At 52.6% G+C, this 57,028-nt stretch carries 52 protein-coding genes, 1 tRNA gene, 2 other RNA genes and 3 pseudogenes (2 of these 58 only partly in view); 30 read left to right on the top strand and 28 right to left on the bottom strand.

The features are described from left to right. Window positions 1-373, bottom strand: partial view of a CoA pyrophosphatase gene (locus AAH450_RS06280; RefSeq protein ID WP_342909406.1) — the 5' portion only. Its footprint begins 215 nt before the window's first position; only the first 373 of its 588 coding nucleotides appear in the window; its start codon is at window positions 371-373; its stop codon lies beyond the left edge, outside the window. Beyond that, window positions 366-1,733: an aminodeoxychorismate synthase component 1 gene (pabB, locus tag AAH450_RS06275; RefSeq protein WP_342909587.1), complete on the bottom strand. Its 1,368-nt coding sequence runs from the start codon at window positions 1,731-1,733 to the stop codon at window positions 366-368. The genes AAH450_RS06280 and pabB overlap by 8 nt, the downstream gene beginning before the upstream one ends. Before the next feature lie 108 nt (window positions 1,734-1,841). Here pabB and AAH450_RS06270 point away from each other — a divergent pair, with 108 nt between their 5' ends. Together AAH450_RS06270 and AAH450_RS06265 are read left to right on the top strand one after the other, a co-directional pair. Continuing rightward, window positions 1,842-2,081, top strand: coding sequence for a YoaH family protein (locus AAH450_RS06270; RefSeq protein WP_342909405.1), 240 nt, complete (start codon window positions 1,842-1,844; stop codon window positions 2,079-2,081). Between the two features lie 187 nt (window positions 2,082-2,268). Beyond that, a complete protein-coding gene (locus tag AAH450_RS06265) occupies window positions 2,269-3,264 on the top strand; it encodes a hypothetical protein (RefSeq protein ID WP_342909404.1) in 996 nt (331 codons plus the stop codon). Window positions 3,265-3,284: 20 nt separating this feature from the next. Here the strand turns inward: AAH450_RS06265 and AAH450_RS06260 are convergent, their stop codons facing one another. Beyond that, a complete protein-coding gene (locus tag AAH450_RS06260; protein ID WP_342909403.1) occupies window positions 3,285-3,638 on the bottom strand; it encodes a RidA family protein in 354 nt (117 codons plus the stop codon). Between the two features lie 201 nt (window positions 3,639-3,839). On the opposite strand from AAH450_RS06260, the gene AAH450_RS06255 reads away from it, so the two are divergent. From AAH450_RS06255 to rnd, 6 genes are all read left to right on the top strand, one after another. Continuing rightward, window positions 3,840-3,971: a hypothetical protein gene (locus tag AAH450_RS06255; RefSeq protein ID WP_342909402.1), complete on the top strand. Its 132-nt coding sequence runs from the start codon at window positions 3,840-3,842 to the stop codon at window positions 3,969-3,971. A 687-nt stretch (window positions 3,972-4,658) separates the two neighbouring features. Beyond that, the gene (locus AAH450_RS06250) at window positions 4,659-6,569 is read left to right on the top strand and encodes an ATP-dependent DNA helicase (RefSeq protein WP_342909401.1); all 1,911 of its coding nucleotides are present in this window, start codon (window positions 4,659-4,661) and stop codon (window positions 6,567-6,569) included. A gap of 61 nt (window positions 6,570-6,630) precedes the next feature. Further along, window positions 6,631-7,326: a tRNA (adenosine(37)-N6)-threonylcarbamoyltransferase complex dimerization subunit type 1 TsaB gene (tsaB, locus tag AAH450_RS06245; protein WP_342909586.1), complete on the top strand. Its 696-nt coding sequence runs from the start codon at window positions 6,631-6,633 to the stop codon at window positions 7,324-7,326. 56 nt (window positions 7,327-7,382) lie between these two features. Continuing rightward, entirely contained in the window at window positions 7,383-7,979 is a 597-nt protein-coding gene (locus AAH450_RS06240) for a Slp family lipoprotein (protein WP_342909400.1), read from the top strand. Between the two features lie 206 nt (window positions 7,980-8,185). Further along, window positions 8,186-9,862, top strand: coding sequence for a long-chain-fatty-acid--CoA ligase FadD (fadD, locus tag AAH450_RS06235; RefSeq protein ID WP_342909399.1), 1,677 nt, complete (start codon window positions 8,186-8,188; stop codon window positions 9,860-9,862). Window positions 9,863-9,973: 111 nt separating this feature from the next. After that, a complete protein-coding gene (gene rnd / locus AAH450_RS06230; protein ID WP_342909585.1) occupies window positions 9,974-11,083 on the top strand; it encodes a ribonuclease D in 1,110 nt (369 codons plus the stop codon). A gap of 53 nt (window positions 11,084-11,136) precedes the next feature. Here the strand turns inward: rnd and minE are convergent, their stop codons facing one another. Genes minE through minC form a run of 3 tightly spaced genes read right to left on the bottom strand, consistent with a single transcriptional unit; the run spans window position 11,137 to window position 12,957 of the window. Next, the gene (minE, locus tag AAH450_RS06225; protein ID WP_342909398.1) at window positions 11,137-11,406 is read right to left on the bottom strand and encodes a cell division topological specificity factor MinE; all 270 of its coding nucleotides are present in this window, start codon (window positions 11,404-11,406) and stop codon (window positions 11,137-11,139) included. A gap of 3 nt (window positions 11,407-11,409) precedes the next feature. Beyond that, entirely contained in the window at window positions 11,410-12,222 is an 813-nt protein-coding gene (gene minD, locus AAH450_RS06220; RefSeq protein ID WP_342909397.1) for a septum site-determining protein MinD, read from the bottom strand. Between the two features lie 42 nt (window positions 12,223-12,264). Then, window positions 12,265-12,957 (bottom strand): septum site-determining protein MinC, encoded by a 693-nt coding sequence (minC, locus tag AAH450_RS06215; RefSeq protein WP_342909396.1) that lies wholly within the window; start codon window positions 12,955-12,957, stop codon window positions 12,265-12,267. Window positions 12,958-13,115: 158 nt separating this feature from the next. On the opposite strand from minC, the gene AAH450_RS06210 reads away from it, so the two are divergent. From AAH450_RS06210 to AAH450_RS06195, 4 genes are all read left to right on the top strand, one after another. Next, window positions 13,116-13,382 carry a YcgL domain-containing protein gene (locus AAH450_RS06210; protein ID WP_342909395.1) on the top strand — a complete coding sequence of 89 codons (267 nt, stop codon included), beginning with the start codon at window positions 13,116-13,118 and terminating at the stop codon, window positions 13,380-13,382. Between the two features lie 99 nt (window positions 13,383-13,481). Beyond that, complete coding sequence (locus tag AAH450_RS06205; RefSeq protein WP_342909394.1) at window positions 13,482-14,570, top strand: lytic murein transglycosylase; 1,089 nt, start codon at window positions 13,482-13,484, stop codon at window positions 14,568-14,570. 54 nt (window positions 14,571-14,624) lie between these two features. Further along, the gene (locus AAH450_RS06200; protein ID WP_342909393.1) at window positions 14,625-15,284 is read left to right on the top strand and encodes a fumarylacetoacetate hydrolase family protein; all 660 of its coding nucleotides are present in this window, start codon (window positions 14,625-14,627) and stop codon (window positions 15,282-15,284) included. A 64-nt stretch (window positions 15,285-15,348) separates the two neighbouring features. Then, on the top strand, window positions 15,349-15,789 hold the full coding sequence (locus AAH450_RS06195; RefSeq protein ID WP_342909392.1) for a YcgN family cysteine cluster protein: 441 nt from the start codon (window positions 15,349-15,351) through the stop codon (window positions 15,787-15,789). Window positions 15,790-15,863: 74 nt separating this feature from the next. On the opposite strand, the gene AAH450_RS06190 is transcribed toward AAH450_RS06195, so the two are convergent. Both AAH450_RS06190 and dsbB read right to left on the bottom strand, forming a co-directional pair. Continuing rightward, window positions 15,864-16,049, bottom strand: a complete 186-nt coding sequence (locus AAH450_RS06190; RefSeq protein WP_342909391.1) for a hypothetical protein — start codon at window positions 16,047-16,049, stop codon at window positions 15,864-15,866. Window positions 16,050-16,169: 120 nt separating this feature from the next. Further along, window positions 16,170-16,700 carry a disulfide bond formation protein DsbB gene (dsbB, locus tag AAH450_RS06185; protein WP_342909390.1) on the bottom strand — a complete coding sequence of 177 codons (531 nt, stop codon included), beginning with the start codon at window positions 16,698-16,700 and terminating at the stop codon, window positions 16,170-16,172. Between the two features lie 309 nt (window positions 16,701-17,009). Here dsbB and fadR point away from each other — a divergent pair, with 309 nt between their 5' ends. Beyond that, window positions 17,010-17,729 carry a fatty acid metabolism transcriptional regulator FadR gene (gene fadR / locus AAH450_RS06180; RefSeq protein WP_318790349.1) on the top strand — a complete coding sequence of 240 codons (720 nt, stop codon included), beginning with the start codon at window positions 17,010-17,012 and terminating at the stop codon, window positions 17,727-17,729. A 50-nt stretch (window positions 17,730-17,779) separates the two neighbouring features. Here fadR and AAH450_RS06175 read toward each other — a convergent pair whose 3' ends face one another. Next, window positions 17,780-19,315 carry a SpoVR family protein gene (locus AAH450_RS06175; protein ID WP_342909389.1) on the bottom strand — a complete coding sequence of 512 codons (1,536 nt, stop codon included), beginning with the start codon at window positions 19,313-19,315 and terminating at the stop codon, window positions 17,780-17,782. A 527-nt stretch (window positions 19,316-19,842) separates the two neighbouring features. Between AAH450_RS06175 and AAH450_RS06170 the strand changes: the two genes are divergently transcribed. Next, the gene (locus AAH450_RS06170) at window positions 19,843-21,135 is read left to right on the top strand and encodes a D-amino acid dehydrogenase (protein WP_342909388.1); all 1,293 of its coding nucleotides are present in this window, start codon (window positions 19,843-19,845) and stop codon (window positions 21,133-21,135) included. Between the two features lie 31 nt (window positions 21,136-21,166). After that, window positions 21,167-22,237, top strand: a complete 1,071-nt coding sequence (gene dadX / locus AAH450_RS06165; RefSeq protein ID WP_342909387.1) for a catabolic alanine racemase DadX — start codon at window positions 21,167-21,169, stop codon at window positions 22,235-22,237. On the opposite strand, the gene AAH450_RS06160 is transcribed toward dadX, so the two are convergent. From AAH450_RS06160 to AAH450_RS06150, 3 genes are all read right to left on the bottom strand, one after another. After that, window positions 22,230-23,429 (bottom strand): multidrug effflux MFS transporter, encoded by a 1,200-nt coding sequence (locus AAH450_RS06160; protein ID WP_342909386.1) that lies wholly within the window; start codon window positions 23,427-23,429, stop codon window positions 22,230-22,232. The genes dadX and AAH450_RS06160 overlap by 8 nt on opposite strands. Window positions 23,430-23,566: 137 nt before the next feature. Further along, a complete protein-coding gene (gene wbaP, locus AAH450_RS06155; RefSeq protein ID WP_342909385.1) occupies window positions 23,567-25,033 on the bottom strand; it encodes an undecaprenyl-phosphate galactose phosphotransferase WbaP in 1,467 nt (488 codons plus the stop codon). A gap of 410 nt (window positions 25,034-25,443) precedes the next feature. Further along, the gene (locus AAH450_RS06150; protein WP_306205695.1) at window positions 25,444-25,677 is read right to left on the bottom strand and encodes a DUF1480 family protein; all 234 of its coding nucleotides are present in this window, start codon (window positions 25,675-25,677) and stop codon (window positions 25,444-25,446) included. A 78-nt stretch (window positions 25,678-25,755) separates the two neighbouring features. Between AAH450_RS06150 and AAH450_RS21100 the strand changes: the two are divergent. After that, window positions 25,756-25,842 (top strand): annotated as a pseudogene (locus AAH450_RS21100) (hypothetical protein); the annotation flags it as partial. Here AAH450_RS21100 and AAH450_RS06145 read toward each other — a convergent pair. From AAH450_RS06145 to yeaG, 3 genes and pseudogenes are all read right to left on the bottom strand, one after another. Continuing rightward, window positions 25,801-27,510 (bottom strand): annotated as a pseudogene (locus AAH450_RS06145) (potassium/proton antiporter); the annotation flags it as partial. The pseudogenes AAH450_RS21100 and AAH450_RS06145 sit on opposite strands and share 42 nt — an antisense overlap. A gap of 291 nt (window positions 27,511-27,801) precedes the next feature. Continuing rightward, on the bottom strand, window positions 27,802-29,082 hold the full coding sequence (locus AAH450_RS06140) for a YeaH/YhbH family protein (RefSeq protein WP_342909584.1): 1,281 nt from the start codon (window positions 29,080-29,082) through the stop codon (window positions 27,802-27,804). A 71-nt stretch (window positions 29,083-29,153) separates the two neighbouring features. Next, window positions 29,154-31,088: a protein kinase YeaG gene (gene yeaG / locus AAH450_RS06135; RefSeq protein WP_318790340.1), complete on the bottom strand. Its 1,935-nt coding sequence runs from the start codon at window positions 31,086-31,088 to the stop codon at window positions 29,154-29,156. 429 nt (window positions 31,089-31,517) lie between these two features. Between yeaG and AAH450_RS06130 the strand changes: the two genes are divergently transcribed. Together AAH450_RS06130 and AAH450_RS06125 are read left to right on the top strand one after the other, a co-directional pair. After that, on the top strand, window positions 31,518-32,267 hold the full coding sequence (locus tag AAH450_RS06130; RefSeq protein WP_342909383.1) for a MipA/OmpV family protein: 750 nt from the start codon (window positions 31,518-31,520) through the stop codon (window positions 32,265-32,267). Window positions 32,268-32,345: 78 nt separating this feature from the next. Then, on the top strand, window positions 32,346-33,197 hold the full coding sequence (locus AAH450_RS06125; protein WP_342909382.1) for an aldo/keto reductase: 852 nt from the start codon (window positions 32,346-32,348) through the stop codon (window positions 33,195-33,197). A 39-nt stretch (window positions 33,198-33,236) separates the two neighbouring features. Here the strand turns inward: AAH450_RS06125 and AAH450_RS06120 are convergent, their stop codons facing one another. Together AAH450_RS06120 and gapA are read right to left on the bottom strand one after the other, a co-directional pair. Next, entirely contained in the window at window positions 33,237-34,115 is an 879-nt protein-coding gene (locus tag AAH450_RS06120) for a D-hexose-6-phosphate mutarotase (protein ID WP_342909381.1), read from the bottom strand. Between the two features lie 66 nt (window positions 34,116-34,181). Then, window positions 34,182-35,177, bottom strand: a complete 996-nt coding sequence (gene gapA, locus AAH450_RS06115; protein WP_342909380.1) for a glyceraldehyde-3-phosphate dehydrogenase — start codon at window positions 35,175-35,177, stop codon at window positions 34,182-34,184. Between the two features lie 341 nt (window positions 35,178-35,518). On the opposite strand from gapA, the gene msrB reads away from it, so the two are divergent. Beyond that, window positions 35,519-35,929, top strand: coding sequence for a peptide-methionine (R)-S-oxide reductase MsrB (msrB, locus tag AAH450_RS06110; protein ID WP_306205680.1), 411 nt, complete (start codon window positions 35,519-35,521; stop codon window positions 35,927-35,929). 5 nt (window positions 35,930-35,934) lie between these two features. Beyond that, window positions 35,935-36,213, top strand: coding sequence for a YeaC family protein (locus AAH450_RS06105; RefSeq protein ID WP_342909379.1), 279 nt, complete (start codon window positions 35,935-35,937; stop codon window positions 36,211-36,213). A gap of 170 nt (window positions 36,214-36,383) precedes the next feature. Here AAH450_RS06105 and pncA read toward each other — a convergent pair whose 3' ends face one another. From pncA to sppA, 3 genes are all read right to left on the bottom strand, one after another. Then, complete coding sequence (gene pncA, locus AAH450_RS06100) at window positions 36,384-36,998, bottom strand: bifunctional nicotinamidase/pyrazinamidase (RefSeq protein WP_342909378.1); 615 nt, start codon at window positions 36,996-36,998, stop codon at window positions 36,384-36,386. Window positions 36,999-37,005: 7 nt separating this feature from the next. Then, window positions 37,006-38,025, bottom strand: coding sequence for an asparaginase (gene ansA, locus AAH450_RS06095; protein ID WP_342909377.1), 1,020 nt, complete (start codon window positions 38,023-38,025; stop codon window positions 37,006-37,008). An 84-nt stretch (window positions 38,026-38,109) separates the two neighbouring features. After that, a complete protein-coding gene (gene sppA / locus AAH450_RS06090) occupies window positions 38,110-39,966 on the bottom strand; it encodes a signal peptide peptidase SppA (protein WP_342909376.1) in 1,857 nt (618 codons plus the stop codon). Window positions 39,967-40,148: 182 nt separating this feature from the next. On the opposite strand from sppA, the gene AAH450_RS06085 reads away from it, so the two are divergent. The 3 genes and pseudogenes from AAH450_RS06085 to AAH450_RS06075 all read left to right on the top strand — a co-directional run. Next, entirely contained in the window at window positions 40,149-40,700 is a 552-nt protein-coding gene (locus tag AAH450_RS06085) for an NAD(P)H nitroreductase (RefSeq protein ID WP_342909375.1), read from the top strand. Between the two features lie 202 nt (window positions 40,701-40,902). After that, window positions 40,903-42,816, top strand: coding sequence for a DNA topoisomerase III (locus AAH450_RS06080; protein WP_342909374.1), 1,914 nt, complete (start codon window positions 40,903-40,905; stop codon window positions 42,814-42,816). 311 nt (window positions 42,817-43,127) lie between these two features. Further along, a pseudogene (locus tag AAH450_RS06075) lies at window positions 43,128-43,343 on the top strand (DUF1496 domain-containing protein); the annotation flags it as partial. A gap of 66 nt (window positions 43,344-43,409) precedes the next feature. Here AAH450_RS06075 and xthA read toward each other — a convergent pair. The 6 genes from xthA to AAH450_RS06045 all read right to left on the bottom strand — a co-directional run bounded on the left by xthA (window position 43,410) and on the right by AAH450_RS06045 (window position 46,425). After that, the gene (xthA, locus tag AAH450_RS06070; protein WP_342909373.1) at window positions 43,410-44,216 is read right to left on the bottom strand and encodes an exodeoxyribonuclease III; all 807 of its coding nucleotides are present in this window, start codon (window positions 44,214-44,216) and stop codon (window positions 43,410-43,412) included. Window positions 44,217-44,431: 215 nt separating this feature from the next. Then, a non-coding RNA gene (locus AAH450_RS06065) (RtT sRNA) lies at window positions 44,432-44,515 on the bottom strand. Window positions 44,516-44,682: 167 nt separating this feature from the next. After that, window positions 44,683-44,779, bottom strand: a non-coding RNA gene (locus AAH450_RS06060) — RtT sRNA. Window positions 44,780-44,820: 41 nt separating this feature from the next. Next, window positions 44,821-44,905: transfer RNA gene (locus tag AAH450_RS06055), tRNA-Tyr, on the bottom strand. Between the two features lie 167 nt (window positions 44,906-45,072). Further along, complete coding sequence (gene purU, locus AAH450_RS06050) at window positions 45,073-45,921, bottom strand: formyltetrahydrofolate deformylase (RefSeq protein ID WP_342909372.1); 849 nt, start codon at window positions 45,919-45,921, stop codon at window positions 45,073-45,075. A 45-nt stretch (window positions 45,922-45,966) separates the two neighbouring features. Then, window positions 45,967-46,425: a YchJ family protein gene (locus AAH450_RS06045; protein WP_342909371.1), complete on the bottom strand. Its 459-nt coding sequence runs from the start codon at window positions 46,423-46,425 to the stop codon at window positions 45,967-45,969. Between the two features lie 98 nt (window positions 46,426-46,523). Here AAH450_RS06045 and rssA point away from each other — a divergent pair, with 98 nt between their 5' ends. The 5 genes from rssA (at window position 46,524) to AAH450_RS06020 (ending at window position 52,033) form a co-directional block, all read left to right on the top strand. Continuing rightward, window positions 46,524-47,441 (top strand): patatin-like phospholipase RssA, encoded by a 918-nt coding sequence (gene rssA, locus AAH450_RS06040; RefSeq protein ID WP_342909370.1) that lies wholly within the window; start codon window positions 46,524-46,526, stop codon window positions 47,439-47,441. 83 nt (window positions 47,442-47,524) lie between these two features. After that, window positions 47,525-48,538 carry a two-component system response regulator RssB gene (rssB, locus tag AAH450_RS06035; RefSeq protein WP_342909369.1) on the top strand — a complete coding sequence of 338 codons (1,014 nt, stop codon included), beginning with the start codon at window positions 47,525-47,527 and terminating at the stop codon, window positions 48,536-48,538. Between the two features lie 197 nt (window positions 48,539-48,735). Next, window positions 48,736-49,644: a UTP--glucose-1-phosphate uridylyltransferase GalU gene (gene galU / locus AAH450_RS06030; RefSeq protein WP_342909368.1), complete on the top strand. Its 909-nt coding sequence runs from the start codon at window positions 48,736-48,738 to the stop codon at window positions 49,642-49,644. 26 nt (window positions 49,645-49,670) lie between these two features. After that, window positions 49,671-51,011, top strand: a complete 1,341-nt coding sequence (locus tag AAH450_RS06025) for a UDP-glucose dehydrogenase family protein (RefSeq protein WP_342909367.1) — start codon at window positions 49,671-49,673, stop codon at window positions 51,009-51,011. A gap of 14 nt (window positions 51,012-51,025) precedes the next feature. Continuing rightward, on the top strand, window positions 51,026-52,033 hold the full coding sequence (locus AAH450_RS06020; RefSeq protein WP_342909366.1) for an NAD-dependent epimerase: 1,008 nt from the start codon (window positions 51,026-51,028) through the stop codon (window positions 52,031-52,033). Between the two features lie 122 nt (window positions 52,034-52,155). Here AAH450_RS06020 and hns read toward each other — a convergent pair whose 3' ends face one another. Then, on the bottom strand, window positions 52,156-52,563 hold the full coding sequence (gene hns / locus AAH450_RS06015) for a histone-like nucleoid-structuring protein H-NS (protein WP_342909365.1): 408 nt from the start codon (window positions 52,561-52,563) through the stop codon (window positions 52,156-52,158). A 533-nt stretch (window positions 52,564-53,096) separates the two neighbouring features. Between hns and tdk the strand changes: the two genes are divergently transcribed. Beyond that, window positions 53,097-53,714: a thymidine kinase gene (gene tdk / locus AAH450_RS06010; RefSeq protein WP_342909364.1), complete on the top strand. Its 618-nt coding sequence runs from the start codon at window positions 53,097-53,099 to the stop codon at window positions 53,712-53,714. Between the two features lie 126 nt (window positions 53,715-53,840). Here the strand turns inward: tdk and adhE are convergent, their stop codons facing one another. Further along, window positions 53,841-56,525, bottom strand: a complete 2,685-nt coding sequence (gene adhE / locus AAH450_RS06005; protein ID WP_342909363.1) for a bifunctional acetaldehyde-CoA/alcohol dehydrogenase — start codon at window positions 56,523-56,525, stop codon at window positions 53,841-53,843. 479 nt (window positions 56,526-57,004) lie between these two features. Here adhE and AAH450_RS06000 point away from each other — a divergent pair, with 479 nt between their 5' ends. Further along, window positions 57,005-57,028, top strand: partial view of a YchE family NAAT transporter gene (locus AAH450_RS06000; RefSeq protein WP_342909362.1) — the 5' end (the start) only. It continues 624 nt past the right edge of the window; 24 of the gene's 648 nt are visible here — the first part of the coding sequence; it begins with the start codon at window positions 57,005-57,007; the stop codon falls past the right edge of the window.

Here is a 57,028-nt window from a genome sequence, read left to right as displayed (position 1 = left end):
AGCTCAGCGTGGCAGGCACGATCCCGACAACGGGCGTTACCTGGAAACCGGTGCTGCTGGTAACGGCAGGCAAAACCCCTACCACCCGCACAGATTCGGGTGGAATAGCGACCTCTTCCTGCGCTTCACGCAGCGCGGTGACGATCAGCGAGCTGTCTTCAGGATCGCGCATTCCTCCCGGAAAGGCCACCTGGCCCGCGTGTTTACGCAGCGTGGCGGCGCGGCGCGTTAATAACAGGGAGGGATGGGGACGATCGACAACAGGGACCAGAACCGCAGCCTGACGGCGGGGCAACACGTAATCGGGCGTATCAGGCCGTTGCAGCACGAAGCGATTCATAAAGCTGGCGAGGGTCAGGGAGCTGTCAGACATGGTATTTATCCAGGCAGGGAAGAATGCGGTTCACTTTATCGAAGGTTTCCTGGTATTCAGACCGTTCATTACTGTCCGCCACGATGCCACCTCCGGCTGAACAGTAGAGTGTACCTTGCTCGGCGATCAGGGTACGGATAGTAATGCTGGTATCCATGTTGCCGCAGGCGCTGAGATAGCCAATGCTGCCGCACCAGGCGTTCCGTCGGTGCGGCTCCAGCGCATCAATAATTTCCATCGCCCGGATTTTAGGTGCGCCGGTGATGGAGCCGCCAGGAAAGCAGGCGCGCAGCAGATCGCAGGCGCTGAGCGAGGGTTTCAGTCTGGCGGTCACCGTACTGACCAGATGATGGACGGCAGGAAAAGGTTCCACCACAAACAGCTCCGGCACCGCCACGCTACCCGGCTCGGCGACTCTGCCGATATCGTTACGCATCAAATCAACAATCATGAGATTCTCTGCACGGTCTTTCTCAGAGTTCGCCAGCTTCTCAGCCTGCTGACGGTCCTGCTGCGGATCGTCCAGCCGGGGAAGGGTGCCTTTGATCGGGCGGGTTTCAATAATATCTCCCCTCACTTTCAGAAAGCGTTCCGGTGAAAGGCTGAGCAGAACGCTCTCCGGCAAGCGCAAAAAAGCACTGAACGGCGCACGATTTTGTTTATTCAGCTGCCGGAAGGCCTGCCATTCATCACCTTTGTAGCTGGCCCGGAAACGCTGCGCCAGATTGATCTGATAACAGTCGCCGCTCTGTAACCACTGCTGTACGCGGCGAAATTTCTCACCATATTCCGCGCGCGTCATGTTCGATTCCCAGCCGCTTGTGAGTTGAAAAGCGTCAGCTTCTCTGCCGGGTTTCAGCGCCTTCAGCCATGCCAGCCTGGCTTCGCCCTGGTCGTGCGCAATCAGCGTCAGTTTTTTTAACCGGTGGTCGGCAACCAGCGCCCAGCTGTAGAGACCCACGGCCATATCTGGCGTGGTCAGATCCTGCTCAGCCTGGCGGGGTAAGGGTTCAAAACGGCGTCCCAAATCGTAACCAAACAGCCCCAGCGCGCCGCCCTGAAAGGGAAGGTCATCCTCTGCGGGCGCCCGGAAACCACTTTTGGTCAGCTCACGATCGAGAAGCGTCAGGGGGTCCTCTTCACTGATCTCAAGCCTTTCACCCTGTTGAATATAAGTGAGCTGACCACGGGTTATCAGCGTGGTTTGCGGTTCGGCCACCATGATATCAAAGCGGTTATCGCTGTGGTCGGCAAAGCCGGAATGCAGCAGCATCGCCCAGGGGCGGTCGGCAACAAAACCAAACAGATTCCCAAGGGCTTCCGGCGTATACTCAAGAGGATAATAAACAGGTGACATGATGATTCAGCAGGTCAGACAAATAACAGGCAGCAAGCCTGGCATATTTTTCCCCCGCTGGCATCTGTTTGTTGCGCGTGGAATAATCCGGGCAGGATAACAGGAGCAGATATGAATATTGGTTTACCGGCACTTTCACATGAACAGCAGCAGCAGGCGGTCGAGCGTATTCAGCAGCTGATGTCAGAAGGCATGAGCAGTGGAGAGGCCATTCAGATGGTCGCGGCCGAAATTCGCGCAACGCATACCGGCGGCATGATAACCGCGCGTTTTGACGACGAAGATGAAGAGTATGACGAAGAAGAGTCCGAACCGCAGGATTATGAAGAAGAAGAGGAAGACGATTACTGAGGCGAAGCGACCGATTTGGGCGCAATCTGGCCTGAGGTTAGCTGTGATATTCACGGCCTGCTGGGCCGCTTTGCTTCAGCAGGCTGTTGCCGCTTCACCACTGCGCCCCGAAGCCGTGGAACAGCACGTTGTTTCCTCTTCCAACCCAGCGGCAGAGACCAGCACAAACCTGGCCGCTGGGGATAGCATGACTCATAAAGCCGGCGTTAAATACTCTTTTGTTGCCGATCACGCCCTCAGTGCAGAGGCCAGCACGCGGCGGCCTTTAGCGGCCCGTCAGCGCTGGCCTGAAGGCGTCAGAGAGCACCATTTCACTCTTCCTCATCGGGCTGGCAAATTTCACTACTTTTTCAGGCAGACTGAAAGTGACAACGTCACTTCTGCCCTCATTGTGCTGCACGGGCGCCCGCGCGATGTGGGCGCTACGCTGTCAGCAACTCTGACGGCGGCTGAGGGTAATCCTGCTGCAAAGAATACGGTTATCGTTGCGCCTCTTTTTCAGGTTTCAGCGCAGCAAGCCAGGCACTGCCACTCACCCGGTTTACCCAGACTACAGCCAGATGACGCGCTCTGGCGCTGCAACAGCTGGCCTGCGGGGGAGCTGGATGAGCGCAAGCGCCTGAGCGCTTTTGCTGCGCTGGATGCGCTGATGCAACAGCTGAAACAGCGCTGGCCAGAGATACGTTTGATTACGGTGGCGGGCTTTTCAGCAGGCGGGCAGTTTGTTCAGCACTTTATCCCTTTTGCTCATCCCCCTGCGGGTACTGCGGTGCGCTATGTAGTCGCCGATCCCGGAAGCTGGCTCTATTTTGATCCCCGGCCAGCATCTGGCTGCGTCAGGGCGAACGAGTGGAAATATGGGACGGATCTCCTGCCTCTCTGGCTGGTGGCTGACAGCAGCTCAGCACGTGAAAGCTATCGCAATGCAAAAATAGCCTATCTTGAAGGCGCGGTAGACAGGGGAGAGGGAGCAGGAAGCTACTGGCGCATTCTGGATAAGTCGTGCGCGGCTATGCAGCAGGGTAGCTCACGGCTGACGCGTGGGATCAATTATGCCCGCTACGATCGGCAGGTGCTTAAACCCGTTACGCCACATAAATTATCGATAATTGCCGGTTGCAGGCACGATGTTCGCTGCGTCTTTGCTTCAACTCAGGGAGGGCAGGTGCTTTTTGCGAAATAAACCGCGCACCCGCCAGCCGCTTATCGGGCGGCGATCACTTTGATTTCCACCAGATATTTCGGGTTCATCAATCCGGCCTGAACGGTACAGCGCACCGGCGCGTTGCCGGGGGATACCCAGGCATCCCATGCGCGGTTCATCGCCTGAAAATCTTCTTTGTTCACAAGAAAAATAGTGGCATCCAGAATTTTGCTTTTGTCTGAACCAACGCTGGTCAGGAGCCGGTCAATCACCGCCAGCGCATTTGCCGTTTGCGCTTCTGCATCTTCATCCAGATTTTCCGGCACGCTGGTGTAGTAGATAGTGTCTTTATGAATGACCGCTTCGGACATGCGATGTTCTACAGGTTCAACTCGGGTTATTTCACTTTTCATTTCAATACCTTAATCATCATATGTTCCGCTTTTTTAAATCAATCTGGTACAGATTTGGCACGTTCAGCTAAAAATATCATTAATCAGCTTCATGTGCTGTGTTAAATGGGCGATCGTCATCGTCGCCCGCCACTGATTGAGCAGCAAAATCACCGTGATCTTCTATAGTCATTACACCCTTTTCAATCTCATGAGGTAATTATGTCTGAACGTCCAGATTTTGACGATCCGCTGCCACGTCATGAAGTCGTGACAGAATTTCCTGACAAGAAAGAGGATCAGCCCGATGAAGAAAATGAGGGAGAGGAAATTCGTGACCCTTACAGGGAATAAGTAAAATCCTGGCCGCCTGCGTGCGGCCTTTTACTGGCCAGCGCCTACTCAGAGTGAAAAGAATGCTTGCTGAAGAAACCCTTAAGCATTCTGGCTCATAGCTGATTCACAGCAGACAGGCGCCTGAATCTTTGGGGCAAGAGTTAACCCCTGACCATGCTGTGAAGCAGCGCGACGCTGAGTTATGATTATCCTGTCAGGTGCGCGAGAGGGCTGAGCGAAAGCTTCGACGGGACAAAGCGTGACATAAGCTACATCAGGCAGTGGTGCGCGTGACCGATACTGCAAGAGCGTGGGTTCGAATCCCACCCTGACAAACTCACCGCTTTTTGGGGCGTTTTTTACTGAAATGATGAATGCCTGGCTTCAGCAGCCACCAGCTCTGACGCTACCCCGGCCGCGCAGTGACCAAATCTTTCCAGGCAGAGTGGGGTTCACCAGTGAACAGTGGCAGCACTGAGTAAAGTGCTTGCGTTGCGTAACCCATCAGGCAAGATATCGGCCTGAAATAGCCTGCAAAAACCCTACCTAACCCTTTGATAATATTGCCGCCAGGCGCTGCCTTATGGCCTCTTTGCTGTGCATTATTCAGACAAATATATGATATAACTCATTGATTTTAATAATTTTGCACCTTTCAGCTAATACTGACATAATTACAGTGTTTTTATAAACTAGTGAGGCAGTGTGGCAGACGATTTTGCAGCAGACGGCGCGCTTGCGCTGGCCATTCCCGGTTTCAAACCGCGTGAACCGCAGCGCCAGATGGCTCAGGCGGTTGCCGAGGCGATAGATCAAAAGCGTGAGCTGGTGGTGGAAGCGGGGACGGGTACCGGTAAAACCTACGCCTACCTGGCCCCTGCGCTGCGCTCGGGTAAAAAAGTGATCGTCTCTACCGGCTCCAAGGCGTTGCAGGATCAGCTCTACAGCCGCGATTTGCCGACCGTAGCAAGGGCACTGCAATATAAAGGTCAGGTCGCGCTGCTGAAAGGGCGTTCAAACTACCTCTGTCTGGAGCGGCTGGAACAGCAGTCCATGGCAGGAGGTGAACTGGCGGTGCAGGCGATGAGCGATCTGGTTCATCTGCGCGGCTGGTCCAGCGAAACCGTAGATGGCGATATCAGTACCTGCGGTGGCGTGGCGGAAGACAGCACTATCTGGCCGCTGGTCACCAGCACCAATGACAACTGTCTTGGCAGCGACTGTCCTCAGTATAAAGATTGTTTTGTGGTGAAGGCGCGTCGTAAAGCGATGGATGCTGACGTGGTAGTGGTCAATCACCATCTTTTTCTTGCGGATATGGTCGTGAAAGAGAGCGGGTTTGCGGAACTGATCCCGGAGGCGGATGTGATGATCTTTGATGAAGCCCATCAGATGCCCGATATTGCCAGCCACTATTTCGGTCAGCAGCTCTCAAGCAAACAGCTTATCGATCTGGCAAAGGATATTACCATTGCCTACCGCACCGAAGTGCGTGATGTCCAGCAGCTGCAAAAATCTGCCGACCGGCTGGCGCAGAGCGCTCAGGATTTTCGACTGGTGCTGGGCGACCCCGGTTTTCGCGGCAATCTGCGTGACGTCCTTAACAATCCCGCTATTCAGCGTGCGCTGCTGCTGCTGGATGATGCGCTGGAGTTATGTTACGACGTGGCAAAACTTTCGCTGGGCCGGTCGGCGCTGCTGGATGCCGCTTTTGAGCGTGCCGCCCTTTACCGTGGCCGCCTTAAGCGGCTGAAGGATGTGTCTCAGCCCGGCTTCAGCTACTGGTATGAGTGTAACTCACGGCACTTTGTACTGGCGCTGACGCCGCTTTCGGTCTCTGACCGCTTCCGGGAAGTGATGGATGAACGGCCAGCCAGCTGGATTTTTACCTCCGCTACGCTGGCCGTGAATGAAAAGATGACCCACTTTGTCGGGCGGCTTGGCGTCACTGACGCGAAGACTATGATCCTGGAAAGCCCGTTCGACTTTGCCAGCCAGGCGCTGCTGTGCGTACCGCGAAATCTGCCTTCGCCTAACCAGCCCGGCGGAGCAAAGCAGCTGGCCAGAATGCTGCTGCCGCTGATAGAGGCTAACAATGGCCGCTGTTTCTTTCTCTGCACGTCGCATCAGATGATGCGCGATTTGGCGGAACAGTTTCGTGCCATGCTGACCTTACCGGTGTTGTTGCAGGGAGAGACCAGCAAAGGGCAGTTGCTGAAGCAGTTTGTGGCCGCCGGTAACGCTTTGCTGGTTGCTACCAGCAGCTTCTGGGAAGGTGTGGATGTGCGGGGCGATGTGCTTTCGCTGGTGATCATCGACAAGCTGCCGTTCACCTCGCCAGACGATCCGCTGTTAAAAGCGCGGATGGAGGATTGTAAACTGCGCGGCGGCGATCCCTTTGATGAGGTTCAACTACCCGACGCGGTGATCACGCTCAAGCAGGGCGTGGGCCGCCTGATCCGCGATATTGACGACCGGGGCGTACTGGTGATCTGTGATAACCGCCTGGTGATGCGTCCTTACGGCGCGGTATTTCTGAACAGCCTGCCCCCTACGCCGCGAACGCGTGATATTCATCAGGCGGTTGAGTTCCTGAAACCTTCGCCACAAAAGTAATCTTCCGCGCAGTGTGCTATGCTGCGCGCCGAAAATTTCTCCCGTAGAGGTATGTATGTCCATGCGTATTTTAGCCATCGATACGGCCACTGAAGCCTGCTCCGTGGCGCTGCTGAGTGACGATGCGGTCACCGCCCAGTTTGAACTTTGTGCCAGGGAGCATACTCAGCGTATTTTGCCGATGGTGCAGGATCTGCTTCAGCAGACAGGCAGCACCCTGGCCGGACTGGACGCTTTAGCCTTTGGTCAGGGACCGGGCAGCTTTACCGGCGTACGCATTGGCATCGGCATCGCTCAGGGACTGGCGCTGGGTGCCGGGTTGCCGTTGATCGGCGTCTCCACGCTGAAAACGATGGCACAGAGCGCCTGGCGTTTGCAGGGAGCAACGCAGGTGCTGGCAGCCATTGATGCACGCATGGGCGAAGTCTACTGGGCAGAATATCAGCGTGATGAACAGGGCGTCTGGCAGGGACAGGAGACAGAAGCGGTGCTGAAACCGGAAGCGGCACAGGCGCGGATTGCTGCGCTGTCGGGCGAGTGGGCAATGGTGGGAACCGGCTGGAAAGCCTGGCCTCTGCTTGCTGAAACGGCAGGCCCGCAATTGCTGGCCACTGAGGTCAGTCTGCCTTGCGCAGAGGATATGCTTCCTCTTGCTGCTCAGGTGCTGGCAGCCGGTAAAAGCGTAGCCGTTGAGCATGCCGAGCCGACCTATCTGCGCAATGAAGTTACCTGGAAAAAACTGCCGGGCCGCGAGTAAACGGGCAACTATTTCACAAGGATGCAGTCATAGTAGTCAGTACCCTGGAGAACTTTATGCGTAAATCTGTTTTGTTGCAGTTAAGTAATCTGTTAATGGCCTCTGTGCTGCTCTCTGGCTGTATGAGCGTACCCGATTCGGTGAAAGGCTCATCGGCCACTCCCCAGCAGGATCTGGTGCGGGTGCTGAATGCGCCGCAGCTCTATGTGGGGCAGGAGGCGCGCTTTGGCGGTAAGGTGGTCAAGGTCGAGAACAAAAATGGCATGACCCGGCTGGAGATTGCGGCTCAGCGTCTTGATGACACCGCAAGACCGATGTTGGGCACCCCCTCCATTGGCCGTATTTATGCCGATATCAAAGGTTTTGTGGACCCGATTGACTTCAACAATCAGATCGTAACCGTGGTTGGCCCCATCAGAGGCACCGAAAAAGGGATGATTGGTCAGGCTGCTTACAGCTTTGTTACGGTGGATGTAACGGGCTATCAGCGCTGGCATCTGACACAGCAAATCGTCTCGCCGCCTCAGCCGATCGATCCGTGGATCTGGTATGGCCCGCCTCGTGGACACCATCGTGGCGGATACTGGGGGCCGCCTCCGTTTGGCTATTACAATAACGGCCCTGCCCAGGTCCAGACTATCCTGACCGAATAGCTTTCACGTAGATTCATTCACGACCCGATGGCTGCTCGCCACGGGTCGTTTTTTATTGTCGCTCTCAGGACGAAATAAATTTAGTGATGGGCTTCGCAACCTCAAAACGCGGAACAGAGCAAACTGGTACGCTGAGTTAAAATAATGTTAAAAGCGCGCCGACTGAGGTTTCGATGACCACAAATACGACTTTCCGAGGTGTTTCCTTGAATAAGGTTTGGTTAAACCGTTATCCGGCAGATGTTCCGGCTGAGATCAGCGCCGATCGCTATACCTCGCTGATTGACCTTTTTGAACAAGCGGTAAAGCGTTACGCAGAGCAGCCCGCCTTTATCAATATGGGGCAGGCGATGACTTACCAGCAGCTGGAAGAGCGCAGCCGCGCTTTTGCAGCTTATCTGCAACAGGGTCTTGGCCTGAAAAAGGGCGACCGCGTCGCCCTGATGATGCCAAATTTATTGCAATATCCCATTGCACTGTTTGGCATCCTGCGGGCGGGAATGGTGGTGGTCAATGTTAACCCGCTTTATACCCCGCGTGAACTGGAGCACCAGCTCAACGACAGTGGAGCAAGCACGATTGTTATTGTCTCAAATTTTGCCCATACCCTGGAGAAAGTGGTTGCCAGAACGCAGGTAAAACATGTCATTCTCACCCGGCTGGGCGATCAGCTGGCGCCGGTTAAAGCTACGCTGGTGAACTTTGTCGTGAAATATATCAAGCGGCTGGTTCCCAAATACCATCTTCCCGATGCGATCTCGTTCCGCAATGCGCTGCAACAGGGCTACCAGATGCACTATGTCCGGCCGGAGATGATTAACGACGATCTGGCGTTCCTGCAATACACTGGCGGCACCACCGGCGTGGCGAAGGGTGCCATGCTGACGCATCGTAATATGCAGGCCAACCTTGAGCAGACTAAAGCGACCTATGGCTCACTTCTCAAGGATGGCAGAGAGACGGTTGTGACGGCGCTCCCGCTGTACCATATTTTCGCCCTGACGGTGAACTGCCTGCTGTTTATTGAATTAGGTGGGGCGAACCTGCTGATTACTAACCCACGCGATATTCCGGGGCTGGTCAAAGAGCTGGCAAAAGTGCGGTTTACCGCCATTACAGGTGTCAATACGCTGTTTAACGCCCTGTTAAACAACGAAGATTTTCACAAGCTCGACTTTTCCAGCCTGACCCTTTCTGCTGGCGGCGGTATGCCAGTGCAGAAAGCGGTGGCAGAACGGTGGGAAAAACTCACCGGGCACTATCTGCTGGAAGGCTATGGCCTGACCGAATGTTCTCCGCTGGTCTCCGTTAATCCTTACGATATTCGCTATCACAGCGGCAGCATCGGGCTGCCTGTTCCCTCAACGGATATCAGGGTGGTGGATGATGAGGGCAATATGGTGGCTGAAGGGGAGCCTGGCGAACTCTGTATTAAAGGCCCTCAGGTGATGCTGGGCTACTGGCAACGGCCTGATGCCACGCTTGAAGTGTTAAAAAATGGATGGCTTCACAGCGGTGATATTGTTACCGTTGACCATGAAGGCTTTATCCGCATTGTCGATCGCAAAAAAGATATGATACTGGTATCGGGATTCAACGTTTACCCCAACGAGATAGAAGATGTGCTGATGCTCCATCCGAAAGTTCGTGAAGCGGCGGCAATTGGCGTTCCCAATGAGGCCGCAGGTGAGACGGTGAAGATTTGCGTGGTCAAAAAAGATCCTTCGTTAACTAAAGAGGAGCTGATCGCCCACTGTAAGAAACATCTTACCGGCTATAAAATTCCTAAACTGGTTGAGTTTCGCGATGAGTTGCCCAAAACCAACGTCGGCAAAATTCTGCGCCGTGAACTGCGCGATGAAGCGATAAAAACAGGCAGCTAAGTGTTAGCGCCGCTTTCTGAGAATGCAAAAACGCCGGTCCTGCCGGCGTTTTTATTGTGATGACACTGAGGCGAGAAACGCCACAGCGAGAGGATCATTTTGAATTACACCATGATAACCACTAACGAGGCGCTGGCTGAACTCTGTCAGCGTGCTCGTCAGGTTCCGGCGCTGGCGCTGGATACCGAATTTGTCAGAACCCGTACCTACTATCCTGGTCTGGGGCTGATCCAACTGTACGATGGCGAACAGATTGCGCTGATTGATCCTCTGCCAGTCACCGAGTGGGGGCCGTTTCGTGACCTGCTGCTGGATGAAAACGTTATCAAGTTCCTGCACGCGGGCAGTGAAGATCTTGAAGTCTTTCTTCACGAATATGGTGTGTTACCCACCCCAATGATCGACACGCAGATCCTGGCGGCGTTCACCGGCCGACCGCTCTCCTGCGGTTTTGCGACGCTGGTTGAATCCTATACCGGCATCGCGCTGGATAAGAGTGAATCCCGTACCGACTGGCTTGCCCGTCCGTTGACGGCCAGACAGTGCGAATATGCCGCCGCAGATGTTTACTATCTGCTGCCGATTGCGCAGAAGCTGATGAATGAGGCGCGGGAAGCGGGCACGCTGGAGGCCGCCCTGAACGAGTGCAGCCTGCTGTGTCAGCGCCGTCAGAGAGTGGTGGCACCAGAAGAGGCTTATCGCGATATCACTAATGCCTGGCAGCTTCGCCCGCGTCAGCTGGCGGCGCTGCGTCTGATGGCGGCCTGGCGGCTTGAACTGGCCCGTGAGAAAGATATGGCGGTGAACTTTGTGGTGCGTGAAGAGAATTTGTGGAAAGTCGCCCGTTATATGCCTGGCTCGCTGGCTGAACTGGATCATTTAGGCCTGGCCGGACAGGAGATCCGCTTCCATGGCAAAGCGCTGGTAGCGATGGTAGCCAGGGCGAATGAGCTGGATGAGAGTGAGCTGCCGGAGCCTGTGGCAAATCTGATAGATAATCCTGATTACAAAAAGGTCTTCAAAGAGCTGAAAGCATTGATGGCTGAGGTGGCGGAAAAAGAGGGCATTGGTCAGGAGCTTCTCGCTTCACGTCGTCAGATTAACCAGCTTTTGAGCTGGCACTGGCGTTTGAAACCGCAGGAGTCTGAACCAGAGCTGTTGAAAGGATGGCGGGGCGCACTGCTTCACGACGGGATCGCAACAATCCTGAAGGCGTACTGACCTGAGCTTTTTCCCCTGCACAAAAGCAGGGGAAAGTCAGGCGCAGGAGAGGATCATTTCGGCGCTTCATCTGCCTCCGGGAGCGTAACGTTCAGCTCCAGAATCGAAATATCATCATCTTTTTGATCCAGCTTAACGCTCAGCATTTCCGGATCGATCTTCACATATTTGCAGATAACTTCCAGAATATCCCTTTTCAGCTGCGGCAAATAGTGGGGCTCACTGTCGCCCCTCCTGCGTTCTGCCACAATAATCTGCAACCGTTCCTTGGCTATATTGGCTGTGCTCTTTTTTCGGGATAAAAAGAAATCGAGTAAGGCCATGGTTTATCCCCCAAACAGGCGTTTCAGGAAGCCCTTCTTCTCTTCTTCAATGAAGCGGAAGGGGCGTTCTTCACCGAGAATTCGGTCAACGGTATCGGCGTAGGCTTTGCCCGCATCTGACTCGGCATCCAGGATCACCGGCTCACCCTGGTTTGACGCGCGCAGTACGGACTGATCTTCAGGAATAACGCCTGCCAGCGGGATACGCAGAATTTCCAGCACATCTTCCATGCTCAGCATATCACCACGGTTAACGCGGCCTGGATTGTAGCGGGTCAGCAGCAGGTGCTCTTTAATCGGATCCTGTCCATTCTCGGCCCGGCGGGATTTTGAAGAGAGGATGCCCAGGATGCGGTCAGAGTCACGTACTGAAGAGACTTCCGGGTTAGTGGTAATAATCGCTTCGTCAGCAAAATAGAGCGCCATCAGCGCACCTGTTTCAATACCAGCGGGTGAGTCACAGACAATAAAGTCGAAACCCATCTCGTTCAGGTCATTCAGAACTTTTTCTACCCCATCACGCGTCAGAGCATCTTTGTCGCGAGTTTGTGAAGCAGGCAGGATGAACAACTTTTCGGTACGTTTATCTTTAATCAGCGCCTGATTCAGGGTGGCATCGCCCTGAATCACGTTAACAAAGTCGTAAACCACGCGACGTTCACAACCCATAATCAGATCGAGGTTACGCAAACCGATGTCGAAGTCGATAACCACGGTCTTTTTGCCCTTCTGGGCTAAACCGGTAGCGATGGCCGCGCTGGACGTGGTCTTGCCCACGCCTCCTTTACCCGATGTAACTACAATAATGCGTGCCATATAATAATTTCCTTAAGCAAAGAAAGGGCTCGTGAGCCTGGCTTAGTTCAATGTCTGTATAGTCAGGGCGCCATCGCTTAAAAAGAGGCGTGACGCTTTTCCAAAAAATTCAGCCGGAATTTGGTCCATTATCCAGTATTCACCGGCAATAGAGACCAACTCAGCTGACAAGCTGGTACAAAAGATCTGGCACTCACGATCGCCACTGGCTCCTGCCAGCGCACGACCGCGCATCATGCCATAAATATGGATGTTGCCATCGGCGATGAGTTCAGCGCCGGCGCTGACGCTGCTGGTCACTATCAAATCACAGTTTTTGGCATAAATCTGTTGTCCAGAGCGGACTGGAGCATTGATTACCCTTGTTTTAACGGCGGGGGTTTCAACGGGCTGGGCAGGTTCAACGACCTCAGCGGTTTGCTTCTGCTCTTTGCCTTCCGACAACAACGGCAAACCTGCGCGGCTGATGATGCGTTTCAACGACTCGTCTTTGCAGCCGCTAACGCCAACAATATGCAGGCCCGTAGAAGCGATGGCCTGCTGCATGAGCCGCCAGTTTACTTCACCAGTGAGTGAAGTCATGTTTAAAACAACCGGGGCATTTCTCAGGAAGGCGGGAGCCTGATTGATTTTGTCCTGTAATGCCTGACGAACCACTTCTGGATCGGCGTGATGAAGGTGCACAACAGACAGAGTAAAACTGCTGCCTTTTAACTCGATTGGCGTTTGTGACATCTGTCGCGGCTCAGTCCTGTTATTTCGTGTCCCAGCAAATTTATGTCGTTAAACGGACATTTAATCGGGTTGGGACAATATTCCGAAGTTCTGCAAGCATGGTATAGTTACTGCTATATTCAGGCAAGTCACCATCCAGGTTAATTCGAGTAAAAAATATGTTTTGTGTGATCTACAGAAGCAGCAAGCGTGACCAGACTTATCTTTATGTCGAAAAAAAAGACGATTTCTCGCGCGTACCGGCTGAACTGCTGCAAGGCTTTGGTAAACCGCAGCTGGCGATGCTGCTGCCGCTGGACGGCAGCAAAAAGCTGGCCAACGCTGATTTGACGAAAGTAAAAGCTGCTCTTGAAGAGCAGGGGTTTTATTTACAGGTCCCTCCGCCAATCGAAAGTCTGCTTAAGAGCCATCTGGACAAAGAGTAAAGAAGTTTAATTAGGAATCATCTGCAAAATATATCGCCGTCACGGCTGCAATCTTCCCGATTTTAATTGTGGCGGCACCGGCAAAAAAAGGATGCCCGCATGAAGCTTACATCCCTCAGTACTGTTATTTTTTCCCTGATCCTGGCCGGATGCGCCAGTAAAAATAGTGCTGCACCCGCCCCGGAAGCGCCTGTTCCCGCCCAGGCTGCAACGCCTGCACCGGCGAAAGGGGGCTTCCTCCAGGCACCCACAAAAACCACCCTGGCGGCCCAGGGCCGTAATCCGGCTGAGTTCCCCGCTTATGTTGAGCAGTTAAAAGCGAAGGCTCGCCAGCAGGGAGTCGATGAGAGTACGCTGGAGAGCGCTTTTGCCAACGTTCATTTTGTGGATCATGTTATTAACTCAGATCGCAATCAGCTTGAACAAAAAGTGACGCTGAGTGACTACCTTTCCCGCGTGATGACGGAGAAGAAGATCCAGCAGGGGCGGGAGAGTTTACAGCGTTACCAGGCACAACTGATGCCGATTGCTCAGCGCTCTGGCGTACAGCCGCAATATATCGTTGCGCTTTGGGCGATGGAGAGTAGCTTTGGTAAGATCCAGGGGCGTGAAGATGTGATCTCTGCGCTCGCCACGCTGGCCTTTGAGGGTCGCCGCGAAGCCTTCTTCACCAAAGAGCTGTTTGCTGCGCTGCAAATCATTCAGCAGCAGCATATTGCCGCAGAGGAAATGAAAGGCTCCTGGGCTGGGGCGATGGGGCAAAACCAGTTTATGCCCAGCTCCTTTATGCGCTATGGCGCAGATGGCGACGGCGACGGCAAGATCGATATCTGGAACAGCGTGGATGACGTTTTTGCTTCCACCGCCAATTATCTGGCGAAAGAGGGCTGGAAACCGGGTGAAAGCTGGGGCAGGGAAGTGATCCTGCCGGTGGACTTTGTGCCGGAAATGGCCGGGCTGAAAGAGGGGCAGTCTAAAACCGTGGGGGAATGGGAAAAACTGGGTATTCGTCTGAACAGCGACCAGCAGCTTCCTGATACCCATCAACGTGCCTGGATTGTAACGCCAGATGATATTCCTGGCCGGGCGTTCATGGTTTATGACAATTTCCGCACCATTATGCGCTGGAATCGATCCTATTATTTCGCTATCAGCATCGGCATGATGGCGGACGCGATTTCTCAATAACGGCAGAATGGCCGCCACAGGGCCATCACACCTCAACATAAGCAGGGGAACGGTATGTATCAGCATCATAACTGGCAGGGCGCGTTGTTGGATTATCCGGTGAGCAAAGTGGTCTGCGTGGGCAGCAACTATGCCAAACATATTAAAGAGATGGGCAGCGCAACGCCTGCCGAGCCGGTGCTGTTTATCAAACCAGAGACGGCGCTGTGCGATATTCGCCAGCCCCTGTCGATTCCTAAAGATTTTGGCTCCGTGCATCACGAGGTTGAACTGGCGGTGCTGATTGGCTCTACCCTTAAAAATGCCTCGGAAGAGCACGTAACCAAAGCCATTGCGGGTTACGGTATTGCGCTGGATCTTACGCTGCGCGATCTCCAGGCGGGCTGTAAGAAAGCGGGGCAGCCCTGGGAAAAAGCCAAGGGTTTTGATAACTCCTGTCCAATCTCTGGCTTTATTCCGGTCAGCGAGTTTGCCGCCGACCCACAAAATGTGGAGCTGAAGCTGATCGTCAACGGCGAAGTGCGTCAGCAAGGTAATACTGCCGAGATGATCCACAAAATCGTGCCGCTGATCGCTTATATGAGCAAATTTTTCACCCTGCGCGCAGGCGATATTATTCTCACCGGCACGCCTGAAGGCGTTGGCCCCATGGCTTCTGGCGACACGCTTGAAGCCACGCTGGGTGACCGAGGCGTCTCTACCCGCGTGCTGTAAGACTTGCAACTGAAGCCCGAACTGTTTATAAGGTGCGGGCTTTTACTTAAACGGGACACCGAACATGACTGAGACCCCTTTCTGGCAGCGGAAAACGCTGGAACAAATGAGTGATGAGGAATGGGAATCCTTGTGTGACGGATGTGGCCAGTGCTGTCTCAACAAATTGCAGGATGCCGACACGGATGAAATTTACTTCACTAACGTGGCCTGCAACCAGCTCAATATCAAAACCTGCCAGTGCCGCAACTATGAGCGTCGCTTCGAGTATGAAGAAGACTGCATCAAGCTGACGCGCGAGAATCTGCCGACCTTCTCCTGGCTGCCACCAAGCTGTGCCTATCGGCTGCTGGCTGAAGGTAAAAATCTGCCGGTCTGGCATCCTCTGCGCAGCGGCTCAAAAGCGGCGATGCACGCAGAGCGTATCTCAGTTCGGCACATTGCCGTACGTGAGAGCGAAGTGCGGGACTGGGAAGAGCACATCATTAACCGGCCTCACCGCTAAACAAAAAAGCCGCCTGCAAATCTGGCGGCTTTTTCTTGTCAACAGCTCAACAGCAGACAGAAGCTGCCAGCAAATCAGGGGGCGGTCCGCACCTGTCTGGCCTGTGGCTGACCCACAGGATCACTTCCGCCGGGCGCGCCAGGCAATTGATGACCACCCGGCGGTGCCGGTGGCGGTGAATGGATATCGTCTCGTGGAGCGCAGCCAGAAATAATGGCTGCACTACAGGCCAGCGCCAGCGCTAAAACAAAATGTTTCATACCCCATCCTTCTGTTTTGTTAAGTAAATTCAGCATAGTAGCCTCTTACGTAACGATCAAATAAACGGGGCGGCTGTGAAAAAGCCCGCTCGGTGCGGGCTTAAGACGGAGTAATGCGCGTTAGCGTGAGAAGAGATCGCGGCGTTTGGGTTTAAACGGCTGGGCAATAAGAACCAGCAGGGCGACGACAAGAAAGGCAATAAAAATCCCTGTCAGCCATTGCGGCATACTCAGCGTTAATAATGACCACTGCTTCTCGGCACAGTCACCGGTTGCAACGAACACTGAGGGCAGCCATTTATCCAGGGGAAGCCAGCCAGGGAAGCGGGCGGCAAAATCACAGGTGACAAAGGGATTTGGATGCAGCTGGATCATGGTATGTTCCCATGAGAGCCGGAGGCCTTCCCAGGCGCTGTAGATCCAGATCAGGATAGCGACCCAGCGCATAGGCGTTTTAGGCGCGATGGCACCCACCAGGCCCGCGCCCATAATGCCAAAAAGGGCACAACGTTCATAAATACACATTACGCAGGGTTTTAGCATCATAACGTGCTGAAAATAGAGGGCGACCATTTCCAGGGCAAAAGCCGTAAAGGCCAACAGCAGCCAGGCACCGCGGCCGCGGGAACAGCTATTCAGATATCGCAACATAATCATTCCATGTGATGGGCGTGCAACCGGCAGTGTAAACTAAAAGCCAGGCCGTGCCAGCCACACCAGGAAAAATTTAAGACTGAAAATGACTTATGTTAAACAGCGGTGCAATAAACGGGATTTATTACCGGTTGAGGGGCAATCCCCCTGGTAAGCGAAAAATAGCCGTGTGTCACCGCTGAGCCTTTTTTAAAATTATGCGGGACAGACGCCCTTTTCGGCGGCTGGCAGTCTAGGTCATTGCCGGGGCATCTGGTATGATGAGCTAAATATTTGCACTCCTGAACGCAACGGAAACAGAACGCTATGGTCATTAAGGCGCAGAGCCCTGCGGGTTTCGCTGAAGAGTATATTATTGAAAGCATCTGGAACAGTCGCTTCCCGCCGGGGTCGATTCTGCCAGCGGAACGCGAGCTTTCTGAACTGATTGGTGTGACCCGTACCACCTTGCGTGAAGTCCTCCAGCGCCTTGCTCGTGACGGCTGGTTAACCATTCAACATGGTAAACCCACCCGCGTGAACAATTTCTGGGAAACGTCCGGTCTCAGCATTCTGGAAACGCTTGCCCGGTTAGATCATGACAGCGTCCCTCAGCTGATTGATAACCTGCTTGCCGTGCGCACTAACATCTCCTCTATCTTTATTCGCCGGGCTATCCGCACTTATCCGGAAAAAGCGAAAGAGGTGCTGGAAACGGCAAAGAATGTGGAAGATAAAGCGGAGGCGTACACCGACCTCGATTACAGCATTTTCCGCGGCCTGGCCTTTGCTTCCGGGAACCCTATTTACGGTCTGATCCTCAACGGCCTGAAAGGGCTTTATACCCGCGTGGGAAGACACTATTTCTCTAATCCTGAAGCACGCCAGCTGGCACGCGACTTTTATCAGCAGTTGATGACCATTTGTCAGAATGAGCAGTTTGATAAAATAGTTGATGCGGTTCGGGATTACGGGCGACGGAGTGGGGAAATCTGGCACGGTATGCAAAACAGTATGCCGACGGATTTACCGCCGCAGCGTCGGTAAGCAGGCAAATAAAAGCCGGTTCAGCGTGAACCGGCTTTTTTTATAACTGTTTACAGCGTGGAGGGACGGGGAGGGCAACGATCCAGCAACTCGGTGCTGCCATCTTCATTCTGCTGCTCAAGATGGACGTCAAAGCCCCACAGGCGATGCACATGCTTCAGCACTTCCCTGCGGCTCTTGTCCAGCGGCGCACGGCTGTGAGGCACATAGCGCAGCGTCAGTGAGCGATCTCCGCGCAGATCCACATCATACACCTGGATATTGGGTTCCAGGTTACTCAGGTTATACTGCGCCGAAAGCTGCTGGCGGATGGCGCGATAGCCCGCCTCATCGTGAATGGCGGCAATCTCAAGGAAGTTATTACGGTCATCATCCATTACCGTAAAGAGGCGGAAGTCGCGCATCACTTTGGGTGAAAGGAACTGGCTGATAAAGCTCTCATCCTTAAATTCCCGCATGGCAAAATGCAGCGTTTCCAGCCAGTCGCTGCCTGCAATATCGGGGAACCAGTAGCGGTCTTCCTCCGTTGGCTCTTCACAGATGCGCTTGATGTCCTGGAACATGGCAAAACCGAGGGCATAAGGGTTGATGCCGTTATACCACTGGCTGTTATAAGGCGGTTGATAAACCACGTTGGTATGGCTGTGCAGGAACTCAAGCATAAAGCGCTCAGAGACTTTCCCTTCGTCATACAGATGATTAAGAATGGTGTAATGCCAGAAGGTAGCCCAGCCTTCGTTCATTACCTGCGTCTGTTTCTGCGGATAAAAGTACTGGCTGACCTTACGTACAATACGCAAGATCTCGCGCTGCCACGGCTCCAGCAGCGGCGCATTCTTCTCCATAAAATAGAGCAGGTTTTCCTGCGGCTCAGAAGGGTAATGCGCTTCCTGGGCCTGGGTGGCTTCTTTTTCCCGGCGCGGCAAAGTACGCCACAGCATGTTCACCTGACTTTGCAGATACTCTTCCCGACTCTGCTGGCGGGCCTTCTCTTCCTGTAGCGAAATTTTTTGCGGCCGTTTATAGCGATCGACGCCGTAATTCATCAGCGCATGACAGGAGTCGAGCAGCTTTTCCACCTCTTCCATACCATAACGCTCTTCGCAGCGGGTAATGTAGTTGCGGGCGAAAATCAGGTAATCAACGATAGAGCTGGCATCGGTCCAGCTGCGGAACAGGTAGTTATTCCTGAAGAAGGAGTTGTGTCCATAACAGGCGTGCGCCATCACCAGTGCCTGCATAGTGATGGTGTTCTCTTCCATCAGATAGGCGATACAGGGGTTGGAGTTGATCACAATTTCATACGCCAGACCCTGTTGACCATGCTTATAGCGCTGTTCCGTTTCGATAAATTTTTTACCGAAGGACCAGTGGGCATAATTAATAGGCATCCCGACGCTGGAATAGGCATCCATCATTTGTTCAGAGGTGATAACTTCGATTTGATGAGGGTAAGTTTCAAGCCGGTAGAGCTTGGCGACGCGGTCGATCTCTTTCAGATAATCATCAAGCAGATCGAAGGTCCAGTCAGGTCCATCACTGAGTCGTTTGCTGTCCTTAATGGGATCGTCAAAGATAGTCGTCATAGCGCACCCCTTTTTAAAAACCGGTTTTCGACGTTACAACACGTAGCGACAAAACATCCGTTTTTATCTCGACCTGTCGGTGCCATTGCTGACCCAAAAACAAGCCTGGAATTAAAGCCAATACCTCAATGATAGTTCACTCTCTCCGATCGCTCAGATGAATACAACGGAAATCTGCGACAGAAAAAGTGAGCAGGTCGAAAAAAATAATCTTTACGTCATGCGAAATGTGAGCTGAACGCTATTTAACAGGATTATATTCTGTATATAAGAGAAAGTTATGAGCAAACCACTTTCTGCTGAGAAGGGTGAGAAATCGCGGGCCTGCAAATATAAGCTGCTTTTTACCGCAGGTTTTCAGAATTAAATTTCAAATATCACCCGGCATCCCTTTTTCATTACCCTTAAGAGTGAAAAAGATGTGAAATATGTCAGCGCGATGTTGCCTCTGGTGGTGCAGTGTTTTAAACCGGATCGGTCGCAATGAAGCAGTTTATTCCTCTTTTCGAAACGGCGGTGGGGCAGTTATGCGAGTTGTCATTCTGGGTAGTGGTGTTGTAGGTGTGGCAAGCGCCTGGTATCTGGCGCAGGCCGGACATGAGGTGACAGTAATCGATCGCCAGCCTGGCGTGGCGCTGGAAACCAGCGCAGCCAACGCCGGGCAGATTTCGCCAGGTTATGCTGCGCCCTGGGCGGCACCGGGCGTTCCTCTTAAGGCGATAAAATGGATGTTCCAGCGCCATGCCCCGCTGGCAATCCGTCCCGACGGCAGCCGCTTCCAGCTGGAGTGGATGTGGCAGATGCTACGCAACTGTGACATGCGCCACTACCAGCAAAACAAAAGTCGCATGGTCAGGATTGCAGAATACAGCCGCGACTGCCTGAAACTGCTGCGTCAGGAAACCGGCATTGCCTATGAAGGGCGCCAGGGCGGGACGCTGCAACTCTTCCGCACCAGCCAGCAGTTTGAAAGCGCGGCCAAAGACATTGCCGTTTTGCAGGAAGCCGGTGTGCCTTACGAACTGCTGGAAGCGGCCCGGCTGGCAGAGGCTGAGCCTGCGCTGGCTGCCACCAGGCATCTACTCACCGGTGGGCTGCGGTTGCCAAACGATGAAACCGGTGACTGTCAGCTCTTTACTCAGCGCCTGGCTGACAAAGCGGCTGACGCTGGCGTTACTTTCCGCTTCGCCACGCCAGTGGATGCCTTGTTGCAGGAGGGCAACAAGATTGTCGGCGTGAAGTGTGGTGCAGAGACGGTCACCGCTGATGCCTTCGTGGTGGCGTTTGGCTCCTACTCCACCAGCCTGCTCAAAGATATCGTCAGCATCCCTGTCTATCCGCTGAAAGGGTATTCGCTGACCATCCCGATTAAAAATGCAGAGGCTTCGCCCGTTTCTACCGTTCTGGATGAAACCTATAAAGTGGCGATTACCCGTTTTGATAACCGCATCCGTGTGGGGGGAATGGCGGAGATTGTGGGCTATAACACCAAACTGCTACCTGCCCGCAGAGAGACGCTGGAGAAAGTGGTAGGCGATCTCTTTCCGCAAGGCGGCGATATCACGCAGGCCAGCTTCTGGACAGGGCTGCGCCCCATGACGCCTGACGGTACGCCGATTGTGGGGCGTACCCCGCTGAAAAATCTTTTTCTGAATACCGGTCACGGAACGCTCGGTTGGACGATGGCCTGCGGTTCCGGACAGCTACTTTCTGATATTATCTCGGGACGAACGCCAGCCATTGCCGCAGACGATCTGTCGGTCATGCGTTATTTGCCGGGATTTTACCCGAGTCTTGGGCCGCTACACACGGCTCGTTAATCTCGTCCCGTATTGAGAATCAGGAGAAGTCATGTCTCGTCCGATTGTCGCCAGCATAGATACCAGCGCGTTGCGACAGAACCTGGCGATAGCTCGCCAGGCCGCCCCTCATTCACGCCTCTGGTCAGTGGTCAAAGCCAATGCGTATGGTCACGGCATTGATCGGGTCTGGCAAAGCCTCGCCGACACGGATGGTTTTGCGCTGTTGAACCTGGAAGAGGCGATTCTGCTGCGTGAACAGGGCTGGAAAAAGCCCATACTGCTGCTGGAAGGCTTCTTCCACGCCGATGAGCTGGCGATTATCGATCGCTATCGCCTGACCACCAGCGTACACAGCAACTGGCAGATCCAGGCGCTGGCTAAGGCCAGACTCTCTGCGCCGCTGGATATTTATGTCAAGATGAACAGCGGCATGAACCGGCTGGGTTTTCAGCCGGAGCAGGTTCAGCAGGCGTGGCATAAACTGCGCGCTATGGCGAATGTGGGCGAGATGACGCTGATGGCCCATTTTGCTGAAGCTGAGAGCAGTGAAGGTATTGTTGAACCGCTGAAACGTATTGAGCAGGCCGCAGAAGGTCTGGCGTGCATGCGCTCGCTGGCCAATTCCGCCGCCACGCTCTGGCATCCGCAAACGCATCATCAATGGGTGCGTCCTGGCATTATCCTTTATGGCGCATCGCCAGGCGGACGGTGGCAGGACATTGCGGGAAGCGGGCTGAAACCTGTTATGACGCTGAGCAGTGAGATTATCGGGGTGCAGACGTTGAAAGCAGGGGATCGCGTAGGCTATGGCGCACGCTATCAGGCTGCTGGTGAGCAGCGCATTGGTGTCGTGGCCTGTGGTTATGCAGATGGTTATCCGCGTCATGCGCCAACCGGTACGCCTGTCTGGGTGGATGGCGTGCAGACCCACACCGTGGGCGCAATCTCCATGGATATGATTACGGTAGATTTAACCCCTTGTCCGCAGGCAGGCATTGGCAGTCAGGTGGAGCTGTGGGGAAACAACATAAAAATTGATGATGTGGCTGCGGCTTCCGGCACTGTGGGCTATGAACTGATGTGTGCATTAGCCCCACGGGTGCCGGTCAAAGTCAGTTAGTTTTCAGCGCGGTCAGCGTGCCGCGCACTTTTTTACTGTACATCCATGCCAGCGCGGCGAGGATTGCCCCCAGAGCCATCATGGCGCTCAGTGCCAGCTTTTCGCTCAGCGGAAGCGCCATAGCCAGCAAACCTGCGGAGGATCCCCCCGCCATCTGAATAAAGCCCGCCAGCGCAGAAGCCACGCCTGCCTGCTGCTGATAAGGCTCTAATGCATAGCTGGTGGCCGGCCCCACGGTGAAAGCCAGCCCGGCAACAGAAATGGCGACCGGGAACATATAGAGCGCCCAGTTGGTCTGCATCTCTGTGGGAAATATCAGCATCCCGGCCCACATGGTCACTGCACCTGTAGCCATAGCCAGACTGCCGAGCGCCAGGCAAATCGGCCTGCCCAGCTTGCGGATCATCTTATTCACCAGCACGCTTACCAGCATGATCCAGAAACCGTTAGCCCCAAAAGCCACGGAAAATTGCAGGGCCGAAAGCTTGCCCTCTGTCATCAGCACCTGTGGCGCCAGCGAAACGTAGGTCAGCACCATCCCCATCGCGCCCGCGTTGGCAAAGGTAAACGCCAGAAAGCGCGGCTGCCGCAGAATTTGTGCATACTGCCGTAGCGGAAGACCTTTAACCGCAAGCGTCCCCGCTGGGCGCGTTTCCGGCAGGAAACGCAGGATCAGCAAGGTAATCACCAGCGCATAACCAGTCAGGAACCAGAAGGGTGCGCGCCAGCCAAACGCATCCGCCAGAAAGCCACCGAGCATGGGAGCCAGCGCAGGAACGATGTTCAGCGCGCCATTGAGGAAGCCATACGCTTTTGCCGCGTCATCACCCTCAAGGCGATCCCGCACGCCGCTAAACGCCACCACTGCGGTACAGCAAACGGCGCAGCCCTGAACGATTCGCGCGGTGAGGAACTGCGGCCAGCCGGTAGCGGTTGCTGCCAGAATACTGCCCACTATATAAAGCAGCAATCCGGCCAGGGCAATGGGCTTTCTGCCGAGATTATCAACCAGCGGGCCTGCGACAATCTGACCCAATCCCATCACCAGTAAAAAGAGTGGGATAGTGGTCTGAATGGTGGTCACCGGCGTGTTCAGGCCGGTGGCAATCTCAGGCAGAGTGGGCAGATAGAGATCAATGCCCAGCGGTGCCAGCAGCACCAGGCTGAGAAGAAGAAGGGTAAATTTTTGCATCGTGCGTGACGGCATCCGTTAAAAAGCAAGCCGCACAGGGTAGTGTCAACTGCGTGAAAAGAAAAGGGGAGAGCGAACTATTTTACGGAGAGGCGAGAGTCATGCCCGCTACAGTGGGCATGACTCTCACTTATCGATCAGTATGCGCCATCCCGACGCAACACCACGCCTGCGGTTTTGAACAGGATAGCAATGTCGGTCCACAGCGCCCAGTTTTTCACATACCAGGAGTCAAAGTAGACGCGGGTATCATAGTCGATATCATTGCGGCCACTGACCTGCCACAGGCCGGTCATACCGGGTTTAGCCATCAGATAGTAATCCACATCACCCGCGTAGCGTTCCAGCTCTGCTTCGATGACCGGACGAGGCCCCACCAAACTCATTTCGCCACGGATCACGTTCCAGAGCTGCGGCAGCTCATCCAGGCTGGTTTTACGCAGGAAGGCACCAATTTTAGTGACGCGAGGATCGTTCTTGAGCTTAAAGTCTTTATCCCATTCACGACGAGCTTCTTCGCTGGTCGCCAGCAACTCCTCCAGCACCTCTTTGGAATTGGTGACCATCGAGCGGAACTTCAGGCATTTGAATTTCTTGCCATCCTGGCCCACACGCTCGTGACCATAGATTTTATTGCCACCATCACGCCCGACCATCCAGCAAATCAGACCGAATGCCGGGGCCAGGAACAGCAGCAGCATAGAGGCCACAACCACGTCGAAAGTGCGCTTCAGGAAGCGGGAAGAGCGTTTTGCCAGATTATTGCTGACCCGCAGGATCATCACTTCGTGACTGAAGATAAAGGACATGTCAGTACCATAAAGCGGGACGCCACGTAGAGTGGGCACGACCGAAACGGAACGACATTTTTTCTTTGACAGCAGCTTCAGCCACATATCACGCATGCCCTGCTGCTCATATTCCATCGCCACAATGAACTGAGTATTTTCCAGGTCAACGGTATCCCAGACGATATCTTTTAAGGTGATAACCGGTACGCCGTTAAGAGTGTCCGCGCCGGTGTGGCCATTAGCGGCTACAAAGGCTTGCACCTCATAACCCAGCAGTTCTTCACTTTGCAGCGCAGCATAGGCTTCCCTGGCATTTTTACCGGAACCGATAATAATGGTCTGCTTCTGCCACTGACCCGCTTTAAGAATGGCGTGTTTAACGCTTGAGCGCAGCAGAGGAACCAGAATCAGGGCGTAGGCCCAGGTGAAACTCCATAACATTCTGGAGAAATCCCATTTTGAAAAGGCGATCAGTGCCAAATCAAGAAGAGAAAATATCACCAGCGTTTTAATGATTTCTTTAAGTTCAAACCAGAAGGGTTTGCGGTAGGTATAATGGCGTAACCGCATCCAGAACCAGGCCGTACAGACCACCGACATAACGAACTGGGCAATAAAGCGTACCTTAACTTCCTGAGGCGGGATAAAAACATCTAAATTACCCCAAAGACCTTGTACGGTAGCCGCGGATAAAAACAGGGCAAGATTAATCGAGATTAAATCTGAAAGACTTAATGCAACCTTGGCAATAATGTTTTTACGGGTGCCGCTAAAGGTACGGCGACGATTGTTCAGTACCAGAGTACTTGCCATAATGCCTGCTCTCTTTTCAATAAGAATCAGTGCCCTGACGGGATTAAAGCACGCGTTCAGGAGTAACGTTATTAATGCTAATTCCTGTAGCATCAATAATTAATTCTTCTTTTATGACTTAATGAGGTCGGGATAGATCGGACAGTAATGAAACATACAAACGCAAAGCATCACCTGTTTCATCATGAAACAGTACAAAGAGTATGCAGGAGTTATTTGTGTTAGTTAATACGGGAAATTCCTAAAAAACGACGGGGGGAAACTAAATTAAAATGAGAGAAAACATAAAGTAATCAGGTGAGGTAAAAAGAGGATATTCAGCTTTCTGTGACAGAATAATAACAAAATGAAGGCAATTCAGAGAGGGATTCACCGCTACGCTTAACCGCAACGGTGAGGGGGGAATAGACTCAGGCTGGTTTTTTCAATATCCAGCGATCTTGTTGTTTATCATAATGCCCAATGGCAAGTTCCACAGGCTCTCCGTCAATCCACGCCGGGACGCTGGTCTCGCCATCCCAGCCATCCAGCTGATAGCTCAGGGCGGGATTAGTCGTGCAGGGAATGCTCACGGTATCCAGATTTTCCGCATCCAGCTCTGCATCGATGATCTCATAGCGACCAATCTTTACAACATGACCCATGATTCACTCCTTTAATTGCCACACACGAACTTTAAGCGTAGACGTTATCTACAGGAGATCGAGCCAGTGAGGCCAGGAATGTTCCAGGTCTTGACGCTCAGAACATTAAGCTTTCTCTTCAGCGACCCGTACACCAATTTTCACTATCTCATTGGCCTCTTTTTCTGCCACCGTCCAGATCATATTTTTCCACTCTACCTGATCGCCCACTACCGGTGCGCCGCCAATCATTCCGGCTATCAGTTGTCCCAGCGTTTGATGGACGTTGGTCTCTTCATCCAGATCGATACCATAAATTTCAGAGACGTCATGCAGGCGCGCATCTGCCTGCAAAATGAAATCGCCAAAGAAGCGCTGATCCAGCGATACCGGCGGCGACTGGCTGAAAAGTTTACCTAGCGCGGGCAGATCTTTCTCGCGGCCGATAATACATAAGACATCACCCTCTTTCAGGCGCGTATTGCCGGTAGGGTGTAGCAGCAGGTTATCGCGGAACAGAGCGGCAATTCGCGTCTCTCTCGGCATTTTCAGGTCACGCAGCGCAGCGCCAACACACCACTTATCGGCACCCAGTTGATAAACAAAATGTTCCCATGGATTTTCAGGATGAATATCTAACCCGATGCGGGAGATGGGTGAGGCCAGCGGCGGTACTACCACGCGGGCTTTGCGCGCAGCGAAGCCCAGAGAAGTTCCCTGAACCATCAGTGAAACCAGCACCACAAAGAAAGCGATGTTGAAAAACAGCGAAGCATGAGGCAACCCGGCCATCATCGGGAAAACGGCAAGAATAATGGGAACCGCGCCCCGCAGACCCACCCAACTGATAAAGAAGCGCTCACGGGTACTGAAGCCCCTGAAGGGCAGCAGGCCGACGAAAACGGATAAGGGACGGGCGAACAGAATCAGCCAGACGGAAAGCATCATGGCGGGTAGCGCAATATTCCACAGATCCCTGGGATTAACCAACAGGCCCAACACCAGGAACATGCCGATCTGGCTCAGCCAGGCCATACCATCAAAGGTTTGCAATATGCCATGACGGTTGCGAATCGGGCGGTTACCCAACAGGAAGCCACAAAGATAAACGGCCAGGATACCGCTGCCTTCGAGAACAGTCGTCAGGGCAAAGACAAGGATACCGCCGCTGACCGCCAGTAAAGGATAAAGCCCGCTGGCAAGGGAGACCCGGTTAATTAACTGCTGTAATGCCCAGCCGCCGCCCAGACCCAGCACAATACCCAGGCCAAACTGCTGAATAAGATGCACCACAAACATCCAGCTGAGGCCGGTTTGCCCCTGCTCAATCATCTCTATCAGCGTAATGGTCAGAAACACCGCCATCGGGTCATTACTGCCTGACTCTATTTCCAGCGTGGCGCTGACGCGCTCGTTAAGACCTTTGCCGCCAAGCAGGGAAAATACGGCTGCGGCATCCGTCGAGCCGATAATGGCGCCGACCAGAAACCCTTCAATCATATTGAGATTAAACAGCCAGGCTGCGGCCATGCCGGTTAATCCGGCGGTGATCAACACGCCTACCGTTGCCAGCGACAGAGCCGGGCCAAGAGCAACTTTAAACGAGCTGGCCTGGGTGCGCATCCCGCCGTCGAGCAGGATCACGGCTAAGGCGAGGTTACTGATCAGATAAGCAGCGGGGTAGTTATCAAAAGCGATCCCGCCAATGCCATCGGTGCCCGCCAGCATGCCTAAGGCGAGAAAGATAACTAATATTGGAATACCCAGTTTTGAAGAGAAGGAACTCAGCAAAATGCTCGCAGCAACCAGCACGGAACCAATGATGAACAAACTGTAGATGGCGCTGGCTTCCAAGGGGGCACTCTCCTGTCTCTTAAAGGGCTTTCTGTATAGTGTGTTGTAATCGTACCGTTGATGTCAAAACATCGGCGCGAATCATTTAACCACTGTGGATAGTTGTTTTACTACAGGATAATAACCTATTCCGCGCCAGACTGAATGTCTGTGAGTGCGCATGAAACTGGCTTTATTTGCCGGATTGAGTAAAAACAGTGACGAAAAGGGCATTTTGAGAGGTGTTTAACCGGGCGGAGAGGGAAAAAAGCCAGTAAAGGATTTACTGGCTTCAGAGGCAACTCAATGTAATCAGTAACTTTCTTCAACCTGTTTATGGAACAACTCCCGGAAGACAGGATAAATATCTTCAGGTTCGCGAATATGCTGGATTGCAAAATTATCGAACATCGCCTGGAGATGCTCATATTCTCGCCACAGCGTCTGATGAGCGCGGCGGGTGATCTCAATATAACTGTAGTAACGCACCACTGGCAGGATGCTTTTTGCCAGGATTTCGTGGCAGAGAGGAGAGTCGTCCGCCCAGTTATCGCCATCCGAGGCTTGTGCGGCATAGATATTCCATTGGGCCGGGTCATAACGCTCTTTAACCACCTCATCCATCAGCTTCAGGGCGCTGGAAACAATGGTACCGCCGGTTTCCTGAGAGTAGAAGAACTCCTGCTCATCCACCTCTTTCGCCTGCGTATGGTGCCGGATATAGACCACCTCCACATTTTTGTAAGTCCGGCTCAGGAACAGATAGAGCAGGATATAAAAACGTTTCGCCATATCTTTGGTGGCCTGGTCCATCGAGCCGGAGACATCCATCAGACAAAACATCACTGCCTGGCTGGAAGGCTCAGGCCGCTTTTCGAAATTTTTATAGCGAAGATCGAAGGTATCAATAAACGGCACGCGTTTTATGCGCGCACGGAGTTCCGTAATTTCTTTCCGCAGCCGCTCCTCTTCCAGCAGCTGCGCCGGCTCGGTGTTTTCAATCGCTTCCAGAGAAGCTTCCAGCTCAGCCAAAAGACGACGCTTACCGGCAGTCATTGCGGTACGGCGCGCCAGCGAATTCTGCAAAGAGCGCACCACGCTGATATTGGCAGGCACGCCATTAGAGGTGTAACCCGCGCGATGAACTTTGTATTCATTCAGCTGGCGATGCTGATTTTTTTTCAGATTCGGCAGCGCCAGATCCTCAAACAGCAGATCCAGATACTCATCTTTAGAAATGTTGAATACGAACTCATCCGCGCCTTCGCCATCCTGGCTGGCATTACCCTGACCGCTTCCTCCGCCGCCACCGCCACCCTGCGGGCGTTCGACACGGTCATTCTGGACAAAATGGTCATTACCGGGATGAACGCGGTGGCGCTGGCCGCCGCGTCCCTGATGAAAAATCGGTTCGTTGATATCATCAATTGGAATTGAAACTGATTCGCCGCTTTCAACGTCGGTTACCGAACGCTTATTGATGGCCTCGGAGATCGACTGTTTGATTTGCGACTTGTAGCGGCGCAAGAAGCGCTGGCGGTTCACCGCGCTCTTGTTTTTGCCGTTAAGACGCCGATCGATAAAATAGGCCATAACTCCCCCAAACAACGTTGCAAGCCGGGCCGGATTGTCCGGCCCCTTGTAATGGACTTCTGAGGCACCTGTCAGGATGACTTTCTGACCCGCAGATACCATTCGCACAGCAGGCGAACCTGTTTACGGGTGTAACCTTTCTCCATCATGCGGTCTACAAAATCATCATGCTTTTTCTGTTCATCCGTGGACGTTTTGGCATTGAACGAAATAACCGGCAGCAGCTCTTCCGTATTAGAGAACATTTTCTTCTCGATTACCGTCCGTAACTTCTCATAACTTGTCCAGTTCGGGTTGCGGCCGCTGTTATGAGCCCGGGCGCGCAGCACAAAATTGACGATTTCGTTACGGAAATCTTTGGGATTGCTGATCCCGGCAGGTTTCTCAATCTTTTCAAGTTCAGCATTGAGCGACTCACGGTCAAAGAGCTGCCCCGTATCCGGATCGCGATATTCCTGATCCTGGATCCAGAAATCGGCATAAGTGACGTAGCGATCAAAAATGTTCTGCCCATATTCGGAATAAGATTCCAGATAAGCGGTCTGGATCTCTTTACCGATAAATTCCGCATATTTCGGGATCAGATACCCTTTCAGATGTTCCAGATGTTTCTCTGCCAGCTCCTGTGGGAACTGCTCGCGCTCAATCTGCTGCTCCAGAACATAGAAGAGATGAACAGGGTTTGCCGCCACTTCCGCATGATCAAAGTTAAATACGCGGGAGAGGATTTTAAACGCGAAGCGGGTGGAGAGGCCGTTCATTCCTTCGTCCACGCCAGCGTAATCCCGGTACTCCTGATAAGATTTCGCCTTTGGATCGGTATCTTTCAGGCTCTCACCGTCATACACCCGCATTTTAGAGTAGGTGCTGGAGTTCTCCGGCTCTTTCAGACGCGACAGGATGGTGAAGCGTGCCAGCGTTTCCAGCGTGCCCGGTGCGCAAGGGGCATGCGTCAACTCACTGTTATCCAGCAGCTTGTTGTAGATTTTGATCTCTTCCGAAACGCGAAGGCAGTAGGGCACCTTAACGATATAAACACGGTCAAGGAACGCCTCGTTGTTTTTGTTGTTACGGAAGGTCACCCATTCAGATTCATTAGAGTGCGCCAGAATAATACCGTTGAACGGCAGGGCTGAAATTCCTTCAGTACCGTTATAGTTACCTTCCTGTGTAGCCGTCAGCAGAGGATGCAGCACCTTGATAGGCGCCTTAAACATCTCGACGAACTCCATGATCCCCTGGTTTGCACGGCAAAGCGCGCCAGAATAGCCATAGGCATCTGGATCGTTCTGCGCGTGGTTTTCCAGCTTACGGATATCTACTTTACCTACCAGTGCCGAGATATCCTGATTGTTTTCATCACCAGGTTCTGTTTTGGCAATGGCCAGCTGTTCAAGAATCGAAGGCCAGACTTTCACAACCTTAAAGCGGGAGATATCGCCGCCGAAGTCATGCAGGCGTTTGGCAGCCCAGGGAGACATGATGGTGCCGAGGTAGCGACGAGGCACGCCATACTCTTTTTCAAGAATATTGGCATCCTCCTGGGGATTAAACAGGCACAGCGGGTGATCGTTTACCGGGCTGCGTTCGCCATCGGCGCTTAATACATAGATGGGCACGCGCTGCATCAGTGATTTCAGCCGTTCTGCAAGAGAGGACTTACCGCCCCCTACCGGCCCCAGCAGATAAAGGATCTGTTTCTTCTCCTCAAGGCCCTGAGCAGCATGCTTCAGGTAAGAGACGATCTGTTCAATCGCCTCTTCCATGCCGTAAAACTCCTCAAAGGCGGGGTAACGCGCGATAACACGGTTGGAGAACAGTCGGGAAAGGCGTGGCTCTTGTGCAGTATCGACCATGACCGGCTCACCAATAGCCATCAAAAGTCTTTCTGCCGCGTTGGCGTAAGCGCTGCGATCTTGCCGGCAAACGGTAAGAAATTCCTGCAGTGTGAACTCTTCGTCCTTGGCAGCTTCATAACGCTGACGATAGTGATCGAATATATTCATAGCGATGCCCGTCCTTTCTTTTATAGCACAGGTACCAGGAGCCTAATCGTGGACAGCTCCTGAAGGAACTTATAACTGAGTACAGCAACCCTTATGCCAACCTGACGTTTTTATCGTAAGAGATAAAATTTAGGGCGACTCTGCTCGGCAAAACTTGGCTTCTTTCAGTAAAGCGTAGTTGGCATTTAAGAAATTTCCTGAACCTCCGGCGATTTTCAATGATAATTCAATAACAAAGTCAGAATCTTTCTAAGGCCTTACCTTGCCTGACGCGGGCTGGCCGAATTTTGTAAATCACGCGCCAACCGCTGAGGTAGCTGACAGCGCAAATTGATTCTACGTGCTACAAGAGATGTAAATTTTTTAACGAATAAGCCTCCGGCTGATAGACTGAAGACCTGATTGTTATATTTATGGAATGAATTAATTGTGAACCATTTCAAAGTTAGCGCCCTTGCTCTGCTTTTACCCTGCACTTTTGCCGCTACCGTTGCGCAGGCTAATCCCTTAACCCTTGGCGCATCCGTTATTTACAGCCAAAGCCCCTATAAAGGCGGCGAAGGGCGTTATTACCCGTTCCCGATTGTAAATTATGAAGGCGACAGCTTTTACGTTCGCAGCCTTACCGCTGGTTACTATCTCTGGAAAGATCAGGAGAACCAGCTCTCGCTGACCATTCTGGGTTCCCCTCAGAACTTTGATCCTGACGATACTAAAGACAAGCGCCTGAAGGCGCTGGATAAACGTCATATGACCATGATGGGCGGCCTGACTTACCGTCATTCGGCGGAGTGGGGCGTTGTGCGTACGGTTGTGGCGGGCGACATGCTGGATAACAGCGATGGCTTTATCTGGGATCTTACCTATCTTTATCGCTTCCAGCTTGGCGATCTGAGTCTGACACCAGGTATTGGTGCGCTCTACAGCAGCGACAAACAGAATGACTACTATTATGGTGTCTCCAAAAGCGAGTCACGCCGCAGCGGGCTGAACAGCTATGAGGCTGACGGCAGCTGGAATCCCTATCTGGAGTTGACGGCAGCTTATGCTATCAGCCCAAGCTGGAACGCCACGGTCTCTGGCCGCTATACGCGTCTGAGTAGCGAGGTTAAGGACAGTCCAATGGTCGACAACAATTCTCAGGTCGCTCTCTGGACAGGAATCAGTTACACCTTCTGATCCCTCTTCCGCACGAAAAAGGGCGCTTTGCGCCCTTTTGCACAATTGTGGGGATCAAAAAACGTGCAGGAGCGCAGCATGGTTAAAAACGTGATCTTTCCCGACGGAACAGCTTTACCTGCGATTGGTCAGGGCACCTGGTATATGGGGGAGAATGCCAGCCAGCGTAAACAAGAGGTCGCGGCACTCCAGTCTGGCCTTGAACTGGGGCTGAAGGTTATTGATACCGCAGAAATGTATGCAGACGGGGGCGCTGAAGAGGTTGTGGGTGAAGCGCTGAAGGGAAGGCGAGAGAGTGCCTGGCTTGTCTCTAAGTTTTATCCCTGGAACGCAGGCATGGAAGACGCCACCGCTGCCTGTGAACGCAGCCTGCGTCGTCTGCAAACCGATTATCTCGATCTCTATTTGCTGCACTGGCGGGGAAATGTCCCGCTGGAGGAGACGATCCGGGCGATGGAATCCCTCCAGCAAGCGGGCAAAATTTTACGCTGGGGTGTCTCGAACTTTGACACGGACGATCTCAGTGAGCTGCTTGCCGAAGAGGGTGGCGAGCGTTGTGCAGCCAATCAGGTATTGTATCATCTGGCCTCGCGGGGGATTGAATATGACCTCCTGCCCGACTGCCAGCAACGGCAAATCCCGGTGATGGCCTACTCACCGCTTGCTCAGGCCGGACGGCTACGGCAGGAGATAATGACACACGCCGTGCTTAAGGCCATTGCACAACAAAAGGGCATCAGCGTGGCCCAGTTGCTGCTGGCGTGGGTGATACGCAAGGAAGGGGTGATGGCAATTCCCAAGGCGAGCACCACCGTGCATGTTGCCGATAATGCCGCTGCGCTCAGCATCACCTTGACCAGCGATGAGCTGACAAAAATCAATCACGCTTTTCCCCCACCAACCGGCAAAATGGCGCTGGATGTGGTTTGAGACTTAACGGGGGAATACTCTTCCCCCTAAGTCTGCTACTCAGCTATTTTTCCGCACCCGGATTGTCGTAGCCAGGCGGGAAGGGGCCTCTCCAGCGCTGACCATAGGGCTTGAGATATGCGCCGTTTCAACGCACACCATGGTTTTATATCCCTCATTTGCCATATCACCCATACTGCAAGAGAGCGCAGGGCCGGGGTTCCAGGTGACAACGTCACTTTGGTAGTGGTGATGGACTTCGATGGTTCGTTTGCCTGCTGCGTCGGTGATTACGCTGCAATCTTCAGGCTGAGTATGAATACGGTCTGTACGGTCAGGGTAGGTTTGTTTCCCACTCTCTGAGCGGCCCTCAATGCCGTTGTTTACCTTATCGATAAAGCTTTTACCCAATCCACTCACCTCCACGCCCGCTATGTCTGCAACGCAGAAGTAGCTATGCAGGGCCGCCGTGGCTTCAAAATCACCGTGGGCCTCCAGCTCTATCTCACAGCGATCGGCAAAGCGGAAGCGGGCAAAGAGGGTAAAGTCATGGGGCCAGAGCTTTTTGGTTTGCTCGTTGCTCTGTAGCACCAGCGTCAGCATCACGCTTTCATCATTCTCATCATGGGCGGAAAGCGTCCAGGGGAGCGTGCGGGCAAAGCCGTGTGCGGGTTCACCTGCCGGGCCAAACCATGGCCAGCAGATGGGCACGCCGCCCCGAATGGCTTTACCTGCGGTCCAGGCCGTTTTTTCACTCAGCCAGATCACAGGCTTTTCGCCGCTGGGCTGCCAGGCAACCAGCTGAGCGCCCTGTAGCGTAACAGCTGCACGGACTTTGGGATGAGCAATTACCAGTATCGGCAGCTCGCCCATTTTACGCTGTGAGAGATAGGGGCTGATTTGTTCGATGACCGGCAGAGAAAAGAGTTTTTCGTTCATAAGCGGACCTGTATTTCAGCAAATAAAAAGGGCGACCGTAGTCGCCCTCAACACATTCCACGTCGCTTATTTAGCGATGTGAGCAATCAGGTCCAGGACCTTATTGGAGTAACCTGTTTCATTATCGTACCAGGAAACCAGTTTCACAAACGTGTCGCTCAGCGCGATACCGGCTTTGGCATCAAAGATAGAGGTCAGGGTTTCACCGTTGAAATCGGTAGAAACCACTTCATCTTCGGTGTAGCCCAGAACGCCTTTCATTTCGCCTTCAGCAGCGGCTTTGATAGCAGCGCAAATTTCAGCGTAAGAAGCTGGTTTAGCCAGACGCGCAGTCAGGTCAACCACGGAAACGTTAGGGGTAGGCACACGGAACGCCATACCGGTCAGTTTGCCGTTCAGCTCAGGGATCACTTTACCTACAGCTTTAGCTGCGCCGGTAGAGGAAGGGATGATGTTCTGAGATGCGCCACGGCCGCCGCGCCAGTCTTTATGAGACGGGCCATCAACGGTTTTCTGTGTAGCGGTGGTAGCATGCACGGTGGTCATCAGTGCTTCAACGATACCAAAGTTGTCGTTGATAACTTTTGCCAGTGGCGCCAGGCAGTTGGTGGTGCAGGAAGCGTTAGAAACGATATCCTGGCCAGCATAAGCCTTGTGGTTAACGCCCATTACGAACATTGGGGTGTCATCTTTCGATGGACCGGTCAGAACGACTTTCTTGGCACCAGCCTGAATGTGCTTACGCGCAGTTTCGTCGGTCAGGAAGATACCGGTTGCTTCCGCAACCACATCAACACCGATTTCGCCCCATTTCAGGTTAGCTGGATCTCTTTCAGCGGTAACACGGATGGTTTTGCCGTTAACAACCAGATGGCCGTCTTTGACTTCCACGGTGCCGTCAAAACGACCATGCGTAGAGTCATACTTCAGCATGTAAGCCATGTACTCTGCGTCCAGCAGATCGTTGATTGCAACGATTTCTACATCAGAACGCTGCTGAGCAGCACGGAAAACGATGCGACCGATACGGCCAAAACCGTTGATACCTACTTTGATAGTCATATATTCCACCAGCTGTTGTTAGTGAATAAAAGGTTGGCTGTAAAATTACAAAAACCTTACCAGGCGTCAAGCGGAATCGCTTCAATAGTTGCGACAAATCAAACCTGCGGACAGGAATTATTGGTCAAAAAACGCCTTTCGCCACCCTTGCATAAGAGTCATATGGGGACGGCTTGCCCGAATATAAAGGGGTGATGAAATCAAAGGGTGATCTGAATCACATTTTCGCCCTCAGATAACTTTCAGACTCCGCCTGAGAGAAAAAAATCCCCTGACGTTGTTAAGTATTTGTTAGAATACTAGCCGATATTTTCAGAATCACACTGCCTGAGACGAGCAAAATGGCTAAAGAACCGAACGAATTCACCCCAGAAAGCGATTTAAGCGAAATGCAGCGCTATGTGACTCAGCAGCGCGGTACAGAACCGCCGTTCTCCGGCAAGCTGCTGCATAACAAAGGCGAAGGGATCTATCACTGCCTGGTCTGTAACTCGCCGCTGTTTTTGTCTGAAACCAAATATGACTCTGGCTGCGGTTGGCCCAGTTTTTACCAGCCTCACCATGACGATGCCATTCGTTATATCGAGGATGAATCACACGGTATGCAGCGCATTGAAATCCGTTGTGGTAACTGTGACGCGCATCTGGGGCATGTGTTCCCGGATGGCCCACAGCCTACCGGCGAGCGCTACTGTGTTAACTCCGCCTCGCTAAGCTTCTCTGATGAAGATGGCAACAATATTAAAGGGTAGCGGATATGGAGCTTGATGAGATGATCGCCAGCATGACGCCGGAAGTGTATCAGCGTCTTGTCACTGCGGTAGAAACCGGCAAGTGGGCCGACGGTGTGGCATTAACGCCGGAGCAGAAAGAGAACAGCCTGCAACTGGTTATGCTCTGGCAGGCTCGCCATAACGATGAACCGCAGCATATGAGCGTGGGCAAAGGCGGCGAGATGGTGATGAAGAGCAAGAAGCAGCTCAAGGAAGAATTTGGCATCAGCGACGACAACGTCACCCGCATCAGGCTGCAATAAATTATTCCCTGCGGAATAATTAACGGCACGCTGGAATCAAAACCGATTCCAGCGTGCCGGGTCATGAAAACTGAAGGGTGAAAGTAGCGTCTGGAGCGCCGTTCAGGGTGTGCAAACTGACGGACGGTCGCCGTTGGCTTTATCTGCAATTGCCTGCCTGACGACGATAATCAGAGAATGAGCGCTCCCAGGGCTTTCATCTCATCCATCGCGCGCGCCGAATCTCCCGGCGTGAGATCGACACCCCGGCAGCCGGCGGCAATCACCGTCACCGCGTAGCCTGCGGCTAAGGCATCCAGCACCGTGTATTTCACGCAATAGTCTGTTGCCAGCCCCATCACGGTCAGCGCCGTAATCCCCTGAGCCTTCAGCAAAGCGTCCAGCCGCGTTTTTTTGCGATGCCCGTTATCGTAAAAGCCACTGTAACTGTCCACCTGCGCATCTTCGCCCTTGAAGACACGATCGGTAATCAAGTCGGTGTGGAGCAAAGGGTGTAACTCTGCGCCAAAGGTATGCTGCACACAGTGATCGGGCCACCAGACCTGCGGCAGACCAGCCAGTTCTCCCAGCGTCCAGGGCTGCTCCCCCGCATTAGAGGCGAAGCTGCCATGACTGGCGGGGTGCCAGTCCAGCGTGGCTATAACCGGCTGCCCTCGATGGCTGAACTCGCCAGCATAGTGATTGGCTACGGCAATCACCTCATCGCCATCTTTCACCGCCAGCGCTCCGCCGCTGCAAAAGTCATTCTGTAAGTCAATCAACAACAGAGCCTGTTGCGTAGCCATTGTCACCTCACTTTTCATCTGGTGTCAGTTCTCCGCGCAGATTAACCTGCATCAACCGCCTGACTTCATCACTGGAGAGATTCTGACTTAACAGAAAATGCAGTTTGGTCAGCGTGGCTTCCACAGTTAAATCATAGCCGCTCACCACTCCAGCCAGCGCCAGCGCGTTACCGGTGGCATAGCCGCCCATATTCACCTTACCGGACATACATTGCGTCAGGTTGACCACCACAATTCCCCGGTCGGAGGCGGCCTTAAGCTCTTTAAGAAATGCAGGATTTTGCGGCGCATTACCCACGCCGTAGGAGCGCAGGATCAGCGCTTTTACCGGTTGCAGCAGGAAATTGCTCACCACATCCGAAGAGATGCCGGGATAGATGGTGACTACGCCAATCGGCTGCGGGGTAATGGGGTGAACAATCAGTTCCCCGGTGCCCGTCGGGGCCGCTGGCGTATTCAGGCGACGAATATGAATACCCGCCTCCAGCAGCGGCGCAAGATTAGGTGAGGCAAAAGCATTAAAACCATCTGCATGGGCTTTCGTCGTGCGGTTGCCACGAAACAGCGTATTGTTGAAAAATAGCGCAACTTCATTAATAGGGTAGTTAGCCGCAACGAACAGGGCATTCAGCAGATTTTGCTGACCGTCCGAACGCAGCTGTTCCAGCGGTATTTGTGACCCTGTCACAATGACCGGCTTGGCCAGGTTTTCCAGCATAAACGACAGCGCAGAGGCGGTGAAGGCCATGGTATCGGTGCCGTGCAGGATCACAAAGCCATCATAGCTATCGTAATTTGCGCGAATATCCTCTGCAATCGATTGCCAGTCCCGCGGCGTCATATCGGAAGAGTCAATCAGCGGCTGGTACTCATGGATGGTAAAATCGGGCATCTCGGCACGATGAAACTCCGGCATATTCGCCAGCTGTTGCTGCAAATGTCCGGAAACCGGGATAAATCCCTGCTCGGATCGCTGCATGCCAATAGTCCCGCCCGTATAGGCGACATAGATGGATCTCTTTTGCATGTATTTACTCAGGCTCGCCGAAAAGGCGCAGTATAAGGGGAAAGCAGGGGAAAAGCAGCCCGACCAGATGGCCGGGCTGAGCGTTTACTTCACTTGTGCACAGGTCAGGCACATGGCATAGCGGTTTTGCGGATCGTTCAGGTTATCGAACAGACCCGGCTGATTGCGCATGGAGGCCATGACGTCATAAAGCGGTGCTGGCAGATAAACCTTAAGCGCATCCGGCAGTGCAGCACGGACGGAAACGTTCATCTGGCTGAAGAGCATATCCATAAAGTCCGGGTCATCCTGATACCAGCTAAGCTGCCACTGCTTGAGTTTTGCCAACTCTGCCGCTTTCGCCACCGCATCATCGAAATCACCCATCGCATCTACCAGACCGTTGGCTTTAGCGTCGCTTCCGGTCCAGACATGGCCCTGGGCAATCTGGTCGATCTGCTCAGGCGTTTTATTGCGCGATTTCGCCACCAGGCCCAGGAAGTTTTTGTAGCCGTTCTCAATGCTCATCTGCATCATCTGCTGAACTTCAGGCGGCAGAGCCTTGGTGGTCGCCACATCGGCCAGAGGTGAAGTAGAAACGCCATCGGTATGCACACCAATCGTATCCAGCGTGTTCTCTACCGTATTGATCACGCCAAAGATGCCGATGGAGCCGGTAAGCGTGCTGGGGCTGGCGATGATGTAGTTAGCTGGCGTAGAGATCCAGTAGCCACCTGAAGCCGCCATCCCGCCCATGGAAACCACCACCGGTTTGCCCGCTTCTTTAGCCGCAGCCAGCTCTTCACGAATCGTTTCAGAAGCCGTTACGCTGCCGCCAGGGCTGTTCACACGCAGAACAATAGCTTTGATTTTCGGGTCGAGACGCGCCTGACGGATTTCCAGTGCGGTAGTATCACCCCCGACGCTGCCCGGCGTTTCTTCGCCATCCATAATCGCACCGTTTGCCATCACCACGGCGATGTTGCCATCCGGGGAGCCGTTGTTCTTCACCTGATAGTCATAAATACTGGTGCCTTTAAAATCCTTCGCCTGCTTATCCCAGCCGAAAATTTTCGTCATCTGGCTGTCAACCAGCGAACGCGAGGCCAGTTCATCGACCATCTTATTGTCCAGGGCATAGCGCGCCGTATCACCACCCACTTTCTGTAGGCCAGCAAGCACACCTTGCGCACCAGGGAAGAGTTGCTCAGGCGTTATCTGACGATTAGCAGCGATGGTATTCAGGTAGTTCTGCCACAGTTCACCTATCCAGCGACTGTCTGCCTCTCTGGCGGCAGGGGACATATCATCACGCAGGAAAGGTTCAACGGCAGATTTATAGGTGCCCACGCGGAAGATATGCGAGCTAACTTTCAGCTTATCTAACAGCGTTTTGTAGTAGAGACCATTGGTGGCAAAGCCATGCAAATCTACGGTTCCCTGTGGGGAGAGATAGATTTTGTTGGCGAAGCTGGCGAGGTAATACTGCGCCTGGCTGTAGCTGTCGCCCGTGGCGTAGATCTGTTTGCCGCTGTCACGGAACTCACGCAGCGCTTTGCCAATATATTGCAGCGACGGCTGATCCGCACCGGCAAAGTCGCGCAGGTCAAGCACCATACCGGTAATATTGGCATCGCCTTTCGCCTGACGGATCGCATCCACTATATCAAAAAGGGAGTTTTCTTTCAGCCTGTCGCTGCTGGCGCCCAGCAGCTGGCGGCCAATTTTGCTGAGTCGGTTACTCACCGAGGGCTTATCGACTACCACACCGCTTAAGTCGACGATCAGCGCACCTTTCTGCGGCTCGGCAGGGGTGGAAGAGCTGCTGAACTGGAAATAAATTCCCACGCAAATCAGGATTAACACCACCAAAAAAAGATTAAGGATAAATTCCCGGACGAAATTCAGCAGTCGCCAGGTCCATTTAAAAAAACCAGCGATAAATCGCCACAAAGTGCGCATATCAACTCCATAATTGCGATAAAGACCCGGAACAGGGGCGGGCAGAGCGCCCCAGAACAGGTGGGGATGGTGACATCCTAAATAGCAGGGGCCAACTTGTCAGCAGGAAAAAGCGGAATGCTGTAACAAATCATCATCCTGTGCTAATTTCAGCTGAATAAAACTCATTATCAGGAGTCATTATGGATGCACTGGATTTAGTGGTTAATCGCCGTTCAGCCTCACGACTGAGCGAACCCGCCCCGACAGGCGAAGCGCTGGAGAATATCATTCGTGCCGGTATGCGCGCTCCCGATCACGGCACCTTGCAGCCATGGCGTTTTATTATTGTGGAAAAGGAAGGGCGTGAACGCCTTAGCGCGCTGCTGGAAAATGCCGCCCGCGTGGATGGCATGGAAGAGAAAGCGATTGAGAAGGCTAAGCAGTCGCCTTTCCGGGCGCCAATGATTATCACCGTGGTAGCGCATTGCGAAGAGCATCACAAAGTCCCGCAGTGGGAGCAGGTAGTATCCGCTGGCTGTGCCGTGATGGCGATGCAAATGGCTGCGGTGGCTCAGGGGTTTAACGGGATCTGGCGCAGCGGTGCCTGGACCGAACATCAGGCGGTGCGCGAAGCCTTCCACTGTCGGCCACAGGATGCCATTGTGGGTTTTCTTTACCTGGGTACGCCACAGCTTAAATCCTCCACCACGGTGCTGCCACCCGACACCGCCCCCTTTGTCAGTTATTTCTGAGTGACAAAACCGCTTCAGGCCGTCAGGGTTGTCAGCAGCCCTGAATTTTGTCGGGATAATGAGCAAACAGTCGCGGAAATCTCTCCTGAGTTTTACTCCTGCCTGACGAAAGCGCTACCATAACGCCACTATTTCCGAAGGGAAGTGGCTCAGATGTGATAATGCGTTAATTAATGAGTTTCCTGAAGGAAGTCACTGCCGGATGCGTTTGTTTATTGCCGAAAAGCCCAGCTTAGCCCGCGCCATAGCGGATGTCCTGCCCAAACCTCATCGCCGGGGAGATGGCTTTATCGCCTGCGGTCAGGATCAGATGGTCACCTGGTGCGTGGGCCACCTGCTGGAGCAGGCTCAGCCTGACAGCTATAACAGCCGTTTTGCCCGCTGGTCGCTGGCGGATCTGCCCATTGTGCCCGAAAAATGGCAGCTACAGCCGCGTCCTTCGGTGGCAAAACAGCTTAAGGTGATTAAAGGCCTGCTTGAGCAGGCAAGCGTGGTGGTGCATGCGGGCGACCCCGATCGCGAAGGGCAGCTGCTGGTCGATGAAGTGCTGGATTATCTGGCCTTGCCCCCTGAAAAACGGGCTAACGTACAGCGCTGCCTGATCAATGACCTTAATCCCTCTGCCGTTGAGCGGGCGGTAAGCCGTCTGCGTGAAAACAAAGAGTTTATCCCGCTCTGCGTCTCTGCACTCGCCAGAGCCAGGGCCGACTGGCTCTATGGCATCAATATGACACGGGCTTACACTCTGCTGGGCCGAAATGCCGGTTACGACGGCCTGCTGTCAGTGGGCCGCGTTCAAACGCCGGTTCTTGGGCTGGTGGTTCGTCGCGATGAAGAGATTGAAAACTTTGTCGCGAAGGACTTTTTTGAAGTTAAAGCACATATCGTGACGCCAGCAGAAGAGCGATTTGTGGCGCTCTGGCAACCCAGCGACTCCTGCGAGCCGTATCAGGATGAAGAGGGACGGCTGTTGCATCGCCCGCTGGCCGATCACGTGGTAGCGCGCATTGGCGGTCAGCCTGCCCTCGTGACCAGCTATAACGACAAACGAGAGAATGACACGGCTCCGCTGCCTTTCTCTCTCTCCAGCCTCCAGATTGAAGCCGGTAAGCGGTATGGACTGAGTGCTCAGGTGGTGCTGGATACCTGTCAGAAACTGTATGAAACCCACAAACTGATCACCTACCCCCGTTCGGACAGCCGCTATCTGCCCGATGAGCATTTTGCCGGACGCCATGCGGTACTGAATGCCATTAATGCGCATCAGCCCGATCTGACGCCGCCAGCAGACTTTGACAGCGACCGCCGTAATCGCTGCTGGGATGATAAAAAGGTGGATGCGCACCACGCCATCGTGCCTACCGCCCGCAGTTCACAGGTCAGGCTCACGGAGAATGAGAGCAAGATCTATCGCCTGATCGCCACCCAGTACCTGATGCAGTTTTGCCCGGATGCCATTTATCGTAAGTGCGTTATCGAACTGGATATCGCTGGCGGTAAATTTGTCGCCAAAGCGCGTTTTCTGGCCGAGGCAGGGTGGCGCGCTTTGTTAGGCAGCAAAGAGCGGGATGAAGAGAATGACGGTACGCCGCTGCCGGTGGTGGCGAAGGGGGATGAGCTGCTCTGCGAGCGCGGAGAGGTGGTAGAGAAGCAAACCCAGCCTCCAAGACCCTTCACCGATGCGACACTGTTATCAGCTATGACCGGCATTGCGCGATTTGTTCAGGATAAAGATCTAAAGAAAGTGCTGCGGGCGACCGATGGTTTAGGAACAGAAGCTACGCGCGCCGGGATCATTGAACTGCTGTTCAAACGCGCCTTTTTGTTTAAGAAAGGGCGCTATATTCAATCCAGTCCCGCCGGGCGGGCGCTGATCCACTCACTGCCAGAAATGGCGGCGCGTCCTGACATGACTGCCCATTGGGAGTCCACGCTGACCAAAATCAGTGAAAAGCAGTGCCGCTACCAGGATTTTATGTTGCCGCTGGTGGAGACGCTGCATAATCTGATTGATCAGGCAAGGCAGCAGCCTGCTGCACATGCCTTCCGTGGACTTCCGGCGGCTGACAGCAAAAAGCCGCGCCGCAAGGCAAAAAAAGCGAAGGAAACTGAATGATGAAATTATCAGGTGCAATGATGCTGGCGGGCGTTTTACTGATCGGCACTCCACTCTGCGCCACCGCTGAGGGTTGGAATGTCGGCACAGGCCATAGCCATCCGGGTGGTCACGGCAACGGCAATGGTAACGGCAATGGCAATGGTAACGGCGAAGGCTACGGCAACGGTCACGGCTACGGTAATGGCAACGGCAACGGTAACGGCTACGGTAATGGTAATGGTAATGGTAATGGTAATGGCAATGGTAATGGTAATGGTAATGGCAATGGTAATGGTAATGGCAACGGTTCCGGCAATGACAATAGTAATGGCGGATTCAATGCCGATGCGGTAGTGGATTTGCCGCCTGAAGTCTGGACGCAGGGGCAGAACAACAATCAGCCTCCCTGCCAGCGCTGCTGTACCTACGAAAACCGCAGCTACACGGAAGGCTCGGTGGTTAAAATGGAAGGTGTACTGCTGCAATGCGCCCGTGATGAGAAATCCTGGGGCACCAACAACCTGACCTGGCAAACAGTGAAGTAATCAGGCTTGCACCGCGCCAGTGCTGGCTGGCGCAGAGTGGCCTCTGCGCCCGGTTAGCGATGGCGATCAGAAGCTGAACTCAGCCCAGATGGGAGCGTGATCGGAGGGTTTCTCCATACTGCGAATGGCGTAATCAATACCGGTAGCCACGCAGCGCTCAGCCAGAGGCAGGCTTGCCAGCACCAGGTCAATGCGCAAGCCGCGGTTATCATCAAAACCTTTTGAGCGATAGTCAAACCAGGAGAACTGGTCATTCACTTGCGCATTCTGCGCGCGCCAGGTATCAACTAATCCCCAGTTCATCAGCCGATCCATCCATTCACGCTCCTCTGGCAGGAACGAACATTTTCCCGTGCGTAACCATCGCTTGCGACTCTCTTCGCCAATACCGATATCCAGGTCGGTCGAGCTGATATTCATATCGCCCATAATCAGCACCGGATTAGTGGGTTTCTGCTCCTGCTCCAGATAGCTTTGCAGATCGCGGTAGAATTTCTCTTTGGCGGGGAATTTCGTTGGGTGCTCGCGGCTCTCTCCCTGCGGGAAGTAGCCGTTGATAACCGTCAGCGTGCCCATCGGGCTGGGGATATCCGCCATGATCAGGCGGCGCTGCGACTCTTCATCGTCACCCGGAAAGCCGCGACGGATCATAACAGGCTCCGCTTTGGTCAACAGCGCTACGCCGTAGTGTCCCTTCTGACCGTGATAGAAGACGTTGTAGCCCAGCTTTGCCACCTCTTCCAAAGGGAACATATCGTCATGCACCTTCGTTTCCTGTAGGCCAATTACGTCTGGCTGGTGCTGTTCGACTATCGCCTGAAGCTGATGCGGTCGGGCACGCAGCCCGTTGATATTAAAAGAAACAAATTTCATTGCACTGACCTGGGCCGGGAAAAAAGTGAGAAGGATGGTAACAAATTATGGGGTAGGGGGAAATATAGCGACGGGAGGAGAGATAAGAATTCACATGCGTTAAGGCATGGTAGACCAGCAACCGGCTCATCCTTCGATGTCGAAGCTTCTCATCCTTCCCCGTGGGGTATCTGGAAGAGTGTGCTCTGAACAGCGGAACTGGAGATTACATAAGATGGTGGTGGGGGAAGGATTTTTCGTCGCGTTGCGGCTCATCCTTCGATGTCGAAGCTTCTCATCCTTCCCCGTGGGGTAACTGGAAGAGTGTGCTCTGAACATAAAAACTGGGGATTACATAAGATGGTGGTGGGGGAAGGATTTTTCGTCGCGTTGCGGCTCATCCTTCGATGTCGAAGCTTCTTATGCTTCCCCATGGGGTATCTGGAAGAGTGTGCTCTGAACAGGGGAACTGGAGATTACATTAAGATGGTGGTGGGGGAAGGATTTTTCGTCGCGTTGCGACTCACCCTGCGGGTCAAACCTTCGATGTCGAAGCTTCTCATCCTTCCCCGTGGGGTATCTGGAAGAGAGTGCTCTGAACAGGGGAACTGGGGATTACATAAGATGGTGGTGGGGGAAGGATTCGAACCTTCGAAGTCGATGACGGCAGATTTACAGTCTGATCCCTTTGGCCACTCGGGAACCCCACCACGGGGTTGCTTTTCTTACTGCTTCAGATTCAGCGCTGATGGCTGGAAGCGGGGCGCATCATATCAAATGAGATGAGCGTGTAAAGTCCGGCAGTAAGAATTAATGACTGTTTGCCGCTTTTTTATTCAGGCTGCTGATTTGTCAGGCAAATCAGCAGCCCTGCCGCTTATAAAATAATCGTACGGTTACCGTAGACAAAAACGCGCTGGGCCAGAACCTGATAAAGGGCACGGCTCAAGGCATTCTTCTCTACGTCACGTCCTGCACGCATCATGTCTTCTGCCGTGTAGTTGTGATCAACGTGAATCACATCCTGCATGATGATCGGGCCTTCATCCAGATTGTCATTTACATAATGCGCCGTGGCGCCAATGATCTTCACGCCGCGCTCGTAAGCCTGATGGTAAGGACGCGCGCCAATAAAGGCGGGCAGGAACGAGTGGTGAATGTTGATAATTTGATTAGGGTAGCGCTGCACAAACCCTGGCGTCAGAACGCGCATATACTTTGCCAGAACAACATAATCCGGCTGATAGCGGTCAATTTCCGCTGCCATGTTGTTGTCATGTTCTTCGCGGCTCAACCCTTCATGGCTCACCAGGCTGAACGGAATATCAAAGCGCTCAACCAGCGTCCGCAGCGTTTCGTGATTACCAATTACGGCGGCAATTTCTACATCCAGCCCGCCATAGGTGCTCTTCATCAGCAGGTCGCCCAGGCAGTGCGCCTCCTTGGTCACCAGAATCACAATACGACGGCGACCGGCAGAATTTAATTCCCGTACCGAACCGGCCGGCAGGGCGCTATCGAGATCGGCCAGCAAAGTCGTATCGTTAAAGATCCCTTCCAGTTCTGTTCGCATAAAGAAGCGACCGGTGCGGTGATCGACAAACTCATTGTTCTGCACAATATTCAGCTCATGCTTGTAGCAAATATTGGTAATTTTGGCGATCAGCCCTTTGGCATCGGGGCAGATGGTTCGTAAAACTTTTCTTTGCAGTGTTTGCGCTTGCATTGCAGTGGTAATCCTGTCGAAGCAATTCTTATGAGGTGAGCGACCTTACTGGCCGCAGCATTTCTTGAATTTTTTGCCAGAACCGCAAGGGCACCGGTCATTACGCCCTGTTTCAGGGAACGTTCCGTCGATATAGTACCAGCGTTTTTCTTCCCGAATAAAGCGGGAACGCTCATGAATAAAGCTTTCGCGCTGATTTTCAGAAAAACGAGCAAAAAATGTCACGTAGCCTTCGGACTTATCGCCAGTTTCTTCTGCCGTGATAATCTGTAAACTTAGCCATCTTGTTGCGGCAAAACTTTGGACAAGAGTGGTATGGAGTTGCTGCGGCTGGCAGGAAGGATGCCAGGTCGCGATAAGATAATCGGCGTTCTGCCGCACGTAAGCACTGTAGCGAGAGCGCATCAGCGCCTCGGGCGTGGCAGGGATGGCCTGGCCGTTTAGAAAGGGCTGGCAACATACGCTATACTGCTTTCCGCTGTAGCAGGGGCAAAGTTCCGACAAGTTGACTCCAGGAAGTATGAAGGCTGAGAGAATTGGGCATTATGGTAACTGAGCAACACCCCTGATGCCATTTGTAAGTTAAGCAACTCAGAGGTTGAATGAGACAGGTAAAAATTGGACTGGCACTGGGGTCGGGTGCTGCCAAAGGATGGGCGCATATAGGCGTGATCAACGCGCTTGAGCGCGCTGGGATCAAGGTGGATGTGGTTGCGGGGTGCTCTGTAGGGGCGCTGGTCGGCGCTGCTTATGCCAGCCAGAGAATGCCCGTCCTTGAAACCTGGGTCCGCTCATTCAGCTACTGGGATGTTATCCGTCTTATGGATTTCTCCTGGCGCCGTGGAGGACTGTTGCGCGGCGAGCGCGTTTTTAACCACGTACGCCGGCTGGTCAATCATGAGCATATTGAACAGTGCGCCATGCGCTTTGGTGCTGTTGCAACTAATCTCAGTACCGGACGCGAGCTGTGGCTGACAGAGGGTGACTTGCATATGGCGGTGCGGGCTTCATGCAGTATGCCCGGTTTACTGGCCCCGGTGGCCCATAATGGTTACTGGCTGGTGGATGGCGCGGTGGTCAATCCCGTACCGATTTCTCTGACGCGTGCATTGGGCGCAGATATTGTAATTGCTGTTGATCTTCAGCATGATGCGCACCTGATGCAACAGGACTTGCTCTCCGTCACGCCGCAAACTGCGGAAGAAGAGCATGCGGCGGCCACAAGTTGGAGAGGGCGGCTGCGTCAGAGTCTGTCAAAAATGGCTCAGCGCAAAATTAATCAGACGCCGGGCGCAATGGAAATCATGACTACATCCATTCAGGTGCTTGAAAACCGTCTGAAAAGGAACCGAATGGCGGGCGATCCGCCGGACGTACTGATTCAACCTTTTTGTCCGCAGATCTCCACGCTGGACTTTCACCGTGCAGAGGAAGCCATTGAGGCAGGCAGAGTGGCAGTAGAGAAGAAAATGGATGAATTACTCCCGCTGGTTCGTCACGCAGAGTTGCCGGATGAGTGAAAAATGAGACTTGAGGCAATTCTTACAGGCGAAAATGTGGTTTATGAGCCACTATTGACTAATCCGGTGTACAGGGGGGGATAATGGACAAGCCATTAAGCGGAAAAAAGATTCTGATTGTTGAAGACGAAGTCGTTTTCCGCTCTCTTCTGGACAACTATTTAAGTTCGCTTGGCGCAGAGCTGACGCTGGCGGATGATGGTGTTCAGGCGCTGGAAAAACTGAATCATACGGTTCACGATCTCATCATCTGTGACCTGGCTATGCCAAGAATGAATGGCATTAAGCTGGTTGAGCATCTTCGTAGTAAGGGCAATTCTTTGCCTATTCTGGTGATCTCCGCCACGGAGAATATGGCCGATATCGCTCATGTACTGCGTCTTGGCGTCCAGGATGTTTTACTGAAGCCGCTTAAAGATCTCGCTCGCCTGCGTGAAGCGGTATTCGAATGCCTCTATCCCGCTATGTTCACCTCTAAAGTGGAGGAGGATGAGCAACTCTTTCAGGACTGGGATGCGCTGGTGCGCGATCCGCATGCCGCTTCAAAGCTGCTTAAGCAGTTGCAGCCGCCTGTTCAACAAACCATTGCCAACTGTCGCATTAATTATCGCCAGCTGACCATGGCCGAGCAGCCAGGTCTGGTGCTGGATATTGCCGCTCTCTCTGAAAAAGACCTGGCGTTTTATTGTCTGGACGTGACGCGTGCAGGGGATAATGGCGTTCTTGCCGCGCTGCTGTTAAGAGCCCTATTTAATGGCTTATTGCAGGATCAACTTTCGGGTCAGGCTCAGCGATTGCCAGAATTAAATGGCCTGTTAAAACAGGTTAACCTTCTCTTACGGCAAGCCAATCTCAAAGGCCAGTTCCCCTTACTGGTGGGCTATTATCATCAGGGTTTAAAAAACCTGATCCTGGTTTCTGCCGGATTAAACGCCACACTCAACGTAAATACCCATCAAATCCAACTCAGTAACGGTGTGCCCCTTGGTACGTTAGGTTCCACGCATTTAAACCAAATCAGCCAGCGTTGCGAAACCTGGCAGTGTCAGGTTTGGGGCGCTGGAGGCAGGCTGCGCCTGATGTTGTCCACAGATTAAGCATGCGGTTATAATTTCTGTCTGCCGCAGGCAGACAGGGCCAAAGTTAAGCCTTACACTTGGGTAATAGTCTTAATTTACGCTGAAAGGGTTCATCCAGGATAAATCCGTCAGGGTTCCACTGTTATACTCATCTCGTTTTTAACTCGACATATCAAGTAATAACTTGAACGGCCTATATAAAGAGAGGTACTTAGATGTCTGCCTATAAGTCCAAAGTAAAAAAAGCGGTTATCCCGGTAGCAGGTTTGGGAACGCGTATGTTGCCTGCAACCAAAGCCATTCCAAAAGAGATGCTGCCGCTGGTTGATAAGCCGTTAATTCAGTATGTCGTTAACGAATGTATCGCAGCAGGAATTAACGAGATTGTGCTGGTAACGCACTCCTCTAAAAACGCCATTGAAAACCACTTCGATACCAGCTTCGAACTGGAATCTATGCTGGAAAAACGCGTTAAGCGTCAGCTGCTGGAAGAGATCCAGTCAATCTGTCCTCCACACGTCACCATCATGCAGGTTCGTCAGGGTCTGGCAAAAGGCCTGGGCCACGCAGTCATGTGTGCTTACCCGGTTGTAGGTAACGAGCCTTTCGCCGTTATCCTGCCAGACGTTATCATTGATGAATACGAATCAAATCTGGAGAAGGAAAACCTTGCCGATATGATGCGTCGCTTCGATGAAACCGGCCACAGCCAGATTATGGTTGAGCCAGTAGCCGACGTGACCGCTTATGGCGTGGTAGATTGCCAGGGCGCAGAACTGAAAGCAGGTGAAAGCGCGCCAATGGTCGGCGTAGTAGAGAAGCCTAAAGCAGACAAAGCGCCTTCTAATCTGGCAGTAGTAGGACGTTACGTTCTCTCAGCAGATATCTGGCCTCTGCTGGCAAAAACCCCTCCGGGTGCTGGCGATGAAATCCAGCTGACTGACTCCATCGCTATGCTGATGGAAAAAGAAACTGTTGAAGCTTATCACCTGAAAGGCGTAAGCCATGACTGTGGTAATAAGCTGGGCTACATGCAGGCTTTCGTTGAGTACGGTGTACGTCACGAATCGCTGGGCAGCGACTTTAAAGAGTGGCTCGAAAGCACTGTTGGTAATAGTAAGTAAGTTTAATTTCTAACCGGGACAATTCAATGAAAGTCACCGTATTTGGTATCGGCTATGTTGGTCTGGTTCAGGCTGCGGTTCTGGCCGAAGTCGGACATGACGTTCTTTGTATCGATGTCGACGCAGCTAAAGTCGAGAATCTGAAGAAAGGGATCATTCCTATTTTTGAACCGGGCCTGACGCCGCTGGTGATGCAAAACTATGAGAGCGGTCGCCTCAAGTTTTCCACCAATGCTGAAGAGGGTGTTAACCACGGTACGATGCAGTTTATCGCCGTGGGTACGCCTCCGGATGAAGATGGCTCAGCGGATCTGAAATATGTTACCGCCGTAGCCCGTACCATTGCACAGCACATGAATGACCACAAAGTGGTTATCGACAAATCGACTGTTCCTGTTGGTACAGCCGACCGCGTTCGTGCGGTAATGGAAGAAGCGCTGAAAACACGTGGTGTTGATATCGCGTTTGATGTGGTCTCTAACCCGGAATTCCTCAAGGAAGGTGCAGCGGTCAACGACTGTATGCGTCCTGAGCGTATTGTAGTGGGTACAGACAACGATGAAGTGGTTGAACTGCTGCGCGAGCTTTACGAGCCGTTTAACCGCAATCACGATCGCATGATCTTAATGGATATTCGTAGTGCTGAGCTGACCAAGTATGCGGCAAACTGCATGCTGGCAACCAAAATCAGCTTTATGAATGAGATCTCTAACCTGGCAGAACGTCTGGGTGCAGATGTCGAAAAAGTGCGTCAGGGCATCGGTTCTGACTCCCGTATCGGCTATTCGTTTATCTACCCTGGCTGCGGCTACGGTGGATCCTGCTTCCCGAAAGATGTTCAGGCTCTGATCCGCACAGCAGAACAAATTGGCTATAAGCCACGTCTGCTGCAAGCGGTTGAAGACGTCAATGATTCGCAGAAAAACAAGCTGCCAACTTTCATCAAACGTCACTTCGGTGAAAACTTGCAGGGCAAAACTTTTGCGCTGTGGGGGCTTTCTTTCAAGCCAAATACCGATGACATGCGTGAAGCCTCTTCGCGCGTACTGATGGAAGCGCTGTGGCAGGCTGGTGCAACCGTTCAGGCATTCGATCCGGAAGCGATGGACGAAGCGCAGCGCATCTATGGCCACCGCAGCGATCTGAAGCTGATGGGAACCAAAGAAGCGGCCCTACAGGGTGCTGATGGCCTTGTGATCTGTACTGAATGGCAAAACTTCCGCGCCCCGGATTTTGATGTCATTAAAAATGCTCTGAAAGAACCCGTGATTTTTGATGGTCGTAACCTGTATGATCCAGAAAGAATCAGCAAGCGCGGTTTTGTTTATTATGCAATCGGCCGCGGCGCTTCTATCCAAATTGCATAATTAACGAGGGCAGTATGAAATATCTGGTTACCGGCGCAGCAGGATTTATTGGCTTTCACGTTGCAAAACGCCTGTTGTCTGCCGGTCACCAGGTTGTCGGAATCGACAACCTGAATGATTATTACGATGTAAACCTGAAGCTCGCCCGCCTTGATTTACTTAAACCCCACCCTCTGTTCACCTTTATTCAGCTCGATCTTGCCGATCGTGAAGGCATGGCTGAGCTTTTCAGCAAGGGTGCATTTGAGCGGGTTATCCATCTTGGCGCACAGGCTGGCGTACGTTACTCCATTGAAAATCCTCTAGCCTATGCGGATGCCAACCTTATTGGCCATCTGAATATTCTTGAAGGATGCCGTCATCATAAAATTGGGCATTTATTATACGCTTCATCCAGTTCTGTTTATGGGCTGAACCGTAAAATGCCATTCTCTACCGACGATTCCGTTGACCATCCTGTTTCGTTGTATGCAGCGACAAAGAAAGCCAACGAATTAATGTCCCATACCTATTCTCACCTGTACGGAATACCCACCACCGGACTGCGCTTTTTCACCGTATATGGTCCCTGGGGACGTCCGGACATGGCTCTGTTCAAATTCACGCGCGCAATGGTCGCCGGTGAACAGATTGATGTCTATAACAATGGTCAGATGCGTCGTGATTTCACTTATATCGACGATATCGCCGAGGCCATTGTGCGCCTGCAAGATGTTATTCCCAGGGCGGATGAAAGCTGGACAGTGGAGCAGGGCAGCCCCGCGACCAGTTCTGCACCTTACCGGGTCTACAATATAGGGAACAGCAATCCTGTTACGCTGCTCGCCTATATTGAGGCGCTGGAGAAGGCGCTGGGGATAGCTGCTAAAAAGAATATGTTGCCTATGCAGCCAGGCGATGTGCTGGAAACCAGTGCAGACACCCAGCCATTATATGAAGTTACAGGCTTTAAGCCCCAGACCAGCGTTGAAGAGGGAGTTGCCAGGTTCGTCAGCTGGTATCGATCTTTTTATAAGGTTTAAGCTTAAACGGAAACAAAAAAAAGGAGCTTCGGCTCCTTTTTTTTGGCTTCTGTCGATATGCTTTCGTCAGTCAAAATACCTGCCGCACAGAGAGGTTCATTGCTGAAAGCACTAACGGGCAATTACAGCAGGAAATCGTCCAGCTGCTTACCTTCTTCTTCGATAGCTTTTTTGATTACCGCTGGCGTACGACCCTGGCCGGTCCAGGTTCTGGCTTCGCCATTTTCATCAGTATATTTGTATTTAGCAGGGCGGGCAGCACGTTTTGCTTTACCCGGTGCTTTTACCGCAGCCAGTGTTGAGAGCAGTTCATTCGGATCGATACCGTCTGCGATTAACATTTCACGATATTGCTGCAATTTTCTGGCGCGCTCTTCGATTTCAGCCTGAGCATGGCTCTCTTCTTCACGGCGTTCATTAACAACAACTTCCAGCTTTTCCAGCATCTCTTCCAGCGTTTCCAGTGTACATTCTCTGGCTTGAGCACGCAGGGTACGAATGTTGTTCAAAATTTTAAGTGCTTCGCTCATTATATGAATCTCAAAAATTATTTAGGTGGGGGACATGTTCTGCCCGATAATAATAGAGTGCACAAATAAGAACTGCAATAGTTAATTTTGTAAGGAATTCAGAATAACGGCAGTGAGGCAATCTTTACTTTTGTAATTACCCTGGCAGAAATCTCATTCGTGCGCAAAATAAAGCCGACTTTCATAGCCTATTTCGTCGAATGGTTAACCCCTGTGTACTTAAGAAGGCGTATATAGTTTTCTTTCCGGTAAAACCATTCTCGTTTTAATGATTTGTCGCTTCAGGCTGAAGGAGTCTGTCGTCTATTAAAGGCGCAGGCTCCAGTTTTCAGGCAATAATTTCCTTAAATCGTCGCGAAGCTGAAATGACTTTACTGTTAAAAAACAAGTGTATTTCAACAACATTGCCGTCGTTATATATCAAGGAAATTGTTAACTTACCGCGTTACACGTTTGCTAAAAATGCCGGGAGAGGGAGTCAATATGCTACAATTCTGCCCACTCAACTGAACCTTTGTACGGAGTAAAGGCTGATGGCTCAGCTCTATTTTTACTACTCGGCGATGAATGCCGGCAAATCAACCGCCCTGCTGCAATCCTCCTATAACTATCAGGAGCGGGGAATGCGCACTGTGGTCTATACAGCCGAGATAGACAACCGTTTCGGCACGGCACAGGTAAGCTCCAGAATAGGGCTATCTTCACCAGCAAAACTTTATAATAACGATACGGCACTTTATGAAGAAATTGCCGCATTACACAGAATGGAACCGGTACACTGTGTACTGGTCGACGAGAGTCAGTTCCTGACACGTGATCAGGTAAAAGCGCTCTCTGATGTTGTGGATAATCTGGATATACCTGTACTATGTTATGGATTACGAACAGATTTTCGCGGGGAATTATTTACCGGTAGTCACTATCTGTTAGCCTGGTCAGATAAGCTGGTAGAATTAAAAACCGTTTGCCACTGTGGCAGAAAGGCGGGGATGGTATTACGGCTGGATGAAAATGGTGCGCCTTATAAAGAGGGTGAACAGGTGGTTATAGGTGGTAATGAGCGTTATGTATCCGTATGCAGAAAGCATTACAAGGCGGCTATCGAGTCGGGATGTTTGCAGGCTGTGCATGGCATTCAGGGCGTTAAATAAGCGCAGGGACGTGGGTGACGTAACGTGACATTAATACTACAGTAATTACTGCTTCTTGATTAATTTCCCTTACCATTTGCGGAAATAAAAAGCCCGCCTGGCGGCGGGCTTATATTTACACTTTATTTACTTTTTACTTTTCTTGTCTGTTTTTCCAGCAACTGCCGGTTGAGCTTCCAGCGCTTCAGCCATATTGGCGAAAACTTCCTGATACTCGCGGCCGTAGAAGGTATCCAGCATAATTTGCTTAAGTTCAGCAATCAGCGGATAGCGTGGGTTAGCGCCGGTACACTGATCGTCAAAGGCATCTTCTGCCAGTTTGTCGACCTTCGCCAGGAAGTCCGCTTCCTGCACGCCAGCTTCACGGATTGATTTCGGAATACCCAGCTGCGCCTTCATCTCTTCCAGCCAGGCCAGCAGCTTCTCAATCTTCTGCGCAGTACGGTCGCCCGGTGCGCTGAGACGAAGGTGGTCTGCCACCTCTGCGTAGCGACGACGAGCCTGTGGTCTGTCGTACTGACTGAAAGCAGTCTGCTTGGTTGGGTTATCGTTGGCGTTATAACGAATAACGTTGCTGATCAGCAGGGCGTTTGCCAGACCGTGTGGGATATGGAACTCAGAGCCAAGTTTATGCGCCATTGAGTGGCACACTCCCAGGAAGGCGTTAGCAAAGGCGATACCGGCGATAGTCGCCGCGTTATGCACGCGTTCGCGGGCTACAGGGTTCTTCGCGCCTTCGTTGTAGCTGGCTGGCAGGTTTTCCTGGAGCAATTTCAGCGCCTGGAGAGCCTGACCGTCTGAATATTCATTAGCCAGAACAGAGACGTAAGCCTCAAGGGAGTGGGTTACCGCATCCAGGCCGCCAAAGGCGCACAAAGATTTCGGCATGTTCATCACCAGATTGGCATCGACAATGGCCATATCCGGGGTCAGCGCATAGTCAGCCAGCGGATATTTCTGACCCGTTGCATCATCGGTCACCACGGCAAACGGTGTGACTTCTGACCCTGTACCGGAAGTGGTGGTGATGGCAATCATTTTTGCCTTCACGCCCATTTTAGGGAATTTGTAGATGCGTTTACGGATATCCATAAAGCGCAGCGCCAGCTCCTCAAAATGGGTCTCTGGATGCTCGTACATTACCCACATGATTTTTGCTGCGTCCATCGGCGAACCACCGCCCAGCGCGATAATGACGTCAGGCTTGAAGGAGTGCATCTGCTCTGCGCCCTTACGTACAATGCTCAGGGTAGGGTCAGCCTCTACTTCAAAGAACACTTCAATTTCCATACCGTGTGACTTCAGCACGGAGACCACCTGGTCTGCATAACCATTATTGAACAGGTAGCGGTCAGTCACGATAAACGCGCGTTTGGCTCCGTCGGTTGCCACTTCTTCAAGGGCGACAGGCAGTGAACCGCGGCGGAAGTAGATAGACTTGGGAAGTTTGTGCCACAACATATTCTCTGCTCGCTTAGCCACGGTTTTCTTGTTGATCAGATGTTTAGGTCCGACGTTTTCAGAAATGGAGTTACCACCCCATGAACCACAGCCCAGCGTCAGTGAAGGCGCGAGTTTAAAGTTGTACAGGTCACCGATGCCCCCTTGAGAAGCCGGGGTGTTAATCAGAATACGCGCGGTTTTCATTTTGTCGCCAAAGAAGTTGACGCGTTCACGCTCGTTATCCTGGTCGGTATACAGGCAGGAGGTATGACCGATACCGCCCATCGCCACCAGCTTCTCAGCCTTGCTGACGGCATCCTGGAAATCTTTCGCGCGGTACATGGCGAGAGTAGGGGAGAGCTTCTCATGGGCAAAAGGCTCTGACTCATCAACCAGCTCAACTTCACCGATAAGGATTTTGGTGCTGGCTGGAACAGAGATACCCGCCATTTCAGCAATTTTCACCGCCGGCTGGCCTACGATTGCCGCATTCAGGCCACCGTTTTTCAGAATGATATCCTGCACCGCCTTCAACTCTTGGCCTTGCAGCATGTAGCCACCATGGCTGGCGAAACGCTCACGCACGGCGTCATAAGCGGCATCCACCACAATGACAGATTGTTCAGAAGCACAAATCACGCCGTTATCGAAGGTTTTGGACATCAAAATAGAAGCGACAGCGCGTTTGATATCGGCTGTTTCGTCAATCACAACCGGCGTGTTACCTGCTCCTACACCGATGGCAGGTTTACCAGAACTGTAAGCTGCTTTCACCATACCCGGTCCGCCTGTAGCCAGAATCAGGTTGATGTCAGGGTGATGCATTAACTGGTTGGAAAGCTCAACGGAAGGCACATCAATCCAGCCGATAATATCTTTAGGCGCGCCCGCTGCGATGGCCGCCTGTAGAACAATATCCGCGGCTTTATTGGTCGCATCTTTGGCTCTTGGGTGAGGCGAGAAGATAATGCCGTTACGCGTTTTAAGGCTGATAAGCGCTTTAAAAATTGCTGTAGATGTTGGGTTGGTGGTAGGAACAATACCGCAAATCAGACCAGTGGGTTCAGCGATGGTGATGGTGCCGAAGGTCTCATCGGTACTGAGGATCCCGCAGGTTTTTTCATCTTTATAAGCGTTATAAATATATTCAGAGGCGAAGTGATTTTTGATAACTTTGTCTTCAACAATCCCCATGCCTGACTCTGCCACCGCCATTTTGGCCAGTGGGATACGGGCATCTGCTGCAGCCAGTGCTGCGGCACGGAAAATTTTGTCGACCTGCTCTTGAGTGAAATTGGCGTATTCGCGCTGGGCTTCTTTAACACGGGCAACCAGTGCGTTAAGTTCAGCTACATTAGTAACGGCCATTATGCTCTCCTGATGGAAGTTTAAACTCTATTAGTAAACAAGTCAGAACCTAGGAGTATAGTCAGGCGTTGTTAACGTGTGGTGATCTGCCATTAACAAGCTGAAATTAACTCAAATGCGCTTCTACAGGTTTACTGAAAGAGTCTTCGCGTCACTCCAGCTAAGCGAGCGGGCGTCTACTTATTCAGCCTCTTTTGTTGCCTCTGAGCTTACTCACTTCGGAGTAGGCATATTTTGATCTGGATCAAGCTGACACCTTTCAGCTGGCGGTTTCAGCTAAATACCCGGCGCGGAGGGAAAAGATATTTCACTAAGGGTTACTCCCTGCGAGAGATAAGCCTGAAAAGCGCCAACAGGTAGTGATAAATGTTGCTTATCGCCGGAAAATCCAGGTGATAATTCGAGTATGACCCCATAGCTTATGACCCACTTTTCCATTACATTAGCCGCCATTAATCTGGCCCTTTCTGGAGCGTTGCGTGAACCCGGCACTGTTAGACCTT

The organism is Erwinia magellanica (assembly GCF_039023495.1).
GTDB lineage: Bacteria > Pseudomonadota > Gammaproteobacteria > Enterobacterales > Enterobacteriaceae > Erwinia.
This window is presented reverse-complemented; position numbering and strand designations above follow the sequence as displayed.

What these genes read in the sequence shown, in the direction of transcription:
- AAH450_RS06270 (WP_342909405.1), top strand. Translation starts at nt 1,842, where the DNA reads ATGAATATTGGTTTACCGGCACTTTCACATGAACAGCAGCAGCAGGCG.
- AAH450_RS06265 (WP_342909404.1), top strand. Translation starts at nt 2,269, where the DNA reads ATGACTCATAAAGCCGGCGTTAAATACTCTTTTGTTGCCGATCACGCC.
- AAH450_RS06260 (WP_342909403.1), bottom strand. Translation starts at nt 3,638, where the DNA reads ATGAAAAGTGAAATAACCCGAGTTGAACCTGTAGAACATCGCATGTCC.
- AAH450_RS06255 (WP_342909402.1), top strand. Translation starts at nt 3,840, where the DNA reads ATGTCTGAACGTCCAGATTTTGACGATCCGCTGCCACGTCATGAAGTC.
- tsaB (WP_342909586.1), top strand. Translation starts at nt 6,631, where the DNA reads ATGCGTATTTTAGCCATCGATACGGCCACTGAAGCCTGCTCCGTGGCG.
- AAH450_RS06240 (WP_342909400.1), top strand. Translation starts at nt 7,383, where the DNA reads ATGCGTAAATCTGTTTTGTTGCAGTTAAGTAATCTGTTAATGGCCTCT.
- rnd (WP_342909585.1), top strand. Translation starts at nt 9,974, where the DNA reads ATGATAACCACTAACGAGGCGCTGGCTGAACTCTGTCAGCGTGCTCGT.
- minE (WP_342909398.1), bottom strand. Translation starts at nt 11,406, where the DNA reads ATGGCCTTACTCGATTTCTTTTTATCCCGAAAAAAGAGCACAGCCAAT.
- minD (WP_342909397.1), bottom strand. Translation starts at nt 12,222, where the DNA reads ATGGCACGCATTATTGTAGTTACATCGGGTAAAGGAGGCGTGGGCAAG.
- minC (WP_342909396.1), bottom strand. Translation starts at nt 12,957, where the DNA reads ATGTCACAAACGCCAATCGAGTTAAAAGGCAGCAGTTTTACTCTGTCT.
- AAH450_RS06210 (WP_342909395.1), top strand. Translation starts at nt 13,116, where the DNA reads ATGTTTTGTGTGATCTACAGAAGCAGCAAGCGTGACCAGACTTATCTT.
- AAH450_RS06205 (WP_342909394.1), top strand. Translation starts at nt 13,482, where the DNA reads ATGAAGCTTACATCCCTCAGTACTGTTATTTTTTCCCTGATCCTGGCC.
- AAH450_RS06200 (WP_342909393.1), top strand. Translation starts at nt 14,625, where the DNA reads ATGTATCAGCATCATAACTGGCAGGGCGCGTTGTTGGATTATCCGGTG.
- AAH450_RS06195 (WP_342909392.1), top strand. Translation starts at nt 15,349, where the DNA reads ATGACTGAGACCCCTTTCTGGCAGCGGAAAACGCTGGAACAAATGAGT.
- AAH450_RS06190 (WP_342909391.1), bottom strand. Translation starts at nt 16,049, where the DNA reads ATGAAACATTTTGTTTTAGCGCTGGCGCTGGCCTGTAGTGCAGCCATT.
- dsbB (WP_342909390.1), bottom strand. Translation starts at nt 16,700, where the DNA reads ATGTTGCGATATCTGAATAGCTGTTCCCGCGGCCGCGGTGCCTGGCTG.
- fadR (WP_318790349.1), top strand. Translation starts at nt 17,010, where the DNA reads ATGGTCATTAAGGCGCAGAGCCCTGCGGGTTTCGCTGAAGAGTATATT.
- AAH450_RS06175 (WP_342909389.1), bottom strand. Translation starts at nt 19,315, where the DNA reads ATGACGACTATCTTTGACGATCCCATTAAGGACAGCAAACGACTCAGT.
- AAH450_RS06170 (WP_342909388.1), top strand. Translation starts at nt 19,843, where the DNA reads ATGCGAGTTGTCATTCTGGGTAGTGGTGTTGTAGGTGTGGCAAGCGCC.
- dadX (WP_342909387.1), top strand. Translation starts at nt 21,167, where the DNA reads ATGTCTCGTCCGATTGTCGCCAGCATAGATACCAGCGCGTTGCGACAG.
- AAH450_RS06160 (WP_342909386.1), bottom strand. Translation starts at nt 23,429, where the DNA reads ATGCAAAAATTTACCCTTCTTCTTCTCAGCCTGGTGCTGCTGGCACCG.
- wbaP (WP_342909385.1), bottom strand. Translation starts at nt 25,033, where the DNA reads ATGGCAAGTACTCTGGTACTGAACAATCGTCGCCGTACCTTTAGCGGC.
- AAH450_RS06150 (WP_306205695.1), bottom strand. Translation starts at nt 25,677, where the DNA reads ATGGGTCATGTTGTAAAGATTGGTCGCTATGAGATCATCGATGCAGAG.
- AAH450_RS06140 (WP_342909584.1), bottom strand. Translation starts at nt 29,082, where the DNA reads ATGGCCTATTTTATCGATCGGCGTCTTAACGGCAAAAACAAGAGCGCG.
- yeaG (WP_318790340.1), bottom strand. Translation starts at nt 31,088, where the DNA reads ATGAATATATTCGATCACTATCGTCAGCGTTATGAAGCTGCCAAGGAC.
- AAH450_RS06125 (WP_342909382.1), top strand. Translation starts at nt 32,346, where the DNA reads ATGGTTAAAAACGTGATCTTTCCCGACGGAACAGCTTTACCTGCGATT.
- AAH450_RS06120 (WP_342909381.1), bottom strand. Translation starts at nt 34,115, where the DNA reads ATGAACGAAAAACTCTTTTCTCTGCCGGTCATCGAACAAATCAGCCCC.
- gapA (WP_342909380.1), bottom strand. Translation starts at nt 35,177, where the DNA reads ATGACTATCAAAGTAGGTATCAACGGTTTTGGCCGTATCGGTCGCATC.
- msrB (WP_306205680.1), top strand. Translation starts at nt 35,519, where the DNA reads ATGGCTAAAGAACCGAACGAATTCACCCCAGAAAGCGATTTAAGCGAA.
- AAH450_RS06105 (WP_342909379.1), top strand. Translation starts at nt 35,935, where the DNA reads ATGGAGCTTGATGAGATGATCGCCAGCATGACGCCGGAAGTGTATCAG.
- pncA (WP_342909378.1), bottom strand. Translation starts at nt 36,998, where the DNA reads ATGGCTACGCAACAGGCTCTGTTGTTGATTGACTTACAGAATGACTTT.
- ansA (WP_342909377.1), bottom strand. Translation starts at nt 38,025, where the DNA reads ATGCAAAAGAGATCCATCTATGTCGCCTATACGGGCGGGACTATTGGC.
- sppA (WP_342909376.1), bottom strand. Translation starts at nt 39,966, where the DNA reads ATGCGCACTTTGTGGCGATTTATCGCTGGTTTTTTTAAATGGACCTGG.
- AAH450_RS06085 (WP_342909375.1), top strand. Translation starts at nt 40,149, where the DNA reads ATGGATGCACTGGATTTAGTGGTTAATCGCCGTTCAGCCTCACGACTG.
- AAH450_RS06080 (WP_342909374.1), top strand. Translation starts at nt 40,903, where the DNA reads ATGCGTTTGTTTATTGCCGAAAAGCCCAGCTTAGCCCGCGCCATAGCG.
- xthA (WP_342909373.1), bottom strand. Translation starts at nt 44,216, where the DNA reads ATGAAATTTGTTTCTTTTAATATCAACGGGCTGCGTGCCCGACCGCAT.
- purU (WP_342909372.1), bottom strand. Translation starts at nt 45,921, where the DNA reads ATGCAAGCGCAAACACTGCAAAGAAAAGTTTTACGAACCATCTGCCCC.
- rssA (WP_342909370.1), top strand. Translation starts at nt 46,524, where the DNA reads ATGAGACAGGTAAAAATTGGACTGGCACTGGGGTCGGGTGCTGCCAAA.
- rssB (WP_342909369.1), top strand. Translation starts at nt 47,525, where the DNA reads ATGGACAAGCCATTAAGCGGAAAAAAGATTCTGATTGTTGAAGACGAA.
- galU (WP_342909368.1), top strand. Translation starts at nt 48,736, where the DNA reads ATGTCTGCCTATAAGTCCAAAGTAAAAAAAGCGGTTATCCCGGTAGCA.
- AAH450_RS06025 (WP_342909367.1), top strand. Translation starts at nt 49,671, where the DNA reads ATGAAAGTCACCGTATTTGGTATCGGCTATGTTGGTCTGGTTCAGGCT.
- AAH450_RS06020 (WP_342909366.1), top strand. Translation starts at nt 51,026, where the DNA reads ATGAAATATCTGGTTACCGGCGCAGCAGGATTTATTGGCTTTCACGTT.
- hns (WP_342909365.1), bottom strand. Translation starts at nt 52,563, where the DNA reads ATGAGCGAAGCACTTAAAATTTTGAACAACATTCGTACCCTGCGTGCT.
- tdk (WP_342909364.1), top strand. Translation starts at nt 53,097, where the DNA reads ATGGCTCAGCTCTATTTTTACTACTCGGCGATGAATGCCGGCAAATCA.
- adhE (WP_342909363.1), bottom strand. Translation starts at nt 56,525, where the DNA reads ATGGCCGTTACTAATGTAGCTGAACTTAACGCACTGGTTGCCCGTGTT.